55 protein-coding genes (2 of these 55 running past the window's edge) are annotated in these 55,885 nt (G+C 75.3%); 28 read left to right on the top strand and 27 right to left on the bottom strand.

The genetic code is table 11. The annotated features are described in order from the left end of the window. Positions 1-536: the final stretch of a Na+/H+ antiporter NhaA gene (gene nhaA, locus RDI86_RS02920; protein ID WP_137280203.1), read on the top strand. It extends 781 nt beyond the left edge of the window; the window shows 536 of its 1,317 coding nt (coding positions 782-1,317); the start codon falls outside the window, past its left edge; the stop codon is at positions 534-536. A 20-nt stretch (positions 537-556) separates the two neighbouring features. Here the strand turns inward: nhaA and RDI86_RS02925 are convergent, their stop codons facing one another. Next, a complete protein-coding gene (locus tag RDI86_RS02925) occupies positions 557-2,044 on the bottom strand; it encodes a PHB depolymerase family esterase (protein ID WP_308820640.1) in 1,488 nt (495 codons plus the stop codon). Positions 2,045-2,327: 283 nt separating this feature from the next. On the opposite strand from RDI86_RS02925, the gene RDI86_RS02930 reads away from it, so the two are divergent. From RDI86_RS02930 to RDI86_RS02995, 14 genes are all read left to right on the top strand, one after another. Next, on the top strand, positions 2,328-3,542 hold the full coding sequence (locus RDI86_RS02930; RefSeq protein WP_076405209.1) for a substrate-binding domain-containing protein: 1,215 nt from the start codon (positions 2,328-2,330) through the stop codon (positions 3,540-3,542). Between the two features lies 1 nt (position 3,543). Further along, positions 3,544-4,320: an ABC transporter ATP-binding protein gene (locus tag RDI86_RS02935; protein ID WP_074809191.1), complete on the top strand. Its 777-nt coding sequence runs from the start codon at positions 3,544-3,546 to the stop codon at positions 4,318-4,320. Then, complete coding sequence (locus RDI86_RS02940) at positions 4,317-5,096, top strand: ABC transporter ATP-binding protein (RefSeq protein ID WP_076405208.1); 780 nt, start codon at positions 4,317-4,319, stop codon at positions 5,094-5,096. The genes RDI86_RS02935 and RDI86_RS02940 overlap by 4 nt, the downstream gene beginning before the upstream one ends. Next, entirely contained in the window at positions 5,093-5,968 is an 876-nt protein-coding gene (locus RDI86_RS02945; RefSeq protein WP_076405207.1) for a branched-chain amino acid ABC transporter permease, read from the top strand. The genes RDI86_RS02940 and RDI86_RS02945 overlap by 4 nt, the downstream gene beginning before the upstream one ends. Beyond that, positions 5,965-7,122 carry a branched-chain amino acid ABC transporter permease gene (locus RDI86_RS02950; RefSeq protein WP_083711859.1) on the top strand — a complete coding sequence of 386 codons (1,158 nt, stop codon included), beginning with the start codon at positions 5,965-5,967 and terminating at the stop codon, positions 7,120-7,122. The genes RDI86_RS02945 and RDI86_RS02950 overlap by 4 nt, the downstream gene beginning before the upstream one ends. Continuing rightward, the gene (locus RDI86_RS02955) at positions 7,119-8,708 is read left to right on the top strand and encodes an AMP-binding protein (protein ID WP_308820641.1); all 1,590 of its coding nucleotides are present in this window, start codon (positions 7,119-7,121) and stop codon (positions 8,706-8,708) included. Before RDI86_RS02950 ends, RDI86_RS02955 begins: the two co-directional genes overlap by 4 nt. Continuing rightward, positions 8,705-9,403 carry a TetR/AcrR family transcriptional regulator gene (locus tag RDI86_RS02960; protein ID WP_021483774.1) on the top strand — a complete coding sequence of 233 codons (699 nt, stop codon included), beginning with the start codon at positions 8,705-8,707 and terminating at the stop codon, positions 9,401-9,403. Before RDI86_RS02955 ends, RDI86_RS02960 begins: the two co-directional genes overlap by 4 nt. Then, positions 9,400-10,176, top strand: a complete 777-nt coding sequence (locus tag RDI86_RS02965; protein WP_009863549.1) for a 3-hydroxybutyrate dehydrogenase — start codon at positions 9,400-9,402, stop codon at positions 10,174-10,176. The genes RDI86_RS02960 and RDI86_RS02965 overlap by 4 nt, the downstream gene beginning before the upstream one ends. Next, the gene (locus tag RDI86_RS02970; RefSeq protein ID WP_308820642.1) at positions 10,173-11,234 is read left to right on the top strand and encodes an alpha/beta hydrolase; all 1,062 of its coding nucleotides are present in this window, start codon (positions 10,173-10,175) and stop codon (positions 11,232-11,234) included. Before RDI86_RS02965 ends, RDI86_RS02970 begins: the two co-directional genes overlap by 4 nt. Continuing rightward, positions 11,231-12,115 carry a CoA transferase subunit A gene (locus tag RDI86_RS02975; protein ID WP_308820643.1) on the top strand — a complete coding sequence of 295 codons (885 nt, stop codon included), beginning with the start codon at positions 11,231-11,233 and terminating at the stop codon, positions 12,113-12,115. Before RDI86_RS02970 ends, RDI86_RS02975 begins: the two co-directional genes overlap by 4 nt. A 3-nt stretch (positions 12,116-12,118) precedes the next feature. Then, positions 12,119-12,823: a CoA transferase subunit B gene (locus RDI86_RS02980; protein ID WP_277394937.1), complete on the top strand. Its 705-nt coding sequence runs from the start codon at positions 12,119-12,121 to the stop codon at positions 12,821-12,823. Then, positions 12,820-13,977 carry an alpha/beta fold hydrolase gene (locus RDI86_RS02985; RefSeq protein ID WP_308820644.1) on the top strand — a complete coding sequence of 386 codons (1,158 nt, stop codon included), beginning with the start codon at positions 12,820-12,822 and terminating at the stop codon, positions 13,975-13,977. Before RDI86_RS02980 ends, RDI86_RS02985 begins: the two co-directional genes overlap by 4 nt. Beyond that, complete coding sequence (locus RDI86_RS02990) at positions 13,974-15,179, top strand: acetyl-CoA C-acetyltransferase (protein WP_308820645.1); 1,206 nt, start codon at positions 13,974-13,976, stop codon at positions 15,177-15,179. The genes RDI86_RS02985 and RDI86_RS02990 overlap by 4 nt, the downstream gene beginning before the upstream one ends. An 80-nt stretch (positions 15,180-15,259) precedes the next feature. Further along, positions 15,260-17,020: an alpha/beta hydrolase gene (locus RDI86_RS02995; RefSeq protein ID WP_308820646.1), complete on the top strand. Its 1,761-nt coding sequence runs from the start codon at positions 15,260-15,262 to the stop codon at positions 17,018-17,020. Positions 17,021-17,111: 91 nt separating this feature from the next. Here RDI86_RS02995 and RDI86_RS03000 read toward each other — a convergent pair whose 3' ends face one another. Beyond that, complete coding sequence (locus RDI86_RS03000; RefSeq protein WP_051028156.1) at positions 17,112-18,605, bottom strand: helix-turn-helix transcriptional regulator; 1,494 nt, start codon at positions 18,603-18,605, stop codon at positions 17,112-17,114. A 180-nt stretch (positions 18,606-18,785) separates the two neighbouring features. On the opposite strand from RDI86_RS03000, the gene aceA reads away from it, so the two are divergent. The 3 genes from aceA to RDI86_RS03015 all read left to right on the top strand — a co-directional run bounded on the left by aceA (position 18,786) and on the right by RDI86_RS03015 (position 23,117). Continuing rightward, complete coding sequence (gene aceA / locus RDI86_RS03005; protein ID WP_241005618.1) at positions 18,786-20,228, top strand: isocitrate lyase; 1,443 nt, start codon at positions 18,786-18,788, stop codon at positions 20,226-20,228. Between the two features lie 133 nt (positions 20,229-20,361). Further along, positions 20,362-22,077: a malate synthase A gene (gene aceB / locus RDI86_RS03010; RefSeq protein ID WP_308820647.1), complete on the top strand. Its 1,716-nt coding sequence runs from the start codon at positions 20,362-20,364 to the stop codon at positions 22,075-22,077. 176 nt (positions 22,078-22,253) lie between these two features. Further along, positions 22,254-23,117: a hypothetical protein gene (locus RDI86_RS03015; RefSeq protein ID WP_308820648.1), complete on the top strand. Its 864-nt coding sequence runs from the start codon at positions 22,254-22,256 to the stop codon at positions 23,115-23,117. Positions 23,118-23,165: 48 nt separating this feature from the next. Here the strand turns inward: RDI86_RS03015 and RDI86_RS03020 are convergent, their stop codons facing one another. After that, entirely contained in the window at positions 23,166-23,603 is a 438-nt protein-coding gene (locus tag RDI86_RS03020) for a helix-turn-helix domain-containing protein (RefSeq protein ID WP_081600010.1), read from the bottom strand. A gap of 154 nt (positions 23,604-23,757) precedes the next feature. Between RDI86_RS03020 and RDI86_RS03025 the strand changes: the two genes are divergently transcribed. Beyond that, positions 23,758-24,123, top strand: coding sequence for a DoxX family protein (locus RDI86_RS03025; protein WP_308820649.1), 366 nt, complete (start codon positions 23,758-23,760; stop codon positions 24,121-24,123). 142 nt (positions 24,124-24,265) lie between these two features. Here RDI86_RS03025 and RDI86_RS03030 read toward each other — a convergent pair whose 3' ends face one another. The 6 genes from RDI86_RS03030 to RDI86_RS03055 form a co-directional block, all read right to left on the bottom strand. Next, positions 24,266-25,057: a membrane protein insertase YidC gene (locus RDI86_RS03030; RefSeq protein ID WP_168944634.1), complete on the bottom strand. Its 792-nt coding sequence runs from the start codon at positions 25,055-25,057 to the stop codon at positions 24,266-24,268. Positions 25,058-25,171: 114 nt separating this feature from the next. Then, positions 25,172-25,456 carry a DUF6412 domain-containing protein gene (locus tag RDI86_RS03035; protein WP_034653680.1) on the bottom strand — a complete coding sequence of 95 codons (285 nt, stop codon included), beginning with the start codon at positions 25,454-25,456 and terminating at the stop codon, positions 25,172-25,174. A gap of 90 nt (positions 25,457-25,546) precedes the next feature. Continuing rightward, on the bottom strand, positions 25,547-26,035 hold the full coding sequence (locus RDI86_RS03040) for a DUF779 domain-containing protein (RefSeq protein ID WP_308820650.1): 489 nt from the start codon (positions 26,033-26,035) through the stop codon (positions 25,547-25,549). A gap of 167 nt (positions 26,036-26,202) precedes the next feature. Continuing rightward, positions 26,203-27,726 (bottom strand): aldehyde dehydrogenase family protein, encoded by a 1,524-nt coding sequence (locus tag RDI86_RS03045; protein WP_034653685.1) that lies wholly within the window; start codon positions 27,724-27,726, stop codon positions 26,203-26,205. A gap of 179 nt (positions 27,727-27,905) precedes the next feature. Then, complete coding sequence (locus RDI86_RS03050; protein ID WP_308820651.1) at positions 27,906-29,219, bottom strand: GAF domain-containing protein; 1,314 nt, start codon at positions 29,217-29,219, stop codon at positions 27,906-27,908. A gap of 68 nt (positions 29,220-29,287) precedes the next feature. Further along, the gene (locus RDI86_RS03055) at positions 29,288-30,208 is read right to left on the bottom strand and encodes a LysR family transcriptional regulator (protein ID WP_308820652.1); all 921 of its coding nucleotides are present in this window, start codon (positions 30,206-30,208) and stop codon (positions 29,288-29,290) included. Between the two features lie 88 nt (positions 30,209-30,296). Between RDI86_RS03055 and RDI86_RS03060 the strand changes: the two genes are divergently transcribed. Continuing rightward, on the top strand, positions 30,297-31,691 hold the full coding sequence (locus RDI86_RS03060) for an aspartate aminotransferase family protein (RefSeq protein WP_308820653.1): 1,395 nt from the start codon (positions 30,297-30,299) through the stop codon (positions 31,689-31,691). Between the two features lie 7 nt (positions 31,692-31,698). On the opposite strand, the gene RDI86_RS03065 is transcribed toward RDI86_RS03060, so the two are convergent. Then, a complete protein-coding gene (locus RDI86_RS03065) occupies positions 31,699-32,229 on the bottom strand; it encodes a class I SAM-dependent methyltransferase (RefSeq protein WP_308820654.1) in 531 nt (176 codons plus the stop codon). A 136-nt stretch (positions 32,230-32,365) separates the two neighbouring features. On the opposite strand from RDI86_RS03065, the gene RDI86_RS03070 reads away from it, so the two are divergent. Together RDI86_RS03070 and RDI86_RS03075 are read left to right on the top strand one after the other, a co-directional pair. Next, complete coding sequence (locus RDI86_RS03070) at positions 32,366-33,277, top strand: sulfurtransferase (RefSeq protein ID WP_021483735.1); 912 nt, start codon at positions 32,366-32,368, stop codon at positions 33,275-33,277. A gap of 158 nt (positions 33,278-33,435) precedes the next feature. Beyond that, positions 33,436-33,897, top strand: coding sequence for a SufE family protein (locus RDI86_RS03075; protein ID WP_021482841.1), 462 nt, complete (start codon positions 33,436-33,438; stop codon positions 33,895-33,897). Positions 33,898-33,999: 102 nt separating this feature from the next. On the opposite strand, the gene RDI86_RS03080 is transcribed toward RDI86_RS03075, so the two are convergent. The 6 genes from RDI86_RS03080 to eda all read right to left on the bottom strand — a co-directional run bounded on the left by RDI86_RS03080 (position 34,000) and on the right by eda (position 38,667). Next, a complete protein-coding gene (locus RDI86_RS03080) occupies positions 34,000-34,977 on the bottom strand; it encodes a bile acid:sodium symporter family protein (protein ID WP_308820655.1) in 978 nt (325 codons plus the stop codon). A gap of 48 nt (positions 34,978-35,025) precedes the next feature. Next, positions 35,026-35,796, bottom strand: a complete 771-nt coding sequence (locus RDI86_RS03085; protein ID WP_308820656.1) for an SDR family oxidoreductase — start codon at positions 35,794-35,796, stop codon at positions 35,026-35,028. A 25-nt stretch (positions 35,797-35,821) separates the two neighbouring features. Next, positions 35,822-36,286: a zf-TFIIB domain-containing protein gene (locus RDI86_RS03090; protein WP_308820657.1), complete on the bottom strand. Its 465-nt coding sequence runs from the start codon at positions 36,284-36,286 to the stop codon at positions 35,822-35,824. 113 nt (positions 36,287-36,399) lie between these two features. After that, positions 36,400-36,795, bottom strand: a complete 396-nt coding sequence (locus tag RDI86_RS03095; RefSeq protein WP_128957539.1) for a hypothetical protein — start codon at positions 36,793-36,795, stop codon at positions 36,400-36,402. Positions 36,796-36,882: 87 nt separating this feature from the next. After that, a complete protein-coding gene (locus RDI86_RS03100; protein ID WP_308820658.1) occupies positions 36,883-38,004 on the bottom strand; it encodes a sugar kinase in 1,122 nt (373 codons plus the stop codon). A gap of 3 nt (positions 38,005-38,007) precedes the next feature. Continuing rightward, positions 38,008-38,667: a bifunctional 4-hydroxy-2-oxoglutarate aldolase/2-dehydro-3-deoxy-phosphogluconate aldolase gene (gene eda / locus RDI86_RS03105; protein ID WP_308820659.1), complete on the bottom strand. Its 660-nt coding sequence runs from the start codon at positions 38,665-38,667 to the stop codon at positions 38,008-38,010. Positions 38,668-38,737: 70 nt separating this feature from the next. On the opposite strand from eda, the gene RDI86_RS03110 reads away from it, so the two are divergent. Both RDI86_RS03110 and RDI86_RS03115 read left to right on the top strand, forming a co-directional pair. Beyond that, a complete protein-coding gene (locus tag RDI86_RS03110; protein WP_308820660.1) occupies positions 38,738-39,595 on the top strand; it encodes an IclR family transcriptional regulator in 858 nt (285 codons plus the stop codon). A 45-nt stretch (positions 39,596-39,640) separates the two neighbouring features. Then, positions 39,641-40,024: a universal stress protein gene (locus RDI86_RS03115; protein WP_034653722.1), complete on the top strand. Its 384-nt coding sequence runs from the start codon at positions 39,641-39,643 to the stop codon at positions 40,022-40,024. Between the two features lie 51 nt (positions 40,025-40,075). On the opposite strand, the gene RDI86_RS03120 is transcribed toward RDI86_RS03115, so the two are convergent. Beyond that, entirely contained in the window at positions 40,076-40,954 is an 879-nt protein-coding gene (locus RDI86_RS03120; RefSeq protein ID WP_308820661.1) for an NAD(P)H-binding protein, read from the bottom strand. A 143-nt stretch (positions 40,955-41,097) separates the two neighbouring features. On the opposite strand from RDI86_RS03120, the gene RDI86_RS03125 reads away from it, so the two are divergent. Further along, entirely contained in the window at positions 41,098-41,505 is a 408-nt protein-coding gene (locus RDI86_RS03125; RefSeq protein WP_031316645.1) for a helix-turn-helix domain-containing protein, read from the top strand. A 5-nt stretch (positions 41,506-41,510) separates the two neighbouring features. On the opposite strand, the gene RDI86_RS03130 is transcribed toward RDI86_RS03125, so the two are convergent. Both RDI86_RS03130 and RDI86_RS03135 read right to left on the bottom strand, forming a co-directional pair. After that, positions 41,511-42,587, bottom strand: a complete 1,077-nt coding sequence (locus RDI86_RS03130) for a hypothetical protein (protein WP_144722420.1) — start codon at positions 42,585-42,587, stop codon at positions 41,511-41,513. A gap of 2 nt (positions 42,588-42,589) precedes the next feature. Further along, on the bottom strand, positions 42,590-43,741 hold the full coding sequence (locus tag RDI86_RS03135; RefSeq protein ID WP_144722419.1) for an SPFH domain-containing protein: 1,152 nt from the start codon (positions 43,739-43,741) through the stop codon (positions 42,590-42,592). 247 nt (positions 43,742-43,988) lie between these two features. On the opposite strand from RDI86_RS03135, the gene RDI86_RS03140 reads away from it, so the two are divergent. Then, positions 43,989-44,654, top strand: coding sequence for a nucleotidyltransferase family protein (locus RDI86_RS03140; protein ID WP_308820662.1), 666 nt, complete (start codon positions 43,989-43,991; stop codon positions 44,652-44,654). Positions 44,655-44,705: 51 nt separating this feature from the next. Here the strand turns inward: RDI86_RS03140 and RDI86_RS03145 are convergent, their stop codons facing one another. The 3 genes from RDI86_RS03145 to RDI86_RS03155 are packed head-to-tail and all read right to left on the bottom strand — an operon-like array spanning position 44,706 to position 49,827. After that, positions 44,706-47,681 carry a molybdopterin cofactor-binding domain-containing protein gene (locus RDI86_RS03145; protein ID WP_308820663.1) on the bottom strand — a complete coding sequence of 992 codons (2,976 nt, stop codon included), beginning with the start codon at positions 47,679-47,681 and terminating at the stop codon, positions 44,706-44,708. After that, the gene (locus RDI86_RS03150; RefSeq protein WP_061266941.1) at positions 47,678-48,547 is read right to left on the bottom strand and encodes a xanthine dehydrogenase family protein subunit M; all 870 of its coding nucleotides are present in this window, start codon (positions 48,545-48,547) and stop codon (positions 47,678-47,680) included. Before RDI86_RS03150 ends, RDI86_RS03145 begins: the two co-directional genes overlap by 4 nt. Beyond that, entirely contained in the window at positions 48,547-49,827 is a 1,281-nt protein-coding gene (locus RDI86_RS03155) for an XdhC family protein (protein ID WP_308820664.1), read from the bottom strand. Before RDI86_RS03155 ends, RDI86_RS03150 begins: the two co-directional genes overlap by 1 nt. Positions 49,828-50,083: 256 nt before the next feature. On the opposite strand from RDI86_RS03155, the gene moaA reads away from it, so the two are divergent. Beyond that, a complete protein-coding gene (gene moaA, locus RDI86_RS03160; RefSeq protein WP_168944651.1) occupies positions 50,084-51,190 on the top strand; it encodes a GTP 3',8-cyclase MoaA in 1,107 nt (368 codons plus the stop codon). Positions 51,191-51,195: 5 nt separating this feature from the next. Here the strand turns inward: moaA and RDI86_RS03165 are convergent, their stop codons facing one another. Next, entirely contained in the window at positions 51,196-51,702 is a 507-nt protein-coding gene (locus tag RDI86_RS03165; RefSeq protein WP_308820665.1) for a hypothetical protein, read from the bottom strand. A gap of 144 nt (positions 51,703-51,846) precedes the next feature. Here RDI86_RS03165 and RDI86_RS03170 point away from each other — a divergent pair, with 144 nt between their 5' ends. Next, entirely contained in the window at positions 51,847-52,119 is a 273-nt protein-coding gene (locus RDI86_RS03170) for a hypothetical protein (RefSeq protein WP_061266931.1), read from the top strand. Between the two features lie 164 nt (positions 52,120-52,283). Here RDI86_RS03170 and RDI86_RS03175 read toward each other — a convergent pair whose 3' ends face one another. The 4 genes from RDI86_RS03175 to RDI86_RS03190 form a co-directional block, all read right to left on the bottom strand. Further along, on the bottom strand, positions 52,284-52,733 hold the full coding sequence (locus tag RDI86_RS03175) for a molybdenum cofactor biosynthesis protein MoaE (RefSeq protein WP_082774251.1): 450 nt from the start codon (positions 52,731-52,733) through the stop codon (positions 52,284-52,286). After that, complete coding sequence (glp, locus tag RDI86_RS03180) at positions 52,730-54,031, bottom strand: gephyrin-like molybdotransferase Glp (protein ID WP_308820666.1); 1,302 nt, start codon at positions 54,029-54,031, stop codon at positions 52,730-52,732. The genes RDI86_RS03175 and glp overlap by 4 nt, the downstream gene beginning before the upstream one ends. A gap of 101 nt (positions 54,032-54,132) precedes the next feature. Further along, positions 54,133-55,608 (bottom strand): NCS2 family permease, encoded by a 1,476-nt coding sequence (locus RDI86_RS03185; RefSeq protein WP_076405169.1) that lies wholly within the window; start codon positions 55,606-55,608, stop codon positions 54,133-54,135. 59 nt (positions 55,609-55,667) lie between these two features. Beyond that, positions 55,668-55,885, bottom strand: partial view of a nucleoside deaminase gene (locus RDI86_RS03190; protein WP_308820667.1) — the 3' end only. Its footprint extends 262 nt past the window's final position; the window shows 218 of its 480 coding nt (coding positions 263-480); its start codon lies beyond the right edge, outside the window; the stop codon is at positions 55,668-55,670.

The raw sequence follows: 55,885 nt of genomic DNA on the forward strand, positions 1-55,885 counted from the left end.
TCGCGGTGCACGGGGAGCGGGAGCCGCGCACGCAGCGCTTCGAGCACACGGTGCGCCCGCTCTCGCAGGGCGTCGCGCTGCCGGTGTTCGCGTTCTTCGCGGCCGGCGTCTCGATCGTGGGCGGCGAGACGCCCGTCGGGGAGGTGCTGACGCAGCCCGTCGTGCTCGCCATCGTCCTCGGGCTCGTCGTCGGCAAGCTCGTGGGCGTGCTCGGGGTCACGGCGCTCGTCACGCGCTTCACGCCGCTGCGGCTCGCGGCCGGCATCGGGGTGCGCGACCTCCTGCCCGTCGGGTTCCTCGCGGGCATCGGCTTCACCGTCTCGCTCCTCATCGCGGAGCTGTCGTTCCCCGACGCCGAGCACACCGACGGCGCGAAGATCGCGATCCTCGCGGCGTCCACGATCGCGGCGGTGCTGGCCGCGCTCGCGCTGCGCTGGGACGCCCGCCGGGCCCGCTCGAACGACATGAACCGCGACGACCTCCCGGACGACGTCACCGACTTCATCGGTGACCCGAAGGACCGCCTGGAGCACTAGCCCGAGCGGGCCCGCCCTGCTCAGCAGGCGGCGGCGACCTCGAACCGGCCGGGCGCGGCCTCGCGCAGCGTCGTGACCGTCGCGTCGCCCTGGCCGAGGTACGCGAGCGAGCCGACCGCGTAGTACGGGTTGTAGGGGTTCACGCCGTAGGAGATCGCGCGCCCCGCGGCCCGGTGCTGCGCGTTCGTCGCGGTGCCGCACCACGGCCCGGTCGGCGCCTGCACCGTCACCGCGACCTGCGCGGTCGACGCGTTCCCCGCCGCGTCGACCGCGCGGGCCGTGAGCACGTGCGAGCCGGGCGCGAGCGCCGTCGTGTCCCAGTCGAACCCGTACGGGGCGGTGCGCAGCGTCGCGAGCATCGCGCCGTCGACGCTCAGCTCGACGCGGTCGACCGCGCGGTCGTCGGACGCCGCGACCTCCACGCGGACCGTCCCCGAGACGGCGGCGCCCGCGGCGGGCGCGGTGATCGCGACCGTCGGCGCCGTGACGTCCGGGTCGGGGCCCGGGTCGCGGTCGACGCGCCGGTTGTTCGCGAACAGGAAGTCGGTGAGGTAGGCCGGGTAGTCGATGCTGTTCGTCGACACGTAGGACCCTCCGGGGCCGCCGCCCGCGGGCCACGCGTGCGCGAGCCCGGTGTTCTGGACCAGCGAGACGCGCGGGCCGGCGGCGTCGGACCACAGCGACCCGGTGCCCGCGTGGTTCGTGCCCGCGAGCCCGGCGAGCGAGAACGACGACGTGGTCCCGGCTCCGTAGAGGTCGGCCATGACCTGGGCGTTGAGCGTCCCGTACCCGGTCGCGACCGTCGTGTCGGCGCTGCCGAAGACGACGGACGTCACCTGCGAGCCGAAGCCCGCCGCGTGCGTCCCCGCGAAGGTCCGGCACGTCGAGCGCGCCTGCGCGAGCGTCGTCGCGACGCTCCCGATCTGGCCCGACGTCGTCCCGACCGTCGGCCCCGCCGCGATCCCCACGCCCGCGAACACATCGGGCGCGAGGCAGCCCATGACCATCGCCTGGCCGCCGCCGGACGACAGGCCGCTGACGTAGACCTGGTCCGGGTCGATGCCGAGCGAGGCGTCTGCCAGCAGGGTCGAGACGAGGTCGAGCAGGTTGTCGTCGTGCCGCGCGGGGTTCGTCCGGCTGTGGTTCGTGTCGTAGTAGTCCCAGCAGCCGAGCAGGACACCGCCGTTCGGCGCGGCGGGGACCGCGACGACCATGCCGTGCTCGTCGGCGGTCGCGGTCCAGTTGCCGCCGTTCTTGAGCACCTGCGACGTCTGGACGCACCCGTGCAGGGAGACCATGAGCGCCCGACCGCCGGGGAGCGCGGGCGCCGTCGACGGCCGGTAGAGCTCGACCGTCATCCCGCCGGCCGTGCGCTGGGACCACGACCCGGCGGCCGTGGCCGGTGCGGTGACGAGCGGGGCGAGCACGACCGCGAGCGCCGCGCCGAGGGCGAGCGCGACGGCGCTCCGGCGGGCGCGGGCGCGCTGTCTGAGGGAGTGCCTGACCATCTGAACCTCCACGTCGAGGTCGGGTCGCCGTCGGCGCTTCGCGCGCCGTGGCGCGCACCGTCGCGCGCCGGACCCGGGCGAACCGGACGCTACGTGTGACCTGAATCACCTGTCAACATCAGACCTGCCGCGGCCGGCGCGCTCGCGACACCGGGCGCGCGGCGGTCCCTCCCGACGCGGGTTGACACCGCGCCGCCCGGGGATCCATGATTCCCGCAACCTGAATCGCCTCTCATGTTTGAGCGGCGCTCCCCCTCAGGACCACCCAACGAAGGGCGAAGTCATGCGGACGAAGAAGTCCCAGCGGTCGGCGCTCGCCGTCGCCGCGCTCGCGGCCGCGAGCCTCGCGCTCGCCGCCTGCGCGCCGACCGACGCGAGCGGCGGCGGCAGCGCCGGAGGCGAGACCAGCACGAGCGCCGACCCGGTCGACGTCGGCATCATCTACTCCAAGACCGGGCCGCTCGCGGCCTACGGCGAGGCCTACTACGAGGGCTTCCAGGCCGGTCTCGACTACGCGACCGACGGCACGGGCGAGGTCGACGGCCGCCCCGTCAACGTGACGTTCCACGACGACGGCGGCGACCCCGACAAGGCCGTCGGGCAGGCGAAGGACCTCATCGGCAAGGGCTACCAGATCCTCGGCGGCACGGTCGTGTCCGGCGTGGCGCTCAAGCTCGCCGAGCAGGCCGAGCAGAACAAGGTGCTCTACATCTCGGGGCCCGCCGCGGTCGACGCGCTCACGGGCATCAACGACTACACGTTCCGCTCGGGGCGCCAGTCGCTCCAGGACGTGGCGACCGCCGGCACGTTCGTCGACCCGGACGGTGCGAAGGTCGTCGTGTTCGCCCAGGACAACGCGTTCGGCCAGGGCAACCTCGCCGCGGTCGAGGCCGTCCTCGGCGCGCAGGGCGCCGAGGTGACGAGCGTGCTCGTGCCGGAGGACGCGACGGAGTTCACGCCGTTCGCGCACCAGATCGTCGACGCCGCGCCCGACCTCGTGTTCGTCGCGTGGGCCGGGGCGACGTCGGGCGCGATGTGGCAGGGCCTGGACCAGCAGGGCGTCCTCGACGCGACCACGGTCGTCACCGGGCTCGGCGACGTCGCGACCTACGGCGCGTACGGCGCCGCGGCGAGCAAGGTCGACTTCCTCAACCACTACTTCCCCGGCGCCGCGGGCACCGAGGTCGAGGCCGCGATGCTCGCGTCCGTCGAGGAGGCCGGGAAGCAGGCCGACCTCTTCACGCCCGACGGCTTCGTCGCCGCGCAGATGATCGTCCACGCGATCGCCGAGGGCGGCGACGACGTCGACGCCATGGTCGACGCGCTCGAGGGCTGGAGCTTCGACGGCCCCAAGGGCACGACGACGGTCCGCGCGTCCGACCACGCGCTCGTCCAGCCGATGTACCAGGTGAAGCTCGTGGCCGAGGGCGACGGCTGGGCTCCCGAGCTCGTCGCCGAGGTGCCGGGCGACGACGTCGCGCCGGCCGAGGCGGGCTGACGTGGGCGAGCCGCACACCCTCCCCGCGCTCGAGGTCCGCGACCTCGGGCTCCAGATCGGCGGCGCGCGGATCCTGCGGGGCGTGAGCCTCGCCGTCGGGCAGGGCGAGATGCTCGGCGTGATCGGGCCGAACGGCGCGGGCAAGACGACGCTCTTCAACCTGGTCTCGGGGATCCACCGCCCGACGAGCGGTTCGGTGCTCCTCGAGGGCGCGGACGTGACGACCACCTCGGTGGCCGCGCGCGCCCGCGCGGGCCTGGGCCGCACGTTCCAGACGTCGAGCCTGTTCCCGCGCCTGAGCGTCCGGGAGAACGTGCGGCTCGCCGCGCAGGGGCGCCTCGGCGGCGCCCTGTCGGTACTGCGCTTCCCGCGTCGCGGCGACGCCGCGACGCGGGAGGCGGACCGGCACCTGGAGACCGTCGGGCTCGTGCGCCGCGCCGAGGTCGCCGCGGGCGACCTGTCGCACGGCGACAAGCGCAAGCTCGAGATCGCGGTGCTCCTCGCGACCGAGCCGCGCGTCGTGCTGCTCGACGAGCCCATGGCGGGCGTGTCGTCGGCCGACGTGCCCGGCCTCGTCGAGGTCATCCGCGACCTGCACGCGACCGGCTGCACGGTGCTCATGGTCGAGCACCACATGGACGTCGTGCTGGGGCTCGTGGACCGCGTCGCCGTCATGCACCACGGCGAGCTGCTCGCGTGCGACACCCCCGACGCCGTCATGGCGGACCCGACGGTGCAGAGCGCCTACCTCGGCGTCACGGCAGGAGAGGCAGCATGAGCGGCAGCAGCAGGAGCACCGCCCAGCCCGCGGTCAGGAGCGACGTGCCCGTCCTCGAGGTGCGCGGGCTCTCCGCGCGCATCGCGGGCCAGCAGGTCGTCGAGGACGTGACGTTCTCCGTCCCGGCCACGGGCGTCACCGCGGTGCTGGGCCGCAACGGCGTCGGCAAGACGTCGACCCTCAAGGCCGTGCTCGGCCTGATCGAGCGCCGGGGCGAGGTGCTGCTCGCGGGCGAGCGCGTCGACGGCGAGCGCACGGACCGGATCGTGCGGCGCGGCGTCGGGTACGTGCCCGAGGACCGGGAGGTGTTCGCCGGGCTCACGGTCGCGGAGAACCTGCGGCTCGCGGAGCGCGACGCCCACCCGCGACGCGAGCTCGTCGCGGAGCTGTTCCCGGACCTGGTGCAGCGCGCCGCCCAGCGCGCGGGCACCCTCTCGGGCGGGCAGCAGCAGATGGTGTCGCTCGCGCGCGCCCTGCTCAACGCCAACCGCCTGCTCCTCGTCGACGAGCCCACCAAGGGCCTCGCGCCCCGGATCGTCGGCGAGGTGTCGGACGCGCTCGCGGAGGCGGCCCGCACGGTCCCGATCCTGCTCGTCGAGCAGAACCTCGAGGTCATCGAGCGGCTCGCCGAGCGCGTCGTCGTGATCGACGCGGGCCGCGTCGTGCACACCGGTCCCGCGCGCGAGCTCCTCGACGACCCCGACCGCGTCCAGCAGCTCCTCGGCGTGCACGCCGAGGTCGACCACCACGGAACCGAAGGGGCGGTGGCCCGGTGAGCACGATCGTCCTCCTCCTCGTCACGGGGCTCGGCCTCGGGGCGCTGTACTTCCTCGTCGCGTCGGGCCTGTCGCTCATCTACGGGCTCATGGGCGTCCTCAACTTCGCGCACGGGTCGTTCCTCACGCTCGGCGCGTTCGGCGGCTGGTTCGTCGCACGCTCCCTCGGCGCGGACTCGTGGGGCGTCTTCGCGCTCTCGCTGCTCGCCGGGGCCGTCGTCGGGGCGGGGGCCGCGGCGCTCACCGAGCTCCTGCTCATCCGCCCGCTCTACGAGCGGCACATCGAGCAGGTGCTCGTCACCGTCGGGCTCTCGCTCGCGTCCGTCGCGCTGTTCGAGGGCATGTGGGGGTCGGACCCCGAGTTCATCTCCGGCCCGGCGTGGCTCAAGGGCACGACCGACCTGGCCGGCGCGCCGGTGCCCAACGACCGGTTCGTCGCGATCGGCGCCGCGGCGCTCGTGCTCGGCGCGATCGTGCTGTTCCTCCAGCGCACCCGCTACGGGCTCATCATCCGCGCGGGCGTCGAGAACCGGTCCATGGTCACCGCGCTCGGCATCGACGTGCGCAAGGCGTTCACGCTCGTCTTCGCGGTCGGCGGCGCCGCCGCGGGGCTCGGCGGGGTCCTCGCCTCGCAGTACTTCGGGTACGTCTCCCCGCACCTCGGCGGGTCGCTGCTCATCTTCGCGTTCATCGTCACCGTCATCGGGGGGCTCGGCTCCCTGACCGGCGCGGCGGTCGCGTCCGTGCTCGTCGCGGTCCTGCAGCAGTTCGCGAACTACTACCTCGGCTACGGCGACCTGCTCGTCGTGCTCCTGCTCGCGCTCGTGCTCCTCGTCCGTCCCACCGGCCTCCTCGGGAGGGCAGCCGCATGACCACCCAGACCGCTCCCCCGGCCCCGGCCACCCCCGCCGACGACGCACCGCGCGCCGACCGACCCGCCCGCCGCGCGCCGTCGGGCACGCTGGTCCGCACGCTCGCGGGCGTCGCGCTCGTCGCGGGGCTCGCGTGCCTCCCGCTGCTCGCGCTCCACGTGCCGGGCGTCCTGCCCGGCCCGACGTACACGCCCGGCGCGCTCCAGATGATGGCGATGTGCTGGCTCATCGGCGCTCTCGCGCTGAGCTACCACCTGCTGTTCGGGGTCGCGGGGCTGCTGAGCTTCGGCCACGCGCTGTACTTCGCGGCCGGGCTGTACGGGCTCGCGATCGTGCTCGACACGACCGAGATCCCGCTCCTGCCCGCCGCGGCGCTCGTGCTCGTCGGCGGGATCGTCCTCGCGCACGTCGTCGGGGCCGTCTCGCTGCGGGTCACGGGCATCTCGTTCGCCATGGTCACCCTCGCGTTCGCCCAGGCGGGCAACGTGCTCGTGCGCCGCAACCCCGGCGGCACGACCGGCGGCGAGGAGGGCCTCGCGCTCGCGACCCGGAACGTGCCCGACGCGTTCGTGGGCGTGCTCAACACGCGCAACCTCTACTGGCTCGCCCTCGCCGTGCTCGTCGTCGTCTACCTCGTGGTGCTGTGGGTCGAGCGGTCGCGGGCGGGGCACGTCGCGGCGGCGACGCGCGAGAACGAGATGCGCGTGCGCGTCATCGGCGGGCGCCCCTACCTCGTCAAGCTCCTCGTGTTCGTCCTCGCGGCGACGCTCGCGACCGTCGTCGGCATGGCGTACCTGCTGCTCCAGTCCGGCGCCGTGCCGCGCGCGACGTCCGCCGACTTCACGCTCACGCTGCTCGTCATGGTCGTGCTCGGCGGCGTCGGGTCCCGGTGGGGCGCGATCGTCGGCGGCGTGCTCTACACGATCCTCGACCAGCGGCTCGGCACGCTTGCGAGCTCCGCGGCCGTCGCGGACCTCCCGGCCGTGCTGCGCGTGCCGCTCAGCGAGCCGCTGTTCCTGCTCGGGACCCTCTTCATCCTCGTCGTGATGTTCCTGCCCGGCGGCATCGCGGGCGCCGCGTCGCGCCTCGCCGCGCGCCGCCGCCCGCGGGAGGATCGGGAGGAGGCCCGCGAGCGCCTGGAGGAGGTGGCATGACGACGCAGCACCAGGACTCCCAGGACGGCCTGCACACCCTCGGGCGCTGGACGCGCGACCGCGCGCTCGCGACGCCCGACCGCGTCGCCGTCGACGACCGCGGCGTGACCCTGCGCTACCGCGACCTGCACGAGCGCGCGAGCGCCCTGGCGGCGGCGTTCCGGGAGGCGGGCTACGGCGTCGGGGACCGCGTCGCGACCGTCACGGGCAACAGCGCCGACCAGGTCGTGCTGTTCTTCGCGTGCGCGCAGGCCGGGCTCGTCCTCGCGCCGCTGTCGTGGCGGCTGTCGCCCGGCGAGCTCGCCGCCCAGGTCGAGCAGGCCGACCCCGCGCTGGTGCTCGTGGAGCAGGAGTTCTCCGGCCTCGCGGACTCGGCGTTCGACCGGCTCGACCCGCTGCGCCGGCTCGACGGGGAGCGGCCCGGCCGCCCGCCCCGGCGGGCGGAGCTCGGGCGCAGCGGCGTCGAGGCGCACGTCCCGCCGCCGTCACGGCGGGGGCCCGCGCCGGAGCGCCGGCCCGTGCGCGACGACGACCCGCTCCTCCTCGTGTACACGTCCGGCACGCAGGGCACGCCCAAGGGCGCGCTGCTCACGCACGCGAACTGCTTCTGGACGAACCTCTCGCTCTCGCGCACGGTCGAGCTGACGAGCCACGACGTCGTGCTGAGCGTGCTGCCGCAGTTCCACGCGGGCGGGTGGAACATCCAGCCGCTGCTCGCATGGTGGACCGGCGCGACCGTCGTCCTGGAGCGCACGTTCGAGCCAGAGCGCGTGCTCCAGCTCGTCGCCGAGCGCCGCGTCACGACGATGATGGGCGTCCCGACGAACTACCTGCTCCTCGCGGAGCACCCCGGCTTCGCGGACGCCGACCTGTCGTCGCTGCGGCACGCCGTCGTGGGCGGCGCGCCCATGCCGGAGCCGCTGCTGCGCACGTGGTACCGCCGCGGCGTCGCCCTCTCGCAGGGCTACGGGCTCACGGAGGCGGGCCCCAACGTGCTGTGCCTGCCCGACGACCAGGCCCGCGAGCGCAGCGGCTCGGCCGGCACGCCGTACCCGCACGTCGAGGTCGCCGTCGCCGACCCGGTGACGGGCCGCCACCTCGACGGGCCCGCGGCGGGCGAGCTGCTGGTCCGCGGGCCGGGGGTGTTCGCGGGCTACTTCCGCGACGAGGCCGCCACGGCCGCGGTCCTGCGCGACGGCTGGCTGCGCACCGGCGACCTCGTCGAGCGCGACGTCGACGGGTGCTACCGCGTGGTCGACCGCCTCAAGGACGTCTTCATCGTCGGCGGCGAGAACGTCACGCCGTCCGAGGTGGAGGCCGTGCTCCGCCGCCACCCCGCGGTGGCGGACGTGGCGGTGGTGGGCGTCCCCGACGACCGGTGGGGCGAGGTCGGGGCCGCGTTCGTCGTGCCGCGCGCCGGCCACCCCACCGACGCCGAGGAGCTGGAGGCGTTCTGCCGCCGCGAGCTCGCGCACTTCAAGGTCCCGCGCCGCTTCGACCTCGTCCCGTCCCTGCCCCGCACGTCGTTGCACAAGGTGTCGCGCCGCTCGCTCGCCGAGCGCGTGACCGTCCCGGAGGACTCATGAGCACCCAGCCCCGCACCGCCCGCGGCAACCGCACCCGGGCGAAGATTCTCGCCGCGGCCGAGCAGGTGTTCGCCGAGGTCGGGTACCACGACGCGTCGATCGTGAAGATCACCGAGTCCGCGGGCGTCGGGCAGGGCACGTTCTACCTGTACTTCGAGTCGAAGATCGACGTGTTCGACGAGCTCGTCGACGACCTCAACCGCCGCGTGCGGCACGCGATGATCGAGGCGAGCTCGCAGGCGACGACGCGCCTGGCCGCCGAGCGCGCGGGCTTCGAGGCGTTCTTCCGCTTCACCGCCGAGCACCCGGCGCTCTACCGGATCGTGCGGCAGGCCGAGTTCGTCTCGCCCGGGGCGCTGCGCCGCCACTACGCGCGCATCGTCGAGGGCTACATGACCGGGCTCGACAAGGCTCGCGCGAACGGCGAGGTCGGCCACGACGTCGACCCGGAGGTCGCCGCGTGGGCGCTCATGGGCATCGGCGAGATCGTCGGGATGCGCTGGGTCCTGTGGGGCGGGCGCTGGGACGAGGGCGCAGAGCCGCCGTCGTACGACACCGCGGCCGCCGAGGTCCCTCCGCACGTGTTCGAGCAGACCATGCAGTTCATCGAGCGCGCGCTCGCCGCGCCGCGGACCGCCCCGCCGACCGGGACCGGGCCCGCCACCTCGACCGAGACCGAAGGAGACGCGCGATGACCGTCCCCGCCACCGTCCCCGGCACCGCCCCGACCCTCGCCGGACGGCGCGCGCTCGTCACGGGCGGCGCGAGCGGCATCGGCGCCGCGTGCGCGCGCGAGCTCGCCGCGCGTGGCGCGCACGTGACCGTCGCCGACGTCGACCCCGACGGCGCGCAGCGCCTCGCGGACGAGCTCGGCGGCGAGGCGTGGGTCGTCGACCTCGCCGACACGCGCGCGCTCGACGACCTCTCGCTCGACGTCGACGTCCTCGTCAACAACGCGGGCGTCCAGCGCGTGAGCCCCATCGAGGACTTCCGCCCGGACGACTTCCGCCTGCTGCACGCGATCATGCTCGAGGCGCCGTTCCTGCTGGTCCGGGCCGCGCTCCCGGGGATGTACGCGCGCGGGTTCGGGCGCGTCGTCAACGTGTCGTCCGTGCACGGCCTCGTGGCGTCGCCGTTCAAGTCGGCGTACGTGTCCGCGAAGCACGGGCTGGAGGGCCTGTCCAAGGTGACGGCGCTCGAGGGCGGTCCGCACGGCGTGACGAGCGTGTGCGTCAACCCCGGCTACGTCCGCACGCCGCTCGTCGAGAAGCAGATCGCGGACCAGGCGCGCGTGCACGGCGTCCCCGAGTCCGAGGTGCTCGCGACCGTGCTCCTCGCGGAGTCCGCGGTGAAGCGGCTCGTCGAGCCGGAGGAGGTCGCGTCGCTCGTCGGCTGGCTCACCGGCCCGGACGCGTCGATGGTCTCGGGCGCGTCGTGGACGATCGACGGCGGCTGGAGCGCCCGGTGACCGCGGCGACGACCGCGCCGGACGACGTCACCGCCGCGACCCACACCTACGCGACGCTCGACGTCCCCGTCGCGGGCGGGCTGCTGCGCGTCGGCGTGTGGGACCCGGCCGGCCCGCACGCACCCGAGCCCGGCGCCCGGCCCGACGGCGGCGCGCGCCCCGCGCCCGACGCCGTCCCGACCGTCCTCGCCGTGCACGGCATCACGGCGTCGCACCGCGCGTGGCCGGCCGTCGTCGCGGCTCTGCCGGGCGTGCGCGTCGTCGCGCCCGACCTGCGCGGGCGCGGGCGCAGCAACGCCCTGCCCGGCCCGTACGGCATGGGCGCGCACGCGGACGACCTCGCGACGGTGCTCGACGCGCTGGGGATCGACCGCGTCGTCGCGCTCGGCCACTCCATGGGCGCGTTCGTGTCCGTCGTGCTCGCGCACCGCCACCCCGGCCGCGTCTCCCGGCTCGTGCTCGTCGACGGCGGTATCCCGCTCCCGCCGCCGACCGGGCTCGCGCCCGACGCGACGCACGACGAGGTCCTGCGCGCCCTGCTCGGCCCGGCCGTCGAGCGCCTCGAGCGCACGTTCGCCGACCACGAGGAGTACCGCGGGTTCTGGCGCGAGCACCCCGCCTTCGCGAGCGCGTGGGACGAGCCGTGGGCCGGCGTCGTCGCGGGGTACGTCGACTACGACCTCGTCGGCGAGGCGCCTGCGCTGCGTCCGGCGTCGTCGGGCGCCGCGGTCTCCGCCGACTCGCTCGAGCTCTACGAGGGCGGGCCGCTCGCGGACGCGCTCGCGGGCGACCACCCGCTCGACGTGCCCCTCGTGCTGCTGCGCGCGCCGCGCGGCCTGCTCGACGAGCCCGAGGCCCTCTACTCCCCCGAGCACCTCGCCGCGTGGCGCGCGCGGCTGCCGGGGCTGCGCACCCGCGACGTAGCGGGTATCAATCACTACACGATCATCATGAGCCCGCCCGGCGTCGAGGCCGTCGCGGGCGAGACCCTGCGGGCCCTGGCCGCCGTCACGAGCGACGGACCCGGACCGGCGAGTGACGAGGAGGTCACGGCATGAGCCCCACGATCGCGTCCCCTGGAGGGACCGGGCTGGACAAGGTGGTCGCGTCCGCGGCCGAGGCCGTCGCGGACGTGCCCGACGGCGCGTCGCTCGCCGTCGGCGGGTTCGGCCTGTGCGGCAACCCGATCGCGCTCATCGAGGCGCTGCTCGCCCAGGGCACGCGCGACCTGTGGGTCGTGAGCAACAACTGCGGCGTCGACGACTGGGGCCTGGGCGTCCTGCTCGGCGCGGGGCGCATCCGGAAGATGACGAGCTCGTACGTCGGGGAGAACAAGGAGTTCGAGCGGCAGTTCCTCTCGGGCGAGCTCGAGCTCGAGCTCACCCCGCAGGGCACGCTCGCCGAGAAGCTGCGCGCCGGCGGGGCGGGCATCGCCGGGTTCTGGACGCGCACCGGCGTCGGCACGCAGGTCGCCGAGGGCGGCCTCCCCCAGCGGTACGACGGTGCGGGCGGCGTCGCCCAGGCCAGCGCGCCCAAGGAGGTGCGCACGTTCGGCGTCGGGCCACGCGGTCGCGACGGCGCGTTCGCCGGCGAGGCCGAGTTCGTGCTCGAGGACGCGATCACCACCGACTTCGCGCTCGTGCACGCCCTGCGCGGCGACCGGCACGGCAACCTCGTGTTCCACCGGTCGGCCCGCAACTTCTCCCCGCTCGCCGCGATGGCGGGCCGCGTGTGCGTCGCGCAGGTCGAGGAGCTCGTCGAGCCCGGAGAGATCGACCCCGACGCCGTGCACCTGCCCGGCGTGTTCGTGCACCGCGTCGTCGAGGTGGGCCCGGACGTGCCCAAGCGGATCGAGCGCCGCACCGTGCGCCCGCCCGCCGCGACCGACCAGCCCGCGCCCGCGCCGTCGGGCACCGCGACCACCGTGAAGGAGGGCTGAGCCGTGCCGCTCACCCGCGACGAGATGGCCGCGCGCGCCGCGCGCGAGCTCGAGGACGGCTGGTACGTCAACCTCGGCATCGGCCTGCCGACCCTCGTGCCCAACTACGTGCCCCAGGACAAGCACCTCGTGCTCCAGTCGGAGAACGGGATCCTCGGCGTCGGGCCGTACCCGACCGAGGACGCCGTCGACCCCGACCTCATCAACGCCGGCAAGGAGACCGTCACCGTCCTGCCGGGCGCCGCGTTCTTCGACTCCGCGCTGAGCTTCGGCATGATCCGCGGTGGCAAGATCGACGCCGCGATCCTCGGCGGCATGCAGGTCTCCGAGACGGGCGACCTCGCCAACTGGATGATCCCCGGCAAGATGGTCAAGGGCCCCGGCGGAGCGATGGACCTCGTGCACGGGGCGGGCCGCGTGATCGTGCTCATGGAGCACGTGGCGCGCGACGGGTCGCCCAAGATCCTGCGCTCGTGCTCGCTGCCCCTCACGGGGCGCGGGGTCGTGCACCGGGTCATCACCGACCTCGCGGTGATCGACGTGACGCCCGACGGGCTCGTGCTGCGCGAGACCGCGCCCGGCGTGAGCGTCGACGACGTGCGGGCCGCGACCGAGCCCGACCTCGCCGTCGCGCTCGACGACGCCCCTCTCGACGTCGCCGACGCCGGCCCGGGACCGTCCACGCAGGCCGCGGGGACGCCGTCGTGACGCGCGACGTGCTGCGTCGCGACGTCCCGACCCCGCGCGGGCGCGAGCACGTGCGCGAGGTCGCCGCCGAGGGTGCGGCCCGCGCGACGGTCCTGCTCGTGCACGGCAACTGCTCGTCGTCGGCGTTCTTCGACCCGCTGCTGCGCGCGCTCCCCGCCGACGTGCGCGGCGTCGCCGTCGACCTGCGCGGGTACGGCGACGCCGAGCCCCGGCCCGTCGACGCGACCCGAGGCGTGCGGGACTTCGCCGACGACGTCGCGGCCGTCCTCGACGCGCTCGACCTCGCGCGCCCGCTCGTCGCCGTCGCGCACTCCGCGGGGGCGGGCGTCGTGCTGCAGCTCGCGACCGACCGGCCCGACCTGTTCGACGCGATCCTCCTCGAGGCGCCCATGTCGCCGTACGGGTTCGGCGGCACGCGCGACGTCGCCGGGACGCCGCTCTCCCCCGACTTCGCAGGCTCGGGCGGCGGCACGGCGAACCCGGCGTTCGTCGCGGCGCTCGCCGCAGGTGACCGCAGCGAGGACGCCGGGTCGCCCCGCGACGTGCTGCGCCGCTTCTACGTCGCCGACCCGGCCGCGCTCGGCGAGCCGCTCGGCGCGCTCGAGGAGCTCCTGCTCGACTCCGTGCTCTCCACGCGCACGGGCGACGACAGCTACCCGGGCGACCGGACGGCGTCGGGCACGTGGCCCGGCGTGGCGCCCGGGACGCGCGGCATGAACAACGCGATCAGCGCGAAGTACTGCGACCTGTCCGGCTTCGCGACGTCCGGCGCCACCGCGCCCGTGCTGTGGGTGCGCGGCGACGCCGACGCGATCGTCTCGGACACGTCGCTGTTCGACCTCGCGCAGCTCGGCGCGCTCGGCGCCGTCCCTGGCTGGCCCGGGGTCGAGACGCACCCGCCGCAGCCGATGGTCGCGCAGACCCGGGCCGTCCTCGACGCCTACGCGGCCGCGGGCGGGCGGTACCGTGAGGAGGTGCGGCCCGGCGTCGGGCACAGCCCCCACCTCGAGGAGCCGGACGTGTTCCTCGGGCTCCTGCTCGGGCTGGTCGACACTGCCGTTGCCGACGTCGACGCCGCCGCCGCACGAGCGGGCACCACACCCCCGGCGCCCGCGCAGACACCGCCGTCCGCACCCCTGGAGGTCCAGCCGTGAGCACCACCACCCCGCACTCCCCCGACGACGTCGTGGTCGTCGCCGCCGCCCGCACGCCGCAGGGCCGCCTCAAGGGCTCCCTCGCCGCGCTCACCGCGGTCGAGCTCGGCGCCGTCGCCGCGCGCGCCGCGATCGAGCGCTCGGGCCTCGGCGCGGACGCCGTCGACGCCGTCGTGCTCGGCCAGGTGCTCCAGGCCGGGGCGGGCCAGAACCCCGCGCGCCAGACGGCCGCCGCCGCGGGCGTGGGCTGGGACGTGCCCGCCGTGACGGTGAACAAGGTGTGCCTCTCGGGGCTCACCGCCGTCATCGACGGCACCCGGATGATCCGCTCCGGCGAGGCGGAGGTCGTGCTCGTCGGCGGCCAGGAGTCCATGACCAACGCGCCGCACCTGCTCCCCGGGTCGCGCGCCGGGTTCGCGTTCGGGGACGCGACGCTCGTCGACGCCGTCGCGCGCGACGGGCTCACCGACGCGTTCGACCACGCCTCCATGGGCGTCTCGACCGAGCGCACCAACGTGGGCGACGTGTTCGTCTCCCGCGAGGAGCAGGACGCCGTCGCGGCGGCCTCGCACCAGCGCGCCGCGGCCGCGGCGAAGGACGGCCTGTTCGACGCCGAGCTCGCCCCCGTGAGCGTCCCGCAGCGCCGGGGCGAGCCGGTCGAGGTGCGCGACGACGAGGGCGTGCGCCCCGACACAACCGTCGAGGGTCTCGCGCGCCTACGCCCCGCGTTCGACCCCGAGGGCACCATCACCGCGGGCAACGCGTCGCAGATCTCCGACGGCGCCGCCGCGCTCGTCCTCACGACCCGCGCCCGGGCCGAGTCCGCGGGCACGCCGGTGCTCGCGACCGTGCGGACGTGGGGGCAGGTCGCCGGCCCCGACACGTCGCTGCACTCCCAGCCCGCGCGCGCGATCCGGCAGGCCCTCGACCGGGCCGGGTGGACGGTCGACGACCTCGACCTCGTCGAGATCAACGAGGCCTTCGCGACCGTCGTCGCGGTCTCCACGCGCGTGCTCGGGGTCTCGCCCGACGTCGTCAACGTGCACGGCGGCGGCATCTCGCTCGGGCACCCCATCGGCGCGTCCGGCGCCCGCCTCGCCGTGCATGCGGCGCACGAGCTCGCGCGCCGCGGGAGCGGGCGCGTCGCCGTCGGGCTGTGCGGCGGCGGGGGCCAGGGCGAGGCGCTGCTGCTCGAGGCGTAGGGCTCGCCCGGGTCCGGTGGGCCGGCGGCGCCCCGGCCGTTCGAGGGGACGGCTCGGGGTGCCGCGCCTACGATCGCGAGGTGCAGCCCACCACGACGGAGACCCGCGCCCCCGAGCCCGTCGACGAGGAGCGCCCCCGGCGCGGCGTGTGGGGGCGGTGGCTCCGGCGGTTCTCCGCGACCGGGCTCGTGGTCGCGCTCGCCTGGTTCTGCCTGTCGTTCACGCCGTCGCTCATCCCGCGCGCCTGGTACTACCAGGCCGTGATCTCGGGCGTGAGCGCCGTCGGCGGGTACGCCGTCGGCGCGCTCGTCGAGTGGTTCGCCGTGAAGGTCGGGCTGCGGATCCGGTGGACCGCGCGCGCGAGCCGGATTGCGTGGTGGGTGCTCGCCGGGGCGACCGTCGTGCTCGTGCCGCTGGCGCTGATCCTCGGGGCGCGGCGCCAGATCGAGCTGCGGCACCTGTTCGGCATGTCGGAGGACGTCCCCGGACGCGAGGTCGTCACGCTGCTCGCGGCGCTCGCCGTCGCGCTGCTCGTGCTCCAGGCGGGCCGCGGCCTGCGCCGCGTCGCCCGATGGCTGAGCGTCCTCGTCGGCAAGGTCGTGCCCGCCCCCGTGGCGCGGTTCGTCAGCGGCGTCGCCGTCGCCGTCGTCGTGGTCCTGCTGTTCAACGGCGTCATCTGGTCAGGCACGCTCAGCGCGCTGAACTCGGTCTACGCGGCGGCGAACGCCGAGATCAGCCCTCGGCTCACGCCCCCGACGCTCCCCGAGCGGTCCGGCTCCCCCGACTCCCTCGAGCCCTGGGACTCGCTCGGCGCGGAGGGGCGCAAGTTCGTCGTCTCCGGCCCGACCCTCGACGAGCTGCGCGCGTTCGCCGCGGCGGGCGACGTCGTCGACCCCGCGGACGTGCGCGAGCCGATCCACGCGTACGCGGGCCTCGACCCCGAGGGCGACCTCGACGCCACGGCGGCCCGCGTCGTCGACGAGCTCGACCGGACGGACGCCTGGGACCGGTCCGTCCTCGTCGTCGCGACCACGACCGGGACCGGCTGGGTGGACCCCGCCATGGTCGAGGCGCTCGAGCTCATGCACGGCGGCGACACCGCGATCGCCAGCATGCAGTACTCCTACCTGCCGAGCTGGATCAGCTTCGTCGGCGACCGCTCGACCCCGCCCGCCGCGGGCAAGGCGCTGTTCGAGGCGGTGTACGCGCGGTGGTCGGACCTGCCCGAGGACGACCGCCCGCGCCTGCTCGCGTTCGGCATCTCGCTCGGGTCGTTCGGGATGCAGGGCGCGTTCAGCGGCGTGCAGGACGTCGAGGCGCGCTCCGACGGCGCGATGTTCACCGGGACGCCCGGGTTCACGCCGATGTGGCGCGAGCTCACCGACGCGCGCGACCCCGGGTCGCTCGAGTACGCCCCCGTGGTGGACGACGGCCGCCAGGTCCGCTGGGGCGACCCGGTCGCGACCGGCGTCGCCGACCTCTGGGGCCCCGGCCCGCGCTGGGACGAGCCGCGCGTCGTGTACCTCCAGCACGCGTCCGACGGCGTCACCTGGTGGGGCCCGGAGACGCTGTGGTCCGAGCCCGACTGGCTCCGCGAGCCACGCGGGCCCGACGTCCTCGGCGACGTGCGCTGGTACCCGTTCGTCACGTTCTGGCAGCTCACGGGCGACCTCTTCGTCGCGGCCGCGTCCGACATCCCGCCGGGCCACGGGCACGTCTACCAGCTCGAGTACGCCGACGGCTTCGCCGCGCTGCACGCACCCGACGGCTGGACCGACGCCGACACCGCGCGCCTCAAGGACGCGATGGTCGCTCCCGTCGAGGGCGGCTCGATCGGCTGACGGCCGACCGGCGTCCGCCGACCCGGCTCGCGCGGCTCGCGGCTCGCGCGGACCGTGCGGACCGGGCGGAGCGCGCGCAGGCACGGGCCGGCTAGCCCGGCGCGTGGGCCTCGAGGAACGAGAAGACCTCGGTCTGGTCGACGCCCGGGAACGCGCCGGTCGGCATCGCCGCGAGCATCGACGCGTGCGGACGGGCGCTCGGCCACGCGTGGCCGGCCCAACGGTCGGCGAGGTCGTCGGGCGGGCGGCGGCAGCACGCGCCGTCGGGGCAGCGGGACACGAGCCGCTCGGTCGTGTCGCGCCCGAGGAACCACTTGACGTGCGCGAACGGGACGCCGACGCTCACGGAGAACTCGCCGTCGGCCGACGCCTGCACGCGCGACGTGCACCAGTAGGTGCCGCTCGGGGTGTCCGTGTACTGGCTGAACGGGCTGAGCCGGTCCTCGACGGCGAACACGGTGCGCGCGGTCCAGCTCCGGCACACGTACTGCCCCTCGACCGCGCCGAGCGGGTCGGCGGGGAAGCGCACGCCGTCGTTCTCGTAGGCCTTGTGGATCACCCCGGACTCGTGCACCTTCATGAAGTGCACCGGGATGCCGAGGTGCTTCGTCGCGAGGTTGGTGAACCGGTGCGCGGCGGTCTCGTACGACACCGCGAACGCGTCCCGGAGGTCCTCGATGGAGATCTCGCGCGCGTCCTTCGCGGCGCGCAGGGCCTTGACGGCGTGCCGCTCCGGCAGCAGGAGCGCCGCGGCGAGGTAGTTGGCCTCGACGCGCTGGCGGAGGAACTCGCGGTAGTCGCGCGGCTCCGCGTGCCCGAGCACGTGCGGCGCGAGCGCCTGGAGCAGCGCCGACGTCGCGTTGGACCGCCCGCGCATCCCGTTGCTCGGCAGGTACACGCGGCGGTGGCGCAGGTCGAGCACGGACCGGGTGGAGTGCGGCAGGTCGCCGACGTAGTGCAGCGTGAAGCCGAGGTGGGCGGCGAGGTCGGCCGCGACGCGCTGGGGCATCGGCCCGCCCGCGTGCCCGACGCCGTCGAGCAGCCCGGCCGCCGCGTCCTCGAGCTCGGGGAAGTAGTTGTCCTGCGCGCGCATGGTCGCGCGGAGCTCCGCGTTCGCGCGGCGCGCCTCCTCGGGCGTCGCAGCGCGCTCGGTGTGCAGGCGCTGGAGCTCGCGCTCGAGCGCGACGATGGTCTCGAGCGCGTCGGTGGGCAGCGACTTGCCCACCCGCACGGGCCGCAGCCCGAGCGCGTCGAAGAGCGGGCCGCGCTGGGCGCGCTCCAGCTCGATCTCGAGCGCGTCCCGGCGCGACGGCGGCTCCGGCGAGAGCAGGTCGTCGAGGCTCGCGCCGAGCGCGCGCGCCACCGCCTGGAGCTGGCCGAACTTCGGCTCGCGCTTGCCGTTCTCGAGGAGCGACACCTGCGACGGCGCGCGGCCGATCGCGGCGCCGAGCTCGTCGAGCGTCATGCCGCGAGCGGTGCGCAGGTGCCGGATCCTGCGGCCGATCGTCAGGGCGTCGGGCTCGCTCTCGAGCGGGATTTCCGCATGTTCCGCGATTCCGGCCGGTCGCGTCGTCGGGATAGCCATGACTGAGAGTGACACGCGCCACTCCTTGCGCACAAGAGAAGAACCGCGCTTCTTTCGTCCGATCTCGCTTGAGAAGGGCTTGCGGGCGGGAGGAAGGTCGAAGCACGGACCTCGCCGAGGTCCACCGACCGGCCCGGCCGGCCCGCACCACGTGGGCCGGCGCACCACCAGGAGGCACCCGTGAACAGGCCCACCATCGTCAGCCGCCGCTCCCCGTCCGAGTACGCGGGCGGCGCCCGCCCGCTCGGCGCCGTCGCGACGACGGCGACGGTCACCGGCCCCGGCACCGCCCCGACCTCCGGCGACGCCGCGCGCCCGTCCGCCCGTCCGGGCGACCAGACGCAGAGCGCCGCCGAGCTCGCCGAGCAGTGGGCGACCGACCCGCGCTGGGCCGGCCTGCAGCGCGACTACACCGCCGAGGACGTGGTCGCGCTGCGCGGCTCCGTGCGCGAGGAGCACACGCTCGCCCGCCGCGGCGCCGAGACGCTGTGGGACCTCATCCACACCGAGGAGTGGGTCGCGGCGCTCGGCGCGTTCACCGGCAACCAGGCCGTGCAGCAGGTGCGAGCAGGCCTCAAGGCGATCTACCTGTCCGGATGGCAGGTCGCGGCCGACGCCAACCTCTCCGGCCAGACGTACCCCGACCAGTCGCTCTACCCCGCCAACTCCGTGCCCGCCGTCGTGCGCCGCATCAACAACGCGCTCCTGCGCGCCGACCAGATCGAGGCGGCCGAGCGCGCGGCGTCGGACGGGCAGCGGCCCGACCGCGACTGGCTCGCCCCGATCGTCGCCGACGCCGAGGCCGGGTTCGGCGGCCCGCTCAACGCCTACGAGCTCATGCACTCGATGATCGCCGCGGGCGCGGCGGGCGTGCACTGGGAGGACCAGCTCGCGTCCGAGAAGAAGTGCGGGCACCTCGGCGGCAAGGTGCTCGTGCCCACGAGCCAGCACATCCGCACGCTCAACGCCGCGCGCCTCGCGGCCGACGTCGCGGGCGTGCCGTCGATCGTCATCGCCCGCACGGATGCGCTCGCCGCGGACCTCCTCACGTCCGACGTCGACGAGCGCGACCAGCCGTTCCTCACCGGGGAGCGCACGTCCGAGGGCTTCTACCGGGTGCGCCCCGGCTTCGACGCGGTCGTCGCGCGCGGCCTCGCGTACGCGCCGTACTCCGACCTCATCTGGGTCGAGACGGGCGAGCCCGACCTCGAGCTCGCGCGGACGTTCGCCGAGGCGATCCACGCGCAGCACCCGGGCAAGAAGCTCGCCTACAACTGCTCGCCGTCGTTCAACTGGAAGAAGCACCTCGACGACGCCCAGATCGCGAGCTTCCAGAAGGAGCTCGCCGCGATGGGCTACGCGTTCCAGTTCATCACGCTGGCCGGCTTCCACGCCGTCTCGCACTCCATGTTCGAGCTCGCGCGCGGCTACAACGAGCGCGCGATGTCCGCCTACGTCGAGCTGCAGGAGGCCGAGTTCGCCTCCGAGGCCGACGGCTACACCGCCACCCGCCACCAGCGGGAGGTCGGCACCGGCTACTTCGACCGGGTCGCCACGGCTCTCAACCCCGACGCCGCCACCCTCGCGCTCGCCGGGTCCACCGAGACCGCCCAGTTCCACTAAGCCCCTCGCGAGGTAGAGGAGCGGTCCCGCGAGGTAGAGGCCTGGTCATGACCACGCCTCTACCTCGCGGGACCAGGGCTCTCCCTCGGCAGACCAGACCTCTACCTCGCGACATCGACCTTCGGAGCACGCCATGACCACGCTGACCACGACCACCTCTCCCCCGTCGACCCCCGCGCCCGCGAGCGGCCCTCGCGTCACCGGGACCCTGCGCGTCACCGGCACGCTCGGCGAGCGCTACCGCGAGATCCTCACGCCCGAGGCGCTCGACTTCCTCACGCTGCTGCACGACCGGTTCGTGGCACGCCGCCACGAGCTCCTCATGGACCGCCAGCAGCGCCGGCAGGACGTCGCCGACGGCATCGACCCCGACTTCCGTCCGTCGACGCGGCCCGTGCGCGACGACCCGTCGTGGCGCGTCGCGGGCTCGGCCGGCGCGCCGGGCCTCGAGGACCGCCGCGTCGAGATCACCGGCCCGACCGACCCGAAGATGACGATCAACGCCCTCAACTCCGGCGCCAAGGTGTGGCTCGCGGACGCCGAGGACGCCTCCAGCCCGACGTGGCGCAACGTGATCGAGGGCCAGCTCGCGCTGCACGACGCGATCCGCGGGACGCTGACCCACACGACCGGCTCGGGCGACCACCGCAAGGAGTACCGCCTGCGTTCGACGACGCTGACCGACCTCCCGACGATCGTGTTCCGTCCGCGCGGGTGGCACCTCATCGAGAAGCACATGCGGTACGTCGACCGGGCGGGCGTGAGCGTCTCGGCGTCGGCGTCGCTCGTCGACTTCGGGCTGTACCTGTTCCACAACGCGCACGCGCTCGTGGCGCGCGGGCGGGGGCCGTACTTCTACCTGCCCAAGCTCGAGGGCCACCGCGAGGCCCGGCTGTGGAACGACGTGTTCGTGCTCGCCCAGGAGTACCTCGGCCTGCCGCAGGGCACGATCCGCGCCACGGTGCTCATCGAGACGCTGCCCGCGGCGTTCGAGATGGAGGAGATCCTCCACGAGCTGCGCGACCACTGCGCCGGGCTGAACGCCGGGCGCTGGGACTACCTGTTCTCCGTGATCAAGGCGTTCCGCACGCGCGGCGACTCGTACGTGCTGCCCGACCGCGCGCAGGTCACCATGACCGCGCCGTTCATGCGCGCGTACACCGAGCTGCTCGTGCAGACGTGCCACCGGCGCGGCGCGCACGCGATCGGCGGCATGAGCGCGTTCATCCCGGACCGTCGTCGGCCGGACGTCACCGAGCGCGCGTTCGAGCAGGTGCGGGCGGACAAGCGCCGGGAGGCGACGGACGGGTTCGACGGCACGTGGGTCGCGCACCCCGACCTCATCGAGGTCGCGCGCACCGAGTTCGACGCGGTGCTGGGGGACGCGCCGAACCAGGTCTCGCGGCAGCGCGACGACGTCCGGGTGGGCCAGCACGAGCTGCTCGACATCGGCTCGGCCCGCCGGGCCGGGGCCACCGTCACCGCGGCGGGCCTGCGCTCGAACGTCTCCGTCGGGGTGCGGTACCTCGAGTCGTGGCTGCGCGGCGTCGGGGCCGCCGCGATCGACCACCTCATGGAGGACGCCGCGACGGCCGAGATCTCGCGGTCGCAGGTGTGGCAGTGGATCGCGTCCGGCACGCGGACCGAGAACGGCGTGCCGATCACGCGCGAGCGCGTCGAGGCGCTGCTCGCGGAGATCGTCGACGACCTGCCGCGCACCCCGGGGAACCGGATCGACGACGCCGCGCACGTGTTCCGCGCCGTCGCGCTCGCCGAGGACTTCCCGACGTTCCTCACCATCGGGGCGTACTCGCAGTTCCTCGTGGGCTCCGAGGTGGACCAGCCGTAGCGCGGTCTCCCGCCCTCCACGGCCTCGGTGCCGTCGCCCACCCGGCGGCGGCACCGAGGGCGTGCCCACGGGCGCGCGCCATCGCCCTCGACGGCGGGGACCGCAGTGTGGGAGCATCCGGCCACGCACGGTGGCACCTGTCGTCCGGGCGCCCGCCCGCACGACACCGGAGCACCATGAGCACCCCTGTGACGCCGCCGTCCTCGCCGACGCCCCCTCCCGGCCCGCCGCCCTCCTCCCCCGGCCCGGCCGCGCACCCGAACCCGTACGCGGCGCCGCCGTCCGCAGCGCACCCCGGCCCTCCGCACGCCGGCACCCCGCAGCCCCTCGCACCGCACCCAGGGCCGCCGTACCCCGGCGCTCCCCAGCCGGCCCCGCCGCGCGCGGCACCGGGGCGTGGCGGTCTGTCTCGGACGGCCGTCGGGCTGCTCGTCGGGGTCGTGTGCCTCGTCGTCGGCGGCGGGACGGGGTTCGCCGCGGGCGTCGCGACGGACGCGGGCGCCCGGATCGCCGCGTGGGTCACGGCCCCGACCGACGACGCGTACGACGACGAGTGGCCGGGCGACGGCTGGTCGGACGAGGACTGGCCCGAGGGCGACTGGGAGGGCACGGGCACGCGCGACGACCCGTGGCTGTTCGACGGGTACACGATCGGCGGCGAGGAGTGGGAGGTCCTCCTCGAGGAGCCCTACGAGGCGACCGCGGACGTGCTCGCGCACGACGACGTCAACGCCCCGCCGCCCGACGGCGTCGAGTACTGGATCGTGCCCGTGACCGCCACGTACACCGGGTCCAGCTCGCAGGTGACCGCGTGGGGCGCGGTCGACGTCGGGTTCGTCGGCGACGACGGCGTCCACGCCGAGGGCGGGTGCGGCGCGGTGCCGCACGCGCTCGTGAGCACGGGCCTCATCGGCTCGGGCGACACCGTGACCGGCAACGTGTGCCTCGCGGTGCCGGCGGGCGCCCCCGGCCTCTGGACGCTCTCGCTGGAGCGGTACGAGCCCTGGTACCTGCGCGCGGCCGACCCGCTCGCGGGCTGACCGCCCTGCGCCCGACCCGCTCGGTCCCCTGCGGGTCGGACGGCCCCGTCAGCCCGCGGGGCGCCGCGCGTCGAACACGTCGCGGTTCTCGCGGATGGTGCGCGTGTGGGCGAGCGCCCACTCGACGAGCGCGAGCACGGGCGGCAGCAGCGTCTCGCCGAGCCCTGTGAGCGCGTAGTCGACGCGCGGCGGCACGACGGCGTGCACCGTGCGGCTCACGAGGCCGTCCCGCTCGAGCTGGCGCAGGTTGAGCGTGAGCATGCGCTGCGAGATGCCGTCGATCCCGTGGAGCAGCTCGGTGAAGCGCTGCGGGCCGGCGGAGAGCATCCCCAGGATGAGGACACTCCACTTGTCGCCCACCCGGTCGAGGACCGAGCGCACCTCGCTCGTCGCCTCCGCCGCGGCGCAGCCGCGGTCGACCGGGATGCCGTGGCGCTCGGCGAGCTCGCGCACCACCGGCACGTCCGTGCTGGGCGTCGTCGTCATGGGGGTCTCCGTCTTCTTCGGGTGCTGCTCCGTGTGCCTCACGCACACCGGTGTGCCTTTTGTGCCGGTGCTCATGGTTACCCATCATGTGCCCAGGCACAAAGAGTGACCGGCCATCCTGGGCCGTCGCCGCCTCCTCTCGAAGGACTCACGCATGGACGTCGCCCTGTGGATCGCCTCCGGTCTGCTCGCCGCCGCCTTCCTCGGCGCCGGGCTCATGAAGGCCCTGCGCCCGATCCCCGTGCTCCAGCAGCAGATGCGCTGGGTGACGCCCGAGCGCGCGGCGGGCGTGCGCGCCATCGGGTGGCTCGAGGTGGCCGGCGCCGTCGGCGTGATCCTCCCCTGGGCGCTCGGCGTCGCGCCGGTGCTCACCCCCGTCGCCGCGGTCGGGCTCGCGCTCACGCAGGTCGGCGCGATCCCCCTGCACTTGCACCTCGGCGAGGCGAAGGCCGTCCCGGCGAACGTGGTGCTGCTCGCCCTTGCGGTGCTCGTCGCCGTCGGCCGGTTCGCGGCGCTGTGACACGCGGGCGGGCCGCGGCCCGCCCCCAGGTCGCCGCGGGGCTGCGGGGAGCGCGCTGACGGCCTCGCGCAAGGGCGACAGGTCGGCCCTATCCCGACACTCTCGCGCGGCCGGCGGTCCGCTGGCAGCCCCGCGGCCTCCGCTACGCCGTCGCGACGAGCGGGTACCGGCGGCGCAGGACGAGGCGCTGCCCGAGAGTCCATGTCACCGTCACCAGCAGGTACAGGCTCGCGGCGAGGGGCACGAAGCAGGCGATCACGGCGGTGACGAACTGCAGGGCACCGAGCGCGTTCTGCAGGCCGGGGCCGGAGAGCACCGCCGCACCGCGCACGCTCGGCCCGGTGTCGGCGCCGGGCGTCGTCCGGGGCAGCGCGAGCCGACCGCCGGGCAGGGAGGCGCGGCGCGTGAGCTCGCCGACGAGGGCGATCGCGAGCACGACCACCCCGGCCACCACGACGGTCGGCACGCCACCCGCCCCGAGCCCGCCGACGAGGCTCGAGCCCAGGGGCGCGCCGAACAGGGTGTGGCCGAGCAGCGCGTTGCCGTGCCCGGCGATCTCCGCGTGCAGGAACAGCGCGTAGACCACCCCGACCACGGGCGCTTGGGCCAGCATCGGGAGGCACCCGGCGAGCGGTGTCGTGCCCTCCCGGGTGTACAGCTCCACGGTCGCGCGCCGCAGCCGCTCGGGGTCGTTCCGGTGGCGACGCTGGAGCTCGGCAAGCCGCGGTGCGAGGCGCGCGCGGTCGCGCTCCGCCTTCGCCTGCGACACGCCGACGGGGACGAGCAGTGCGCGCACGGCGAGCGTCAGCAGGACGACGGCCGCCGCCGCCGCGGCGCCGCCCGCGAGGGGTTCGAGCAGGTCGGACAGGCCCATCAGCGCGCGGTACGCGGCGTCGAGCACGGTGGAGACGAGCGGGAGGTCGAGCAGGTTCATGGTGGTGTCCTCGGTCGAACGTGCGGGGTACGCGTTCGCCGATCACCCTGCGGTGGGCAGGCAGCAGCACGCCGCGCAACGACGCGGGTGCGATGAGGTCCCTCGGCCGGGTGATCAGCCGAGGAGTCGGCCGGGAGCCCGGGGCCGGGCACGACCCGGGGCGTCCGGGTCGCTCTGCGTGACGGCGGGACCGACGTCGACCGTGTCGCGCAGGCGGCCCGCGGGGCGAGCCGCCACACCGAGCGCGAGGGGTGCGCCCCAGCGCGCGGCCACGGCAGCCACGGCCGCGACGAGGGCGGTGGCGCCGAGGAGGAAGAGCGTGGCCGTGAGGGTCGACGTGCCGAGCAGGAGCGTGAGCGCGGAGGCGAGGTCGCGCGCCACGACGAGCAGGTCGTTCATCGCACCGCCTCCTCTCCGGTCCCGGGCCGTCGCGGCCCCGCTGCGGGGCCGGTCCTGGAGCCCGTCGCAGAGCTCGTCGGTGAGGTCAGCCTAGGCCACGTCGAGCGCCGCCCACTCCTCGTCGGTGAGCAGACGCGACCGGATGATGAAGCGCACGCCCTCGGGCGCCTCGACGCTGAACCCCGCGCCGCGGCCGGGCACGACGTCGATCGTCAGGTGGGTGTGCTTCCAGTACTCGAACTGCGCGCGGCTCATCCAGACGGGCACGACGAGCCGGCCCGCCGCGCCGTCCGCCCCGGTGGGGCTGTCCGCGGCAGGGCCGCCCGCACCGGGACCGCCCGTGGGACCGGGCGCGTCGACGACGAGATCGCCGAGGTGCACGTCGGCGTCGCCGAGCAGGAAGTCGCCCTGCGGGTAGCACATGGGCGACGACCCGTCGCAGCACCCGCCGGACTGGTGGAACATGAGCTCGCCGTGGACCGTCCGCAGCCGCGCGAGCAGCGCCGCGGCGTCGTCGGTGAGCGCGACCCGCGCGGGTGGCGCGCCAACCGGACGGACCGAGGGGACGTCGTCGACCACGAAACCCTCCACGTGTCAGGCCGACCAGGCGATCCCGGCGCCGCGAGCAGGTGGTCCTGGTCCGTCCGGACGGCCGGACGAGCCAGGACCACCTGCTCGGCGGCCGGGGGGGGGGAGAGGGAGCCGAGCCCGTGGTCGGTCGGGCGGGCAGGGCTGGTGGGGTTGGTCTAGAAGAAGCCCAGCTTCTGGGCCGAGTAGGAGACGAGGAGGTTCTTCGTCTGCTGGTAGTGGTCGAGCATCATCTTGTGGTTCTCGCGCCCGACGCCGGAGCCCTTGTACCCGCCGAACGCGGCGGCGGCGGGGTACGCGTGGTAGCAGTTCGTCCACACGCGTCCGGCCTCGATGGTGCGGCCCGCGCGGTAGGCGGTGTTGCCCGACCGCGACCAGACGCCGGCCCCGAGGCCGTAGAGGGTGTCGTTGGCGATCGTCATGGCGTCGTCGAAGTCGGAGAAGTCGGTCACCGCGACGACGGGCCCGAAGATCTCCTCCTGGAAGATCCGCATCGAGTTCTTGCCCTCGAAGATCGTGGGCGTCACGTAGTACCCGCCCGCGAGGTCGCCGCCGAGCTCGGCGCGCGACCCGCCCGTGAGCACCTTCGCGCCCTCGGCCTTGCCGATCTCGATGTACGACAGGATCTTCTCGAGCTGGTCGTTCGACGCCTGCGCGCCGATCATCGTCTCGGTGTCGAGCGGGTTGCCCTGCCGCACCGCCTTCGTGCGCTCGATCGCGTCGCCGAGGAACGTGTCGTAGATCGACGACTGGATGAGGGCGCGCGACGGGCACGTGCACACCTCGCCCTGGTTGAGGGCGAACATCGTGAACCCCTCGAGGGCCTTGTCGTAGAAGTCGTCGCGCGCGTCGGCGACGTCGGAGAAGAAGATGTTCGGCGACTTGCCGCCGAGCTCGAGCGTGACCGGGATGATGTTCTGGCTCGCGTACTGCATGATCAGGCGGCCGGTCGTCGTCTCGCCCGTGAACGCGATCTTGCGGATGCGCGGGCTGGACGCGAGCGGCTTGCCCGCCTCGACCCCGAACCCGTTGACGACGTTCACCACCCCGGGCGGCAGCAGGTCCCCGATGATGTCCATGAGGAAGAGGATCGACGCGGGCGTCTGCTCGGCGGGCTTGAGCACGACGCAGTTGCCCGCCGCGAGCGCCGGGGCGAGCTTCCACACGGCCATGAGGATCGGGAAGTTCCACGGGATGATCTGGCCGACGACGCCGAGCGGCTCGTGGAAGTGGTACGCGATGGTGTCCTCGTCGATCTCGGAGATCGACCCCTCCTGCGCGCGGATCGCGCCCGCGAAGTAGCGGAAGTGGTCGATCGCGAGCGGGATGTCGGCGGCGAGCGTCTCGCGGACGGGCTTGCCGTTCTCCCACGACTCGGCGACGGCGATCCGCTCGAGGTTCTCCTCCATGCGGTCGGCGATCTTGTTGAGGACGTTGGCGCGCTCGGTCGCGCTCGTGCGGCCCCACGACCGGGCGGCGCCGTGCGCGGCGTCGAGCGCGCGCTCGATGTCGTCGGCGGTGCCGCGCGCGACCTCGGTGAACGTCCGGCCCGTTACCGGGCTGGGGTTCTCGAAGTACTGCCCGCCGGCCGGCGCGACGTACTCGCCCCCGATCCAGTGGTCGTACCGGGCCTTGTACTCGGCGATCGCCCCGTCCGTGCCGGGGGCTGCGTAGACCGTCATCGTCTGCCTCCTCGCAGTGCTGACTCGCAGTGCTGGTCCTCGCCGCGCCCTGGGGGAGGTCGCCGTCGGGCGGGGAGCGTCCGACGGCGGTGCGCGGCCCGGCGCCTCGTCGCGCCGTGCGGCCGACGGTAGGCGGCGCAGGGTTGCAGGACCGTTGCAGCGGGCGGCTCCCCCGGACCTCAGGCGAGCTCGTCGTCGAGCAGGTCGAGGTGGGCGCGGGCGCGCAGCCACAGCGGGCTGCCGTGGTCCGCGACGCGCTGCAGCCGCGTCCACGCGGCGTGGTCCTCGGCGCCGTCGTCGGTGCGCGTCCACGCGTCGAGCACGTCGGCGCCGCCCGCGGCCACGACGGCGGTGCGCAGCTCGGCCGCGAGCTCGGCGCGCAGGTGCTCGACGGCGGGCGCACCCGAGCGCGGCAGGAGCGGCGCGCGGTAGGCGGCGACGGCGCCGCGGACGTCGCCCGCCTCGAGGTGGTCGCGCACGACGTCGGCGTCGGTCCGCAGGGGTCGCGCGAGCCGGTAGGGGCGCGACCCCGCGAGGAGCGCGCCCGCGACGCGCCGCAGGCGCGACACCTCGGCGCGGACGGTCACGTCGGAGAGCTCGCCGGGGTGCAGGAGGACGGCGAGCTCGTCGGCGGACAGCCCGCGGGGGTGCGTCGCGAGGAGCACGAGGATCTCGGCGTGGCGCAGCGAGAGGCGGTGGTCGAGGCCGTCCGGCGAGCGCAGCACGGGCGCCGTGCCGAGCACGAGCAGCTCGGGCGCGCCGTCGCGGGGCGGTCCCGGGAGCCGGCCCGGGCCGTCGTCGGGACCCGTCGCCGCGGCGCGCTGGGCGAGCTCGCGCTCGAGGCTCAGCACGGTCGCGCGCACGAGCGAGAGCACGACGCCCGACGCGGCGGACTGGCGCCCCGTCACGTCGAGCACCCCGAGGACGCGCCCGCTCGCGGGGTCGTGGACGGGCACGGCCGTGCAGCTGAACGCCTGCACGGGCCGGGAGAAGTGCTCGGCGCCGAGGACCTGGACGGGGCTGCGCGTCGCGAGCGCGGTGCCGGGCGCGTTCGTCCCGACCCGTTCCTCGCGCCAGACCGACCCCTCGACGAACCCGACGCGGTCGACGGCGTCGCGCAGCGCCCGGTCACCCTCGACCCACAGGAGGCGGCCCGCGTCGTCGGACACGGCGACGACGAGGCCGTCGTCGGCGGCGGCGTCCACGACGAGCTCGCGCACGACCGGCATGACGCCCGCGAGCGGGTGCGCCTCGCGGTAGGCGACGAGGTCGTCGTGGGCGAGGCCCGAGTCGGTGCGGGGCGCCTCCGGGTCGACGCCGCTGTGCACGGACCGGCGCCACGAGTCGGCGACGAGCGGGTGGACGCCGCGCGGGAGGACGCCGTGGTCGAGGAACGAACGGTAGGCGGCGCGCACGGAGCGCGCGTCGCGGCGCGCGTCGGGGCGGCGCGGGTGCTCCTCGGAGCGGGGCGGCGGTGCGGGAGTGCGCGGCACGGGACCTCCACGTCGTCGTGCGGTGCTGGGGCCAGTGTAGGTCGCGCGGGATCCGGCGCGAGCGGGCGTCAGTCGGAGCCGGCCGGCGCGGGACCGGCGACCTCGCGCGCGACGCGGCGCAGGGCGCCGAGGACGACGGTGGTCGCGGCGGTCGGCGCGGCCCCGCGGCGCACGGCCGCGTACACCGGGCGGGTCCGGGGCGCGCGGAGCGGGCGGGCGTCGACGGCGTACCGCGGGTCGACGGCGAGGCCCGGCAGCAGCGCGACGGACAGCCCGGCCTCGACGTGCGCGAGCAGCAGCTCGTAGCTGGGCAGCCGGGCGACGACGCGCGGCTCGAAGCCGGCCTCGCGGCACGCGCTCTCGACGAGCGTGGACAGGTAGCGCCCGGGGAGGTCGGCCGCCCACGGCGCGCCGGCGAGGCGCGCGAGGTCGACCGGTTCGCCGGGGGCCCGGTCGCCGCGCGCCGTGACGAGCACGACCGGGTCCTCGAGCAGCGGGACGGTCGCGACGTCGGGCCCGGCGAGCAGCGCGCCGTCGAGCAGGTCGGCGGTCACCGCGACGTCGACGTCCCCGCGCCGGAGCGCGGGCCCGCTCTCGCGCGGGTCGAGCTCGTCGACCTGCACCTCGACGCGCGGGTGCTCGACGGCGAGCCGCGTCGCGAGCGGGATGACGAGCGCGCGCACCGCGCTCGAGAACGCGGCGACGCGCACGACGCCGGCCGGCTCGCCGTCGGGGTGGGCGAGCTCGGCCTCGGCGAGGGCCATCTGGTCGAGGATGACGCGCGCGTGCCGGGCGAGCGTGCGGCCGGCGGGCGTGAGGCGGACGCGTCGACCCGTGCGCTCCAGGAGGCGCGCGCCGGTCTCGGCCTCGAGCGCGGCGAGCTGCGCGGAGACGGCGGACGGGCTCAGGTGGAGCGAGGTCCCGACGGCGCGCACGGTCCCGAGGCTCTCGAGCCGCGCGAGGATCTGCAGCCGGGCCGCATTGAGCACGTGCGCTCCTCTCTGTGCGGTTTCTCCGCACAGACTGTACGCAGACTCGCGCTGGTCGCGCACAGCGGCGCGTCCCTACGCTCGGAGGATGACGTTCCCGCCCTCCCCCGCGCCCGCACCGCCGTCCGCCCCGTCCCCCGGTGGGGGCCGGGCCGCCGCGGACGACGCCGCGCGGTTCTGGGCCGACGCCGACCGCCACCTCGTGCGGTACGGCGGGCCGTTCACGCCCGAGATCGTCGAGAGCGCGGCGGGCAGCTTCGTCACGACGGCGGACGGGCGCCGGGTCCTCGACTTCACGTCCGGTCAGATGAGCGCGATCCTCGGGCACAGCCACCCCGCGATCGTCGAGACGGTGCGCCGCCAGGTCGGGACGCTCGACCACCTGTTCTCCGGGATGCTGTCGCGCCCGGTCGTCGACCTCGCGCGCCGGCTCGCGGACACGCTGCCCGACCCGCTCGAGAAGGTGCTCCTGCTGACGACCGGGGCCGAGTCGAACGAGGCCGCGATCCGGATGGCGAAGCTCGTCACGGGGCGGCACGAGGTCGTCTCGCTCGCCGGGTCGTGGCACGGCATGACGCACGCCGCGGCCGCCGCGACGTACAGCGCGGGCCGCCGCGGCTACGGCCCGACGGCGCCCGGCAACCTCGTCATCCCCGTCCCCAACGCGTACCGGCCCGACCACCTCGCGCCCGACGGCACGCACGACTGGCGCCGCCAGCTCGACCTCGCGTTCGACCTCGTCGACGTGCAGTCGACGGGCAGCCTCGCGGCGTGCCTCGTCGAGCCGATCCTCAGCTCGGGCGGGATCGTCGAGCTCCCACCGGGCTACCTCGCGGCGCTGCGCGACAAGTGCCACGAGCGCGGGATGCTCCTGATCCTCGACGAGGCGCAGACGGCGCTGTGCCGCACCGGCTCCTGGTACGCGTTCGAGGGGCGCGACGGCGAGGAGCCCGTGGTGCCGGACATCCTCACCCTCTCCAAGACCCTCGGTGCCGGGCTCCCGCTCGCCGCCGTCGTCACGAGCGCCGAGATCGAGGCGCGCGCGCACGAGCGCGGCTTCCTCTTCTTCACGACGCACGTCTCGGACCCGCTCGTCGCGGCGGTCGGCACCACCGTGCTCGACGTGCTCCAGGCCGAGCGGATGGACGCGCGCGTCCGGGTGCTCGGCGACCGGCTGCGCGCCGGGCTGCTCGACCTCCAGGACCGCCACGCGACGATCGGCGACGTCCGCGGGCGCGGGCTGCTCCAGGGCATCGAGCTCGTGCTCGACCGCGAGACGAAGGAGGGCGCCGACGCCCTCGGCGCGCTCGTCACCCGGCGGGCGCTCGAGCTCGGGCTCCACATGAACGTCGTGCAGCTCCGCGGCATGGGCGGCGTGTTCCGCATCGCCCCGCCGCTCACCGTGAGCGAGGAGGAGCTCGACCTCGGCCTCGAGCTGCTCGACCAGGCCCTCGGCGACGCGACGCGCGAGCTCCTGGGCTGACCGCCGGTCACCCGGGCGGGTCGGCCACCCGTCGCGCGCCGACGGCGAGCACCCCGTCGCGCACGACCGTCACCGGGCCCAGCGCGGGGACGTCGAGCGACGCGCGCACGCCGTCGAGGACCCGGTCGTCGCCTCCGTCCGGCGTCTGATGGACGAGCCAGAGCGCTCCGCCCGGGACGAGCAGCGCGGCGAGGGCGCTCGCCTCGGCATGGGCCACGCGCATCCAGAAGACGTTGACGTCCACCGCGAACGCGACGTCGAACGGGCCGCCGGAGACGTTCGGACCACCGGTCGCCGCGAGCTCCCCACGCCGCACGACGAGGCGGCCGTCGTCGACAGCGACCCGGTTGCGCGCGGTCGTGCGGGCGACCGCCACGGCGGACCGGTCGAGCGCGACGTACCGCACGCCGGGGTGGGTGGCGAGCACGAGCTCGGCAGCCGCCCCGGGACCGGGGCCGATCTCGAGCACGGCCTCGTCGCCGCGGAGGTCGAGCAGCGCCACGGCCCGCCGCACGCGCTCCGGGACGGTGGCGGTCACCCGTCCAGTGTGGCCACCGGAGCGAGCGTCCGCAGCGTGCGTTTACACCGTCTCAGCATGCGTCACGAGCCTTCCGTGATGCGGACGGCCGACCTAGCCTGACGAGCGAACGCCCACCACGCGCCCGGAGGACACCATGCCCGCACCGCTCGACACCAGCGAGAAGATCACGCAGTACGCCCACCCCGACCGCCTCGTGAGCACCGACTGGCTCGCCGAGCACCTGGGCGAGCCGGGCGTCGTCGTCGTCGAGTCCGACGAGGACGTGCTGCTCTACGAGACCGGGCACATCCCCGGCGCGGTGAAGATCGACTGGCACACCGACCTCAACGACCCCGACACGCGCGACTACATCGACGGCAAGGGCTTCGCCCAGCTCCTCGGCAGCAAGGGCATCGCGCGCGACACGACGATAGTCGTCTACGGCGACAAGAACAACTGGTGGGCGGCCTACGCGGCGTGGGTCTTCACGCTGTTCGGCCACGAGGACGTGCGCCTGCTCGACGGCGGCCGCGGCAAGTGGATCGCCGAGGGCCGCGAGGTCACGACGGACGTCCCCGAGCCGGTCGCGGTCGAGTACCCGGTCGTCGAGCGCGACGACGTGACGATCCGCGCGTTCAAGGAGGACGTCCTCGCCCACATCGGCAACGGGCCGCTCGTCGACATCCGCTCCCCGCAGGAGTACACGGGCGAGCGCCTGCACATCCCGGACTACCCGGAGGAGGGCGTGCTGCGCGGCGGCCACATCCCGACGGCGCGCAACGTGCCGTGGGCGACGGCGGTCGCGGAGGACGGCACCTACAAGTCGCGCGAGCAGCTCGAGGCGATCTACCAGGAGGGCGGCCTCGGCCTCGCGACGGACGACGAGGTCGTCACGTACTGCCGCATCGGCGAGCGGTCGAGCCACACGTGGTTCGCGCTCACGTACCTGCTCGGCTTCGACAAGGTCCGCAACTACGACGGCTCGTGGACCGAGTGGGGCAACGCCGTGCGCGTGCCGATCGTCAAGGGCGAGGAGCCCGGCGAGGCCCCGGCGTCGCTCAACTGACCCGCGTCCCGCGCGAGCGTGCCCGACGGCGCGCGGCCCGTCCTCCACGACGGACCGCGCGCCGTCGGCGTGCCGCGGGCATACGACGCGTCCGCGGAGCGTTCCGCACGGTGGGACTGCCGTCCCGCCGCCCCGGCCCCGATGCGAGGATCGCCCCCATGAGCTCCCCCTCCGACGCCTCGCCCGACCTGCCCGCGACGCTCGCGGAGATCCGCGAGGACTTCCTCGCGATGCCGGAGCGCGAGCGCCTCCAGCTGCTGCTCGAGTTCGCGAACGAGCTTCCCGACCTCCCCGAGCGCTACGCGAGCGCGCCCGGTCTGCTGGAGCGGATCGAGGAGTGCCAGTCGCCGGTGCGGGCCTTCGCGGAGGTCGACGACGCGGGCGTCGTGCACTTCTACGCGACCGCCCCGGCCGAGGCTCCGACGACGCGCGGCTTCGCGTCGATCCTCGCGCAGGGCCTCTCGGGCCTGACGGTGCAGGAGGTGCTCGACGTGCCCGACGACTTCCCGATGTCGATCGGCCTGACGCGCGCGGTGAGCCCGCTGCGCATCGGCGGCATGAACGGCATGCTCACGCGCGCCAAGCGCCAGGTCCGCGAGCAGGTCGCGGCCCGCGGCTGACGGGAGGCCCCACCCGGACCCGCCGAGCATGTGGTCGTCGCCCGCCCGGCCGCCACGACGGGACGCCTCCGCATGGTCAGCTCGGTAGGCGGGCCAGGGGCGTCAGTCGCGGAGGGCCAGGCGCCGCGCCAGGACGGCGCAGACGACGAGCTGGAGCTGGTGGAAGACGATCACGGGCACGGCGACGACGCCGGCGACCGCGACGGGGAACAGCACGCTCGCCATGGGCAGGCCCGTCGCGAGCGACTTCTTCGACCCGCACATGAGCAGCGCGACCCGGTCCTCGGTCGAGAGCCCCAGCGCCGCGCCGCCCCACCACGTGGCCGCGAGCATCACGGCGAGGACGATCGCGCTGACCACGAGCAGCGCGACGATCGACCACCCGGACACGCTCGACCAGACGCCCGCCGACGACGCCGCCGCGACCGCGCCGAACACCACGACGAGGATCGTGCCGCGGTCGACGCCGAGCGTGAGCCAGCGCCGCGCCCGGACCCAGTCCCCCGCCCAGGGCTGGAGGAGTTGCCCGACGACGAACGGCAGCAGCAGCTGGAGCAGCACGGTGCGCAGGCCGCCGAGCCCGCCCGTGGGCCCGTCGGCTCCCCCGCCGGTCCCCGTCATGAGCCACAGCACGAGCAGCGGGGTGATCACCATGCCCGCGACGTTCGACACCGTCGCGCCGCAGATCGCCCCGGCGACGTTGCCGCGCGCGACGGACGTGAACGCCACGGACGACTGCACGGTCGACGGCAGCAGGGACAGGTAGAGCATGCCGGCGGCGAGCGGCGCCCCGACGAGCGGCTCGATCGCCCACGCCGTGACGAGCCCGAGCACCGGGAAGACGACGTACGTCGCGGCGAGGATCCCGCCCTGCAGGCGCCAGTTGCGCAGCCCGGCCCAGACCTCCCGCGTGGACAGACGCATGCCGTAGACGAGGAAGAGGACGGTGACCGCGACGTCCGCGGCGGCGTCGACCACGCGCTGCGCGCCCGGCCCCACGGGCACGACGAGCCCGAGCACGAGCACCACGAGCAGCGTCACGACGAAGGGGTCGACCCACCTGCCCAGGAGTGCGCGCACGGGGACCGAGCCTAGCCCGGCGCACGACCCGGGACGGCGCCCGCCCGGTCAGAACAGCGTGTAGCCGCCGTCGACCGTGACGACGGCGCCCGTCATGAAGCTCGACGCCGCGCTCGCGAGGAAGACGACGGGCGGCCCGATCTCCTCCGGCTCCGCCCAGCGCTGCATCGCGGCGGGCGCGACGCAGTCGTCGTAGTACTCCGGCTGGTCGACCGGCGACGCCTCGGTGCGCACGTACCCGGGCGCCACCGCGTTCACGCGGATGCCGTGCGGCGCCCACTCGGCGGCGAGGCCCTTGGTGAGCTGGTGCACCGCCGCCTTGGACGCGAGGTACGCGGGCTGCCAGCGGGGCCGGTTGACGATCGACGCGGACATCGAGCCGACGTTGACGACCGTCCCCGGCCGGCCCTGCGCGACGAGCTCCCGGGCGACGGCGCGCGAGCAGTACCAGACGCCGTCGAGGTTGGTGGCGAGCGTGCGGTGCCACACGTCGTCGCCGATCTCGAGGGCCGCGCCGCCGATCGACACGCCGGCGTTGTTGACGAGCAGGTCGACCGTGCCGAGGTCGGCGGCGGCGCGCGCGACGACGTCGTCCACCTGCTCGCGGTCGGTGACGTCGAGCACGTAGCCGCGGGCGTCGGTGCCGGCGTCCCGGAGCGCGGCGGCGGCCTCGTCGGCCGCCGCCGCGGTGGTCGCCGTGACCGCGACGCGGGCCCCCGCCTCGCCGAGCGCGCGGGCGACGGCGCGCCCGATACCGCGGCTGCCGCCGGTGAGCAGGGCCGTGCGGCCGACGAGCGAGAACGAGTCGAGGACGGTCACGCGGGACAGTCGACCACGGGGCGCGTCAGAAGTCGAAGAGGTCCTCGAGCCAGGACTCCTTCTTCTTGCGCTTGCGGTAGCGGGGGTCGTAGCCGTCGCGGCCGTCGTACCGGCGGTCCCGGTCGTCGCGGTACCGGTCGTCGCGCGAGCGCTCGTCGTAGCGGTCGTCGCGGTACCGGTCGTCGCGGTAGCGGTCGCGGTCGTCCTCGCGGCGGTCGCCGTACCGCTCCCCGGAGCGCGGGGCGGGGCTGCCGTAGTCCGCGGCGGCGGCCGGCGGGTACGACGTCGGGGCGGGCGCGGCGGGGGCGGGCGGCACGGCGGCGGCCGGCCCCGCGGCCTCGGCGGCGATCTCGCTCTCCACCGAGCGGTCGATGATCTTGTCCAGCTCGCCGCGGTCGAGCCACACGCCGCGGCACGTGGGGCAGTAGTCGATCTCCACGCCCTTGCGCTCGGTCATGACGAGCACGGTCTGGTCGGTGGGGCACAGCATGTCTGCCTCCTCGCGAGATGGGCCGGGCGCGGTCGGCGCCCGCACCGGTACTGCGCAGTCCAACGCGGCTCCCGCGCGAGCGGTTCCCGGCCGGGCAGGTCTGCCGGTGCGGCTCAGCCCGTGCGGCGCTCGCTCGCGAGGCGGTCGCGCAGCTCGTCCGCGAGGTGCACCTCGTCGTCGAGGGCGGCGAGCGCGTCGGCCACGCGCGGGAGGAAGTCGGCCCCGGCGCGGAACCACTCCGCGCCCTCGAGGAACCGTGCGGCGGCTGCGTCGTCGTGCAGGGCGAGCGCGAGGTCGGCACGGAGCACCAGGGCGCGGAACCGGACGCGCTCGGCGACGGTGCGGGTCCGCACGCCCTCGGCGGCGAAGGCCCGGTCCAGGACCTGGGCGGCACCGGCCGGGTCTCCCGCCGCGCGGAGGATGCGCGCGTGCTCCAGGGCTCGGCCCAGGTCCGGCGGTTCCTCGGCGCCGCGGCGGGGCAGCCCGGGCACGAAGGCCCCACCAGCCACGCCGTACCTCCCGCCTCCCGCCGACAGCGCGCCCACACTAACCCTGGACGTGCGGCCCGGCACGGCGGGAGACGGGAGGCCGACGGTTCAGCGCTGCACGCGCGCGCTGCCGCCCGACGCGAGCTTGCGGACCTCGGCGAGCGACGCCGTCGACGTGTCGCCGGGGGTCGTCATCGCGAGCGCCCCGTGCGCCGCGCCGTACTCGACGGCCTCCTGGATCGAGCCGAGCTCCATGAGCCCGTACGCGAGGCCCGACGCGAACGAGTCGCCGCCGCCTACGCGGTCGAGGATCTCCAGGCCGGGGCGGTGCGTCGCCTCCGCGAAGCCCTGCACGCGCGACCACGCGATCGCGCCCCAGTCGTTGACCGTCGCGGTCCGCACGCCGCGCAGCGTCGTCGCGACGACCTGGAAGTTCGGGTACTCCTCGGCCGCGCGCGTGATCATCGCGCGGAACGCGGACGTGTCGAGGTCGGTGAGGTTCTCGTCGACGCCCTCGACCTCGAACCCGAGCGACGCGGTGAAGTCCTCCTCGTTGCCGATCATCACGTCGACGTACCGCGCGAGGCGGCGGTTCACCTCCTGCGCGCGCTCGACGCCGCCGATGCCCTTCCACAGCGAGGGGCGGTAGTTGAGGTCGTAGGAGACGACCGTGCCGTGGCGGCGGGCGGCTGCCATCGCCGCCTCCGCGACGTCGGCGGACGACTCCGACAGCGCGGCGAAGATCCCCCCGGTGTGGAACCACCGGACGCCGCTGCCGAACACGGCGTCCCAGTCGACGTCGTCGGGCCGGAGCTGGGCGATCGCGGTGTTGCCGCGGTCGGAGACGCCGACCGCACCGCGCACCCCGAAGCCGCGCTCCGTGAAGTTGAGCCCGTTGCGCACCGTGCGGCCGATGCCGTCGTCCTCGCGCCACCGGACCCAGCGCGTGTCGAGGCCGCCCGTGAGCACGAGGTCCTCGACGAGGCGCCCGACCTCGTTGTCCGCGAGCGCGGTGACGATCGCGCCGCGCAGGCCGAACGCGCGGCGCAGACCGCGCGCGACGTTGTACTCGCCGCCACCCTCCCACACGTCGAAGCGGCGGGCCGTCTTGATGCGGCGCTCCCCCGGGTCGAGGCGCAGCATGACCTCGCCGAGCGCGACGACGTCGTAGGCGCAGTCGGCCGCGGGGCGGACGGCGAGCGGGGCGCGGGCGGTGGTCGTGTCGGTCATGGGTCAGGCTCCTTCGGCGGGGTGGGGGGCGGTCGCGGCGAGCGCGACGGCCTCGCGCGTGCGGCGGGTGATCTCGACGGTGTCGCCCGCGCGCACGAGCGCGGCGTCGACCATCCAGGAGCCGCCGGCGGCGAGCACGGCGGGCAGGGCGAGGTAGTCGAGCAGGTTGGCGGCGCTCACGCCGCCGGTCGGCACGAACCGCAGGCCGGGGAACGGCGCGGAGAACGCCTTGACCGCGGCGGGCCCGCCGACGACGTTCGCGGGGAACAGCTTGACGACCTCGAGGCCGAGGTCGAGCGCGGCGATGACGTCCGACGGCGTCGCGACACCCGGGACGACGGGCACGCCGAGCTCCTGGGCACGACGCACGACCGCGGCGGAGAGGCCGGGCGAGACGAGGAACCGCGCCCCGGCGTCGACGGCCTCGTCGACCTGGGCGGCTGTGACGACGGTGCCCGCCCCGACCAGCACGTCGGGCACCTCGCGCGCGATCGCCTCGATCGCCGCGCGCGCCCCGGCGGTCCGGAACGTGACCTCGGCGACGGGCAGACCGCCGTCTCGCAGCGCGCTCGCGACGAGGACGCCCTGCGCCGCGTCGTCGACCACGACGACCGGCACGACGCGGGCACGGGCGATCCCCTCCAGGGGTCCCAGGGATGACATCCAAGCTCCGTTTCGCTATGGTGAACACCTGTTGTTCACTACGGAACGCACTCTAGGCGAAGGAGTCACCATGGCGGAAGCCGGCCGTGCGCCGTCGGGCACCCCGGGGTCGGCGGAGAGCCCGCTCGGCAGCGTCGACAAGGCGCTTGTCGCGCTCGAGGCGCTCGCCTCGGCGGGCCCCGAGGGCGTCGCGCTCGGGGACCTCGCGCGCTCGCTCGGGCTGCACAAGGCGTCGCTGCACCGCACGCTCGCGGCCCTGCGGTTCCGCGGGTACGCCGAGCAGGACGCGACGACCGGCGACTACCGCCTCGGCCCCGCGGCGACGGCGCTCGCGACGGTCTACCTCGGCGAGGAGAACCTCCCCGCGCTCCTGCACCCGGTGCTCGTCGCGGTGTGCCGCGCGACCGACGAGCTCGTGCACCTCGGCACCCTCGCCGGGACCGAGATCGTCTACCTCGACAAGGTCGAGCCGGCCCGCGCCGTCCGCGTCTGGTCGGCCGTCGGGCGCCGCCGCCCGGCGGCGACCACCGCGCTCGGGCGCGCGCTGCTCTCCCAGCGGACCCTCGACGACGGCGCGCTCGCCTGGTACGCCGGCGCCGCACCCGAGGACCACCCCGTCACGCCCGCCGCGCTGCGGGCGACGTGCGAGGCCACGCGCGCGACGGGGTTCGCCACGGAGACGGAGGAGAACGAGCCGGGCATCAGCTGCGTCGCCGTCCCGGTCCTGCGCGCCGGGCAGCCGGTCGCCGCCGTGAGCGTCACGGCGCCCGCCGAGCGGCTCGGCCCCCGACGGCGGCGGGAGATCGAGACGGTCCTGCGGGAGGTCGTGCCGCCCCTGCTGCCCCCGACCCTGGCGGTGCCCGACGCGGTGCTCCGCGGCTCCGGCGACGGGGCGGCCCGCCGACCGGCGACGGACGCCGCGCTGTGAGAGAGTTCAACCGCAGCACGACGGAATGACGGAAGGGCCCGCGCGATGACCGTCCTCGTGGCGTACAACGACTCCCCGCAGGGCGAGACCGCATTCCGGGCGGCCGTCGCCGAGGCGGTCCACCGCTCGACCGCGCTCGCGGTCCTCGTGCTCACGCCGCAGGACGCCGACGCGGGCGTCCCCGCGAGCCTCGCCCACCTGCTCGACACGCTCCCCGCCCAGGTCGCGCGCCCCGAGGTGTCGTACCGCCCCGAGCACCGCGACCCGGCCGAGGCGATCATCGACGAGGCCGAGCGCACGACCCCCGACCTCGTCGTCGTGGGGGCGCGCAAGCGCTCACCCGTCGGCAAGTTCCTGCTCGGCAGCACCACGCAGCGCGTCCTGCTCGACTCGCCCGTCCCCGTGCTCGTCGTCAAGGCGTCCCACTGACGGACGCCGTCGCGCGGCCGCCCGGTCGCCCGGACGGCCGCGCCGTCCGGCTCAGCCCTGCGCGACGGCGGCGCGCAGCCCGTCGACGAGCGGCGTCGTCGGGCGACCCAGGAGCCGGCGCAGGTCCTCGGTGACCTCGGCGAGCAGGCCGTCGCGGATGTTGCCGTCCAGCGCGACGACGAACCCCGCCGTCCCCTCGTCCAGGCCGGCGCCCTGCAGGAGCGCGCGGTGCTCGTCGGGCGACACGCGCCGGTAGACGACGGGGCGCCCGAGCACCTCGGCAGCCGCGGCGGCAAGGTCGTCGTACGTCCACGCGACGTCACCGCTCAGCTCGTACACGGCGCCCGCGTGCGCGGACGCGTCCTCGTGCGCGGCGAGCGCGACGACGGCCGCCGCCTCGGCGAAGTCCGCGCGGCTCGCGCTCGCGACGCGGCCGTCGCTCACGCTCGCGACGATCTCGCCGGACTCGCGCGCGCCGAGCACGTCGCCGACGTAGTTCTCGGTGTACCAGTTGTTGCGCAGCACCGTCGTGGCGAGACCCGAGGCGGCGAGGAGCTCCTCGGTCGCCTTGTGCTCGGGCGCGAGGACGAGCGCGGACGTCGTCGCGTGCGGCGCGCTCGTGTAGACGACGCGCGCGACCCCGGCGGCCCGCGCGGCGTCGACGACGTTGCGGTGCTGCTCGACGCGCTGCCCCACCTCGGAGCCGGAGACGAGCACGAGGACGTCCACCCCGGCGAGCGCCGGGGCGAGCGTCTCGGGCTGTGCGTAGTCGGCCTCGCGGACCTCGACGCCGCGGTCAGCAAGGTCCGCGACCTTGGCGGTCGTGCGCGCGAGCGCGACGACCTGGGACGCGTCGGCCCCGCGGGCGAGGAGGGACTCGACGACGAGGCGGCCGAGGTGGCCGCTGGCTCCGGTGACGGCGATGGACATGCGCGGGCTCCTTCGAGTGCGGGGTGCGCGGCCGGTCGGCCGCACGACCACCAGCATGCGCTTACTTTTCGTAAGTGCATACCAGTAGAGAGTGCGTTCTATCTCACAGCGCTTTCCGCGCGAGCGCGCCGTATCCTGGGGCGATGACGACCGACGCCCGCCCCGCGGAGGACACCGGACCCACCGACGCGATGGTGGCCGACGTCTTCCAGCGCGGCTGCACCTCGCGCCACGTGCTCGAGGCGGTGACCGGGCGCTGGGGCGTGCTCACGGTCGCCGGCCTGCGCGACGGCGCGGTGCGCTTCAACGCGCTCCGCCGCCGCATCGACGGGGTCAGCGAGAAGATGCTCGCGCAGACCCTCCAGTCCCTCGAGCGCGACGGCATCGTCGTGCGCGAGGTGCGGGCGAGCATCCCGCCCCACGTCGAGTACTCCCTCACCGACCTCGGGCGCCGCGTCGCGGACAGCCTCTCGGGTCTCATCGACGTCCTCGAGGGCGCGGTCGACGAGGTGTCGGCGTCCCAGCGCGCGTACGACGCGCGCCGGGACTGACCAGCTCACGTCTGCGAGCGCAGGTACCACCAGACGAGCGCGGCGACCACGAGCAGGCCCGCGACGACCGCGAGCACGATCTTGCCGACGCTGTAGGGACGCCGCCCGACCACCTGTCCCGTGTTCGCGTTGACCATCACCTGCCACTGCCTGCCCGCGTAGACGTACGTCGCGACCCACAGCGGCAGGAGCACGAGCTTGAACATCACGTCGGCGTACGCGGTGCGGACCGACGCCACCCGCTGCTCGTCGCCGCCGATGTCGCGCTCGACGTCCCGCCGGATCACGGGCGCCATCTGCTGCTGCGCACGCTCGAGCCCGACGGGCGGCTCGACCTCGTAGCGGGTCGCCGCGAACCCCGCGAGGTACTCGGCGCGGAAGGGCACGGCCTGCGCGAGCGGCCACGGCCCGAGCCGGGCGAGGTCGCGCTCGGCAACCTGGGACGACGCGGGCACGAGCACGTCGTCGAAGTCGCGCTCGACGTGCCCCGCGACGTACGTCCAGCTCACGCGCCGCTCCTGGCGCTCCTGGTCCCCCTGCTTCACGGTGACGTAGTACGCGTCGCCGCGCTGGCCCGTGTACGCGGACGACGTGCGCGCGTCGAACGTCCAGTGCGGCACGTACGAGCCGTGCAGCGACTCGGTGTCGCCCACCTTCTTCAGCTCGCCGGGCGCGAACCAGCGCGAGCGCACCCACCGCCGGAACGCCTCGCGCGCCTGCGCCTGCTCGACGCCGAACGGCACGACCGCCTCCGGCTGCACGAGCCCGTCGGCCTCCGCCGCGACGACGAGGTGGCCCCCGCAGAAGCGGCACGCGACGGACAGGTCCGTGCCCTGCGTCGTCGCGCCGCAGCCGTCGCACACGAGCGTGCGCGCGTCGAGGAGACCGGCGCGCACGCCGCCCTGGGCCGCGGCCCACGCGTCGAACGAGTGCTCGTCGACGGCGTCGCCTGCGGCGTGCACGATGTCGACCGTGCCCCCGCACGCGACGCAGCGCAGGTGCTGCGTGCCCGGCGCGTACGCGAGCTGCGACCCGCACGCGTCGCAGCGCGTGCGGACCAGCTCGTCGGGGACGTCGCTCACCGTCAGCCCGCCGCCGGGTCGCCGGAGGTGCCCGTCGGGGGCAGCGGCGGCGGTGTCGCGGCGAACAGCGGCGCGAGCGCCGGGACCTGCCCGGCGGGCGTCCACGCGTCCATGCCCTGCTGCCAGACGAGCGACCCGCGCGTCAGGGCCCCGGACCGGACGTGGCCCGCGAGGTCCGCCGTCGTGCCGGGACCGGCCTGCGCGCCGTCCACGGCCCAGTACCAGGGCGACTCCGCGGCGGGCAGCGGCGGTGGGCCGGCGGGCGCCGCCGGGGCCTGCGGGGCCGACGGCGTCCCGAGGGACTGCGCGAGCTGCTGCCCCATGGCGGCACCGAGGCCCATGCCCGCACCGAGGCCCAGGCCGTCGCCCGCCCCGCCGGGGTTCCCCGCCGCGGTCTCGATCGCGTTCGCCGCCTGGAACCTCGTGTACTGGTCGAGGTTCCCGACGACCGCCATCTGGGTGCGCTTGTCGAGCGCCGCCTCGACCTCGGGCGGGAAGGAGACGTTCTCGAGGACGAAGCGCCGGACGGCGATGCCGTACTCCGACAGGTCCTCCGAGAGCTGGCCCGCGAGGCGCGTGGCGATCTGGCCCTGGTTCGCGGCGAGGTCGACCGCCGCGACGCCGGCCTCCGCGAGCGCCGGCCCGAGCTGGCCGACCACGAGGCGGCGGAAGTAGTCGCCGATCTCGTCGGTGCGGAACTGCGGGTCGGTGCCCACGAGCTGGCGCAGGAGCGCCGCCGGGTCGACGACCTGCAGGGCGTACGTGCCGAACGCGCGCAGCCGGACCGCGCCGAGCTCCGGGTCGCGCAGGATCACCGGGTTCTGCGTGCCCCACGTGAGGTCGGTGAGCTGGCGCGTCGTGACGAAGTAGACCTCCGCCTTGAACGGGGAGTTGAACCCGTGCTTCCAGCCCTGCAGCGTCGACAGGATCGGCAGGTTCTTGGTCTCGAGCGTGTACGTGCCCGGCCCGAACACGTCGGCGAGCCGGCCCTCGCTGACGAAGACGGCGCTCTGCCCCTCGCGCACGACGAGCTTCGCCTGGTTCTTGATCTCGTTGCCCTGGCGCGGGAAGCGCCAGACGATCGTGTCCCGGCTCTCGTCGAGGAACTCGACGATGTCGATCAGCTGGCCGCGCAGCTTCTCCATGAAGCTCATCCGGACTCCTTCGCTCGTCGTGCGGGACGGCCGCGGGCACCCTGGTCGACGGGCGCGCGGCCCGCCGCGGTCGCCCCCGGCGCGCCGAGCATAGCGGCATCCCAGCCTGCCGATGAAACCGCCAAGGGTTGGTAAAACCGACTGGTCGCCGCACGGTCGCGTGCGGCCCGACGAACCCGCGGTGGCTCCCCGCGGACGAGGCCGCCCGAGGAGGGACCCCGGGTTCGGCGGCGCCTATCCTGGCCGGGTGCCGATCCCGCCGACGACCGCGCCCGCGACGCCCACCGTCGCCGTCCTCCTCGCGGCCGGGGCCGGGACGCGCCTCGGGCGCGGGCCCAAGGCGCTGCTCCCCCACCGCGGCGGCACGCTCGTCGAGCACGCGACGGCGACCCTGCTCGCGGGCGGGTGCGACGCCGTCGTCGTGGTGCTCGGCGCCGAGGCCGCGCGCGTGCGGGCCGGGTCGTCGCTCGACGGGCCCGGGGTGCGCGTCGTCGACAACCGCGGCTGGGCCACCGGGATGGCGTCGTCCCTGCGGGTCGGCGTCGCCGCCGCTCTCGACCTCGTCCCCGCCCGGGTCGTCGTGGCGCACGTGGACCAGCCCGGCGTCGGGCCCGACGACGTCGCGCGCCTCCTCGCCGCGCACCGCCCCGGGCGCGTGACCGCGTCGCGGTGGCTCGCCGGGGGCGCCGCGGAGGACGCTGCGGGGGCGGACCGCCCTCGGTGGGCGCACCCGCTCGTCCTCGACGCCGCGCTCGCGGGGCCCGCCGCCGCGAGCGCCCGCGGCGACCACGGAGCGCGCGACTTCCTGCGCGCCCACGCCGACCTGGTCGACGTCGTCGAGCACCCGGGCGACGGCCGCGACCTCGACACCGCGGCCGACCTCGCCCTCCTGGACGACCCCACGCCCCGCTGAGTGCGGGAAGCAGTCGCGCCGACCGGCGTCGGACGGGACTGCTTCCCGCACTCAGCGGGTGGAGGCGGCTGCCTTGATGCCCAGGTAGACGCGGTCGCGCGCGAGCGGGAGCTCGGTGAACCGCACGCCCGTCGCGGCGCGGATCGCGTTGGCGAGCGCGGGTGCGACGGGGTTGAACGGGCTCTCGCTCATCGACTTCGCGCCCATCGGGCCCACGGTGTCCGACGTCCGCGCGAAGTACACCTCGCTGCGCGGGGTGTCCGCGAACGTGGGCAGGTGGTACTGGCGGAAGATGTCGGTCGTCACGCGGCCCGTCTCGTCGACCACCACGTTCTCGTAGAGCGCCGCGCCGAGGGCCTGGGCGATGCCGCCCTCGACCTGGCCGCGGCACTGGCGCGGGTTGACGACCTCCCCGGCGTCCGCGGCCTGGACGGACTGGAGGATGCGGATCTCCCCCGTCCCGCGGTGCACCGCGACGCGGAAGCCGTGGACGTTGAACGCGACCGAGCGCGGGGTGCCGCCCCAGCGGCCCTCGGCGACGAGCGCGATCCCGGCGTCGTCGGCGGCGCGCGCGACGTCGGCCAGCGGCAGCACCGTCCCGGCGCAGTCGACGCCGCCGGGCACGAGCCGGCAGTCGCCGGGCGCGGCGCCCGCGACCCCGGCCGCGACCTTGAGCACCGCCTCGGCCAGGTCCTGCGCGGCGGCGAGCGACGCCTTGCCCGCGACGACCGTGCCGGTGGACCCGAACGCCCCGGTGTCGTGCTCGACGAGGTCGGTGTCGGACTGCCGCACGACGACGTCGGCGGCGTCCTGCCCGAGCGCGCTCGCGACGAGCTGGGCGTGGACGGTCGTCGTGCCGTTGCCGAACTCGGCGGTCCCGACCTCGGCCTCGACGACCCCGTCCGGCCGCAGCCGCACGCGCGCGTGCGAGTAGTGCCCGCGGGGCGGGACGGTGTCGATCATGGACAGCGCCGTCCCCTCCCCGACGCCCCACTCCGGGCCCAGGTCCGGGAGCGCGTCCGGCCCCGACCCGGCGCCCGCGCCGTACGCGGCGACGTCGCGCGCCCGGCCGCGCGCGAGCGCGTCGGCGGCCAGGTCGAGGCACTGGTCGAGCCCGTAGCTGCCGTAGAGCACGTCCTCCTCGGGCGTCGGGTGCGTGGAGAGCATGGGGTCGCCGTCGCGCACGACGTTGCGGCGCCGCAGCTCGACCGGGTCCATCCCGAGCTGCCGCGCGAGCTCGTCGACCGCGGACTCGACCGCGAAGATCATCTGCGACAGCCCGTACCCGCGGAACGCGCCCGCGGGCACGGTGTTCGTGTAGACGCAGTGGGCGTCGACCTTCTTGTTGTCGCACCGGTAGACGGCGAGGGACTCGCCGCACCCGTGGAACATGACGCCCGGACCGTGGTTCCCGTACGCCCCGGTGTTGCTGAGGACGTCGAGGTGCAGCGCCGTGAGGGTGCCGTCGCGGCGCGCGCCCGCGCGCACGCGGATGCGGAACGGGTGGCGCGTCGTCGTGCCGACGAACTGCTCGCGGCGCGTGAGCTCGAGCTGCACGGGCCGGCCGAGCCGCAGGGTCGCGAGCGCGACGACGTCCTCCGTGAGCACCTCCTGCTTGCCGCCGAACCCGCCGCCCACGCGCTCGCAGTGCACGCGCACGCGCTCCGGGTCGAGGTCGAGGACGCGCGCCAGGTGGCGGCGCGCGAGGAACGGGACCTGCGTGGACGACCGCACGACGAGGCGCCCGTCGTCGTCGAGCGACGCGACGGCGCAGTGCGTCTCGAGCGCCGCGTGCTGCACGCGGTGGGTGCGGTACGTGGCCTCGTGCACGACGTCGGCCTCCGCGAGCCCGCGCTCGACGTCGCCGAGCTCGCTGTGCACCTCGGCGACGACGTTCGCCTCCGGCCGCGAGACGCGCGCGGCGGCGGCGTCGAGCTCGGGGTGCACGAGCGGCGCCCCCGCGGCCATGGCCTCCTCCGGGTCGACGACGGCGGGCAGCGGCGCGTACTCGACGCGGACCCGGCGCACCCCCTCCTCGGCGGCGGCGACGGTCTCGGCGACGACGGCCGCGACCCGCTGGCCGACGTGCCGCACGACGTCGTCGAGGATCCGCGTGTCGTCGGGGTCGTCGGTGAACAGCTCGTGCTGCGCGGTCGAGAACCGCGTCGCGGGCGCGTCCTCGTGCGTGAGCACGGCGTGCACGCCGGGCACCGCGAGCGCGTCCGTCGTGTCGATCGCGACGACGCGCGCGTGCGCGTGCGGCGACCGCACGAGCTTGAGGTGGAGCAGGCCCGGGTAGTCGGCCGGGTCCACGTCGAGCGTGTACCGCACCGTCCCGGTGACGACCCCCCGGCCCGCGGGCGCGGGCACGTCGCGCCCGAACGCCCGGCCCGCCTCGCCAGAGCCCTGGTCCCCCGAGGTAGAGCCCCGGTCCGGCGAGGTAGAGGCCCGGTCGCCGCCCGACGGCGCACGCTCGCCCGTGCCCGGCGCGGTCCCGGTCGTGTCGCCGCGCCCGAGGACCGCGTCCTCGATCGCGCGGTACCCCGTGCAGCGGCACAGGTTGCCCTTGAGGTTGCGCGGCAGGTTCTCGCGCTGCGCGTCGTCGAACGTCGCGGCGGTCATGATCATCCCGGCGGTGCAGAACCCGCACTGGAAGCCCTGCGCGTCGAGGAACTGCTGCTGCACCGGGTGCAGCGCGTCCTGCGGGCCGTGGGGGTCGTGGTCGCACGCGCCCGCCGCCTCGTCCCCGGCACCGCCCCGGCACGACGTCGCCGCGAGTCCCTGGATCGTCGTCACCTCGTGGCCCGCCGCGCGCCGCGCGGGGTAGACGCACGAGTGCACCGGGACGCCGTCGACGTGCACGGTGCACGCGCCGCAGTCGCCGCCGTCGCACCCCTTCTTCACGCCGAGCGCGCCCTGCTCGCGCAGGTAGGTGCGCAGGCACTGGCCCGCGCGGGGCTCGGTGCGAGCGGTGCGGCCGTCGATCGACACCGGCGGGGCCGGGTGCGGGGCGGGCGTCGTCGTCATCGGAGGCCTCCGTCCGAGGTCGTGCCGTCGACGAGCTCCGCGCGGATCTGCTCGCCGAGGCGGTAGGTCATGTCCCGGCGCCACTCGGGCAGCCCGTGGATGTCGTCGTGGTAGAGGTCGGCGGGGACCGCGGCGTCGAGCGTGGCGACGAGGTCGGCGGCGGTGGGCAGCGCGTCCGCCGCGAAGCGGAGCTGCACGGGCCGGCGCGTCGAGGCGGTGACCGTGAGGACGAAGGCGCCCCCGGCGTCGGGCGGGTCGACCCGGCCCACGAGCAGCACGCCGGAGCGCCCGAGGTTGGACAGCGACAGGCGGCGGAACGCGGTGCGCGAGCGCAGCGCGTGGTCCGGCAGACGGATCGCGCGCAGGAGCTCCCCGGGCGCGAGCGTGTTGCGCAGCTCGCCCGTGACGAGGTCGACGACGGGCTGCTCCCGGCGGGTGCCGCCCGGCCCCCAGACCTCCGCGACGCCGTCGAGCGCCGCGGTGAGCGAGATCATCGGCCCGGCCGGCAGCGACGTGCAGACGTTGCCCCCGACGGTCGACGTGTTCCAGATCTTGAACGACGCGACGAAGCTGTCGCAGCACGGCCGCACGAGGTCCAGCGCGCGCCACCGGTCGCGCACGGACGCGGCCTGCGCGCTCTCCTCGAACGCCCACAGCTCGGCGACGGTGCACGTCGCGGCGATCTCGAGGCCCTCGTCGGTGACGGTCAGCGCGGGCCACCCCGCGCTCGTCAGGTCGAGCAGGCGCCGGAGCGTCTCGCTGCCGTAGGAGAACAGGACGGTCCCGCCCGCGAGCCACGCGTCGCCCTCGCGCCAGTCGGCGGGGTCGGCGGTCGGGACGAGGTCGGTGACGGTGCCCAGGTCCATCAGGGGGCCTCCTCGGGGTGGGGGCGGTGCGTCGGTGCACCGTCCGGTCGTGCTGCGGGCTCCGCGTGGAGCGGGCCCGAGCTGCTGCTGAGCGGGACGACGGCGGAGCGCCCGTGCCGGGTGGCGACGAGCTCCGCGGTGATGGAGACGGCGACCTCCTCCGGCGTGACGGCGCCGAGGTCGAGCCCGATGGGCGACCGCAGGCGCGCGAGCGCGGCCTCGCCCACGCCCTCGGCACGCAGCGCGGCGACGCGCTGGGCGTGCGAGCGGCGCGAGCCCATCGCGCCGACGTACGCGAGCGGCAGGTCCAGCGCGAGCCGCAGGAGCGGCACGTCGAACTTCGCGTCGTGCGTGAGGACGGCGACGGCGGTCCGTGCGTCGAGCCGGCCCGCGGCGGCCTCGGCGGCGAGGTAGCGGTCGGGCCACTCGACGGCGACCTCGGCCTCGGGGAAGCGGCGCGGGTCGGCGAACACCTCGCGCGCGTCGACGAGCGTCACGCGGTAGCCGAGGAGCCGGACGTGCCGCACGAGCGCGCCCGCGAAGTCGTTGGCCCCGCACACGAGGAAGCGCGGCGCGGGCAGCCGCGTCTCGACGACCAGCGTGACGGGCTCGGCCGCGTCGCACGCATCGGCGGCTGCTCCTGCCGGGGCCGGTGCGGCGGCGCACCCCTCCGAAGGCGACGGCGACGGCGACGGCGCCGCGCCCGGGCCGCCGTGCGCCGCGTGCACGGTCGCCGTGCCGCCCGCGTGCAGCACCGCCACGACCTGCGCCGCGGCGGCGGCCAGGCTGTCGGGCCCGACGAGGCCGCGCAGCGCCCGGGCGACCGCTGCCTCGTCGGCGGCGCCCGGGTCGTCCACGACGACGGCCGTGCGCGCGCCGCCGTCGATGCGGCGGACGAGCGCCACGGGCGGGGCGGGCTCGGCTCGCGCCGCGAGCGCGTGCAGGGCGCGCGTCGCGTCGTCGTCGGGGAGCACGGGCTGGACGTGGACGTCGAGCGTCCCGCCGCAGCTCAGCCCGACGGCGAACGCGTCGTCGTCGCTGTACCCGAACGTCTCGCGGTGGCTCGTGCCGGACGCGATCGCGTCGAGCGCCGCGGCGTGGACGGCGCCCTCGACGCACCCGCCGGACAGGCTGCCGAGCACGGCGCCGTCGGCGCGGACCGCCATCGCGGTGCCGACCGGGCGCGGCACGGACCCCGACGCGGCGACCACGGTCGCCACGGCGAAGGGCGGCTGCCCCGGACCGAGCCAGGGGGCGAGCCGGTCGACGATGTGGAGCATCGTGGCCTCGCTTCCGCAGGGTGCCGGCGTACCGGCGTCCTTCCAGTGAACCCTTGCGGTGAGTCCCCTGCGTGTCCTGGCCCGCGTCCGCTGTGACGCGCCCGAAACACAGGGCTTGAATCCGCCGTGGACCCCCTCCGACCCACGGAGAGAAGTTCCGTCTAATGGAATTACAGTTCCACTCGACGGACTCCACGCTAGCACGCGGTGAGGCGCAGGTCACCGTCCCGGAGGGACGGACGACTACGATCGGCCCATGACCGCCGTCTCGCTCGGGATGCCCAGGGTGCGGCCCGCCGTGCCCTCCGGCGCCCCGGACGACCTGGACCCGGCCCGCCCGGCGACCGACGCGCTCGTCGACCGGTACGGCCGCGTGGCGCGCGACCTGCGCATCTCCGTCACCGAGAAGTGCTCGCTGCGGTGCACGTACTGCATGCCCGCCGAAGGGCTGCCCGCGATCCCCCGCGAGGACCTGCTCACGCCCGACGAGATCGGCCGGGTCGTGCGGGTCGCGGTGGAGCGGCTCGGCATCACCGACGTCCGGTTCACCGGCGGCGAGCCGCTCCTGCGGAACGACCTCGCCGACATCCTGCGCGCCGCGCGCGCCGCCGCGCCGAGCGTGTCCCTCTCGCTGACGACCAACGCGATCGGCCTCGACAAGCGCGTCCGCGGGCTCGTCGACGCCGGGCTCGACCGCGTGAACATCTCCCTCGACTCGGTCGACCGCGCGCACTTCGCGCGCCTCACCCGGCGCGACCGCCTCCCCGACGTGCTCGCCGGGATCCGCGCCGCGCTCGACGCCGGCCTCGCGCCGGTGAAGCTCAACGCCGTCCTCATGCCCGAGACGCTGGCGGGCGCGGCCGACCTCCTCGCGTGGGCCGTCGAGCACGGCTGCCACCTGCGGTTCATCGAGCAGATGCCGCTCGACGCCGACGGGCGCTGGACGCGCGACGACCTCGTGTCGGCGACGGACCTCCTGGCCGTGCTGGGCACCCGCTTCGACCTGCTCGAGGTCGGGCGCGACGACCCGTCGGCGCCCGCCGAGGAGTGGCTCGTGGACGGCGGACCCCAGACGGTCGGCGTCATCGCCTCCGTCACGCGCTCGTTCTGCAGCGCGTGCGACCGCACCCGGCTCACCGCCGAGGGCACCGTGCGCTCGTGCCTGTTCGGCGACGACGAGACCGACCTGCGCGCGATCCTGCGCTCTGCGGACCTCGCCGAGGACGAGCGCGACGACGCCCTCGCCCGCGCGTGGCAGGGCGCGATGTGGCGCAAGCCGCTCGCGCACGGCAGCGACGCCCCGACGCTCGCCGCCGACGCCTTCGCGGCGACGACCCGCAGCATGGGCGCGATCGGCGGCTGAGGTTCTCAGCGCCCTCGGTCGCGACGGCGCAGCGCGATCATCCGCTCGCGTGCCAGTCCACGGATCCGCCTCGTCGCGCCCGACGCTTCGAGCACCGACAGCACCTCGTGAGACTCCGCCGACCCCGCGACCTCACGCTGCAGCCAGCGCGTCCACCCCGGCACCTCGTCGACGGCGACGTGACCGCCCGCGAGCACGTGATCGCGAAGCACGACGTCCCGCAGGCGCGCCCGGGGAAATCCCTGGTGCTCCGCCGGCAGGAGGTCGACCCACTCCGTCGCCGTCGTCGGGTCGACGCGTTCGACCATCAGGAGGACGACGGACTCCGCCACATGAGGATCGGGCTCCTCGGAGACGAGCCGAAGGAGGGCGCTCCACGTGGTCGGGTCCTCGACCGCGCTCGAGTACACCCACCAGCGCCAGTGCTCGCCCTCGTCCGACCCGGGCGGGCCGACGCCTGTTCGTGCGGCGAGCGCCGCGAGCTCGGAAGACGCCTCCCGCGAGCTGCCCATGGCACCCCCTCCTGACCAGTCCTCGCGCCACGCGCGCAGGCACCGCCGGACACCGGCAGCGGTGGCGCAGATCATAGGGTGAAGCCGGTCACCTCGGCGCATCAGCCCAGGTCAGAGCCGCCGTCTCTTCCTACCATGGATGTCGTGACGACGATCTCTCCTGCACCCACCAACCGCCCCTCCTCCTCGATCTCCGGCGCGTCCTCGACGACCCCGGACAACGCCGCGTCCGCGCTCCCGATCTACCGCACCGACGAGCGTTCCGCCGCCTGGAAGGCCGGCACCAAGAGCGTCCTGGGCGCGGCCGTCGGCGCCGTCGTCGGGGTCGTCGTGCTCAGCTGGTTCGGCCTCGTCCTCGGCACCGCCGTCGGCCTCGGCATCGGCATGCTGCTCGACAACCGCCCCGCCGAGCGCTGACCCGACCTCCCCTCCCGGCCCGCACCGCCGGGTCCCCGCCCGACATCGTCGTCGCCCGGCGGATCAGAAGGAACTCACGAGAGGCGAGAAGTGGCCCCTCCCCGGCTCCGGCCGGGGGCCACTTCTCGCCTCTCGTCGTCTCGCGGGCGGTCCAGGGACGCGTCCTACAGCCCGACCCACTCCGAGACGCCGTCGTCGAAGTGCTGACGCTTCCAGATCGGCACCTCGGCCTTGATGCGCTCGACGAGCAGCGAGCAGGCCTCGAACGCCTCCCGGCGGTGGCCCGCGGCGGCCGCCGCGACGAGCGCGACGTCGCCGATCCCCAGGCTGCCGTACCGGTGGACCGCGGCGACCCGCAGCCCCGTCTCGGCCGCCACGTCCGCGACGCAGCGCCGGATCACGGCCGTGGCGTCGGGGTGCGCCTCGTAGTCGAGCCGCGTCACGCCCCGGCCGCCGTCGACGTCGCGGACCACGCCGCGGAACGTCACGACGGCCCCGCACTCGGGGCCCCCGACGGCGTCCTCGACCGCGCGCGACACGGCGTCGTCGAGCACGTCCGTCGTCACACGGCTGGGGTCCGTGGGCGGCGCGCCGCCGTCCGTCGTCTGCGTCACAGCTCCCGCACCTCCACCTCGGTCCCGGCGGCCCACTCTGTCACGTCGGCCGGGACGTCCACGAGCACGTCCGCGCGCGCCATCGACGCGACCAGGTGGGAGCCCGCTCCCCCGACGACGCGCACCGTGCCCCCGGGGCCGGTCGCGCCTCGCAGGAGCTGCCGCTTGCCCGCGGGCGACGTCAGCGGCTGGGCGAGCACCGCCGTGCGCACGCGCTCGACGCCGGGCAGCCCCGCGGCCCGCTCGAGCGGCACGCGCAGGAACATCGCGAACGACACCTGCGCGCTCACCGGGTTGCCCGGGAACGTGAGCACGGGCGTCCCGTGCACGGTGCCGAACCCCTGCGGCCCGCCAGGCTGCATCGCGACGGAGCGGAACGTCACGTCCGACGACGCACCGCCGCCGAGGACGTCCTTGACCACCTCGTACGCGCCCTGCGACACGCCTCCCGACGTCACGACGAGGTCCGCGACCGCAGCGGCCTCGGCGAGCACGGCGGCGAACCGCTCGGCGTCGTCGCCGCACCGGGCCGTGAGCACCACGTCGCCGCCCGCGCGCCGCACGGCGGCGCCGAGCGCGTCGGCGTTGGCGTCGAAGACCTGCCCGGGCCCCGGGGCCTCCCCCGGGCCGACGAGCTCCGACCCGGTCGACAGGACCGCGACCCGCGGGCGTGCGACGACCCGGACGCGCCCGACCCCGCACGCCGCGGCGGCCGCGAGGTGGTGCGGCGCGAGGACGGTCCCGTCGGTCAGCAGGACGTCGCCCGGGCGGACGTCGGAGCCCGCCTCGCGCACGAAGTCGCCCGCCGCCCGCGGCACCCGGACCTCGACGGCCCCCGGGTCGGCAGGCGTCGTGGAGGCCTGTCCGGTCGCCGGGTCGGTGGCACCCTCCCGCGCCGTGCCCGCGGGCGTGCGGGCGAACGTCCCGGTCGCGGTGTCCTCGACGGGCACGACGGCGTCCGCCCCCTCGGGCACGGGCGCGCCCGTCATGATGCGGGCCGCCGTGCCCGGCGCGAGCCGGGGCGGGACGCCCGGCGCCGCCGCGATCTCGGCGACCACGGCCAGCCGGACGGGAGCCTCCGTCCGCGCGTCGGCGACGTCCGCGGCGCGGACGGCGTACCCGTCCATCTGCGCGTTGCGGAACAGCGGGACGGCGACGGGCGCGACGAGGTCTCCCGCGAGGACCCGGCCGAGCGCGGCGGCGAGGTCGACGTCCTCGGTGCGGGTGCGGCGTCGGGCCGCGTCCACGAGGGGGGCGAGGAGGGCCGCGACGTCCGCGCGGTGCTCGTCGACGCTCACCCGTGCTGTTCTTGCCATGCCTCGCCCTTCCCGCTCCCCGCACGCCGACGGGCCACCCCCAGGAGCGGGCGACCCGTCGGCCGTGCGGTCGATGTCGAGGCTCAGCCTCCCACGGCCGCGGTGAGCGGACCGCGCACGAAGTACACGACGAACCCGGCCGCGACCACCCACAGCAGCGGGTGGACGTCGCGCGCCCTCCCGCACGCGGTCCGCAGCAGGACCCACGTGACGAACCCGATGCCGATGCCGTTCGCGATCGAGTACGTGAGCGGCATCGTCACGATCGTGAGGAACACCGGCAGCGTCACCGTGAAGTCGGTGAGGTCGATCTCCTTGATCTGGCCCATCATCATCGCGCCCACGACGACGAGCACCGCGCTCGCGACCTCGATCGGCACCACCGCCGTGAGCGGCGTGAGGAACATCGCGACGAGGAAGAGGCCGCCCGTGACGACCGAGGCGAGGCCCGTCCGCGCCCCCTCGCCCACGCCCGCCGCGGAGTCGACGAACACCGTGTTCGACGACGACGACGTCGCGCCGCCCACGACCGCCCCCACGCCCTCGACGACGAGCGCCGACTTGATGCGCGGGAAGTTGCCGTCCGCGTCGGCGAGGCCGCCCTGCTTGGCGAGCCCCGTCATCGTGCCCATCGCGTCGAAGAAGTTCGTGAAGAACAGCGTGAACACGAGCATCGTCGCCGCGAGCGCCCCGATCCGGTCGAACGCGCCGAACGAGAGCTGCCCGAACAGGCTGAGGTCGGGCACCGAGACGAGCGAGCTCGGCATCGCCGGCACGGTGAGGTGCCAGCCGCCGGGGTTCGTCTCCGACGCCGGGCCGAGGTGCAGCACGGACTCGGCGACGATCGCCACGACGGTCGTCGCGACGAGCCCGATGAGCAGCCCGCCCTTGACCTTGCGCGCCACGAGGACGCCCATGGTGAGCAGCCCGACGACGAACACGAGCGTCGGGACCGAGGTGATCGACCCGCCGTCGCCGAGCTGGACCGGCGGCCCGCCCGGTGTGCGCGTGACGAACCCCGCGTCGACGAACCCGATGAACGCGATGAACAGGCCGATGCCGACCGTGATCGCGGCCTTGAGCTGGCGCGGGACGGCGTTGAAGATCGCCGACCGCGCGCCCGTCACGGCGAGCAGCACGATGAGCAGGCCGTTGACGAGCACGAGCCCCATCGCCTCGGGCCACGTGACGTCGCCGATGACGGCGACGGCGAGGAACGAGTTGATGCCCAACCCGGCCGCGAGCGCGAACGGGAGGTTCGCGACGAGCCCGAACAGGATGGTCAGGCCGCCGGCGGCGAGGCCGGTCATCGCGCCGACCTGCGCCGTCTGGAGCCACCCGCCCGCGACGTCGACGGGCGCGTTCTCGGCGCTCGTCCCGCCGAGGATGAGGGGGTTGAGGATGACGATGTACGCCATCGCGAAGAAGGTCACCAGCCCGCCGCGGAGCTCGCGCCCGGTGGTCGAGCCGCGCTCGGTGATCCGGAAGAAGCGGTCGAGCCGGCCGGGGGCCGGTCCGGTGCCGCGTGCGTCGTCGTTCCCGGCGGTCTCCCGCCGCATGCCGAGGAGAGTCACGTCCTTGTGCCCTTTCCTGAGGTACCGATCGGCCGCGCGGCCGGTCAGTACTCGACCCGGGACTCGAGGGCGCGCCAGGCGTCGAACGGCGCGGTGGCGGTGGCCGTGCGCTCGTGCACGACCTGCATGACCCGGTCGGCCGGGTCGGCGTCGAAGAAGTCGTAGAAGGCGGCGTCGTCGAAGCCGGCGCGCGCGGCGTCGTACCGGTCGGCGGCGTAGTGCACGGCGCGCACGCGCGCCCAGAGGGCGGACGCGAGGCACA

This window comes from Cellulosimicrobium sp. XJ-DQ-B-000 (assembly GCF_031119065.1).
In the GTDB taxonomy this organism is placed as follows: Bacteria; Actinomycetota; Actinomycetes; order Actinomycetales; family Cellulomonadaceae; genus Cellulosimicrobium; species Cellulosimicrobium funkei.

Excerpts from the sequence above, each read along its gene's own strand:
- RDI86_RS02930 (WP_076405209.1), top strand. The coding sequence starts at position 2,328 with ATGCGGACGAAGAAGTCCCAGCGGTCGGCGCTCGCCGTCGCCGCGCTC.
- RDI86_RS03165 (WP_308820665.1), bottom strand. The coding sequence starts at position 51,702 with ATGGGCAGCTCGCGGGAGGCGTCTTCCGAGCTCGCGGCGCTCGCCGCA.
- RDI86_RS03100 (WP_308820658.1), bottom strand. The coding sequence starts at position 38,004 with ATGACCGACACGACCACCGCCCGCGCCCCGCTCGCCGTCCGCCCCGCG.
- RDI86_RS02955 (WP_308820641.1), top strand. The coding sequence starts at position 7,119 with ATGACGACGCAGCACCAGGACTCCCAGGACGGCCTGCACACCCTCGGG.
- RDI86_RS02960 (WP_021483774.1), top strand. The coding sequence starts at position 8,705 with ATGAGCACCCAGCCCCGCACCGCCCGCGGCAACCGCACCCGGGCGAAG.
- RDI86_RS03125 (WP_031316645.1), top strand. The coding sequence starts at position 41,098 with ATGACGACCGACGCCCGCCCCGCGGAGGACACCGGACCCACCGACGCG.
- RDI86_RS03185 (WP_076405169.1), bottom strand. The coding sequence starts at position 55,608 with ATGCGGCGGGAGACCGCCGGGAACGACGACGCACGCGGCACCGGACCG.
- RDI86_RS03110 (WP_308820660.1), top strand. The coding sequence starts at position 38,738 with ATGGCGGAAGCCGGCCGTGCGCCGTCGGGCACCCCGGGGTCGGCGGAG.
- RDI86_RS03045 (WP_034653685.1), bottom strand. The coding sequence starts at position 27,726 with ATGACGGTCTACGCAGCCCCCGGCACGGACGGGGCGATCGCCGAGTAC.
- RDI86_RS03120 (WP_308820661.1), bottom strand. The coding sequence starts at position 40,954 with ATGTCCATCGCCGTCACCGGAGCCAGCGGCCACCTCGGCCGCCTCGTC.
- RDI86_RS03060 (WP_308820653.1), top strand. The coding sequence starts at position 30,297 with ATGACGTTCCCGCCCTCCCCCGCGCCCGCACCGCCGTCCGCCCCGTCC.
- moaA (WP_168944651.1), top strand. The coding sequence starts at position 50,084 with ATGACCGCCGTCTCGCTCGGGATGCCCAGGGTGCGGCCCGCCGTGCCC.
- RDI86_RS03155 (WP_308820664.1), bottom strand. The coding sequence starts at position 49,827 with ATGCTCCACATCGTCGACCGGCTCGCCCCCTGGCTCGGTCCGGGGCAG.
- RDI86_RS03135 (WP_144722419.1), bottom strand. The coding sequence starts at position 43,741 with ATGAGCTTCATGGAGAAGCTGCGCGGCCAGCTGATCGACATCGTCGAG.
- RDI86_RS03075 (WP_021482841.1), top strand. The coding sequence starts at position 33,436 with ATGAGCTCCCCCTCCGACGCCTCGCCCGACCTGCCCGCGACGCTCGCG.
- RDI86_RS02965 (WP_009863549.1), top strand. The coding sequence starts at position 9,400 with ATGACCGTCCCCGCCACCGTCCCCGGCACCGCCCCGACCCTCGCCGGA.
- RDI86_RS02950 (WP_083711859.1), top strand. The coding sequence starts at position 5,965 with ATGACCACCCAGACCGCTCCCCCGGCCCCGGCCACCCCCGCCGACGAC.
- eda (WP_308820659.1), bottom strand. The coding sequence starts at position 38,667 with ATGTCATCCCTGGGACCCCTGGAGGGGATCGCCCGTGCCCGCGTCGTG.
- RDI86_RS03070 (WP_021483735.1), top strand. The coding sequence starts at position 32,366 with ATGCCCGCACCGCTCGACACCAGCGAGAAGATCACGCAGTACGCCCAC.
- aceB (WP_308820647.1), top strand. The coding sequence starts at position 20,362 with ATGACCACGCTGACCACGACCACCTCTCCCCCGTCGACCCCCGCGCCC.
- RDI86_RS03090 (WP_308820657.1), bottom strand. The coding sequence starts at position 36,286 with ATGCTGTGCCCCACCGACCAGACCGTGCTCGTCATGACCGAGCGCAAG.
- RDI86_RS02975 (WP_308820643.1), top strand. The coding sequence starts at position 11,231 with ATGAGCCCCACGATCGCGTCCCCTGGAGGGACCGGGCTGGACAAGGTG.
- RDI86_RS03145 (WP_308820663.1), bottom strand. The coding sequence starts at position 47,681 with ATGACGACGACGCCCGCCCCGCACCCGGCCCCGCCGGTGTCGATCGAC.
- RDI86_RS03000 (WP_051028156.1), bottom strand. The coding sequence starts at position 18,605 with ATGGCTATCCCGACGACGCGACCGGCCGGAATCGCGGAACATGCGGAA.
- RDI86_RS03030 (WP_168944634.1), bottom strand. The coding sequence starts at position 25,057 with ATGAACCTGCTCGACCTCCCGCTCGTCTCCACCGTGCTCGACGCCGCG.
- RDI86_RS03150 (WP_061266941.1), bottom strand. The coding sequence starts at position 48,547 with ATGGACCTGGGCACCGTCACCGACCTCGTCCCGACCGCCGACCCCGCC.
- RDI86_RS02925 (WP_308820640.1), bottom strand. The coding sequence starts at position 2,044 with ATGGTCAGGCACTCCCTCAGACAGCGCGCCCGCGCCCGCCGGAGCGCC.
- RDI86_RS02940 (WP_076405208.1), top strand. The coding sequence starts at position 4,317 with ATGAGCGGCAGCAGCAGGAGCACCGCCCAGCCCGCGGTCAGGAGCGAC.
- RDI86_RS03035 (WP_034653680.1), bottom strand. The coding sequence starts at position 25,456 with ATGAACGACCTGCTCGTCGTGGCGCGCGACCTCGCCTCCGCGCTCACG.
- RDI86_RS03015 (WP_308820648.1), top strand. The coding sequence starts at position 22,254 with ATGAGCACCCCTGTGACGCCGCCGTCCTCGCCGACGCCCCCTCCCGGC.
- RDI86_RS03025 (WP_308820649.1), top strand. The coding sequence starts at position 23,758 with ATGGACGTCGCCCTGTGGATCGCCTCCGGTCTGCTCGCCGCCGCCTTC.
- RDI86_RS03020 (WP_081600010.1), bottom strand. The coding sequence starts at position 23,603 with ATGACGACGACGCCCAGCACGGACGTGCCGGTGGTGCGCGAGCTCGCC.
- RDI86_RS03115 (WP_034653722.1), top strand. The coding sequence starts at position 39,641 with ATGACCGTCCTCGTGGCGTACAACGACTCCCCGCAGGGCGAGACCGCA.